Source organism: Sphingobium sp. R-21 (genome assembly GCF_049913335.1).
In the GTDB taxonomy this organism is placed as follows: Bacteria; Pseudomonadota; Alphaproteobacteria; order Sphingomonadales; family Sphingomonadaceae; genus Sphingobium.
The window spans coordinates 1-57,671 of record NZ_CP184374.1 but is presented as its reverse complement, the minus strand read 5'-3'; the positions used below and the strand labels follow the sequence as shown (position 1 = coordinate 57,671).

Here is a 57,671-nt window from a genome sequence, read left to right as displayed (position 1 = left end):
TTTGCTCATGGTGGCTCTCCTTCAAAAAACGGGACGAAACTTATCTCTCCAACCAGCCAGCCAGTTCGCGACGGGCCAGATCTTCATACAGATTAATAGCGTCCGAAGACGCGTTCAAACAACTCAAATGGACAAAATTATTACCGCCGGAAGCGATAAAGTCCTCTTTACCGCGAATGGCGATTTCCTCTAGGGTTTCCAGGCAGTCCGCCGAAAATCCGGGGGTCAGGACAGCAACATTCCGGACATTTTCGGAAGGGAGCTGGCGCAGCACCTCATCCGTCGCCGGACCCAGCCATTTCGCAGGGCCAAAACGCGATTGAAAGGTGACGCGCACCTCCCGCCCCAATGCCTCGCCCAGCAGCCTTGCGCTATCGACGCATTGGTCGCGATAGGGATCGCCCAATTGCCTTGTGCGCTCCGGCATGCCGTGGAAGCTGGCGATCAGCAGGTCCGGCGCGAAATCCAGCGAGGCGAGTTGCGCCTGCGTCGATGCGCGCAGCGCCTCGATATAAGCCGGATCGACATGATAGGGCGGCAGCGTGCGGATCGCCGGTTGCGCCCGCATCTTTGCGAGCGCGGCATAGGCGGCGTCGAGCGCACTGGCCGTCGTCGCCGCGCAATATTGGGGATAAAGCGGTGCCAGAAGGATGCGATTGCACCCGGCGGCGACCATGGCTTCCAGCCGCGCGCCGACCGCCGGATTACCATAGCGCATCGCCCAATCCACCATCACGTCCGGACCCATCCGTTCCTGCATGGCGTGGGCGGTATCGCGCGTGTAAACCGCGAGCGGTCCCCCCTCCTTCATCCAGACCTGGCGATAGGCATGGGCGGATTTCCTGGGACGCGTCAGCAGGATCGGGCCGCGCAATATCGGCTGCCACAGCAATGGCGGGATTTCCACGACGCGGCGGTCGGACAGGAATTCGGCAAGATAGCGCCGCACCGACGCAGGGTCCGGGCCATCGGGCGTGCCGAGATTGATAAGGAGCAGGCCGATCTTGCCCACAGGCTTCACCCTTCCATCAGCAGGGGCACGGTGCGGAAACGCCGCCCGGCGGTGGTGAACAGTGCATTGGCGACAGCGGGCGCCACCAGCGGGGCGCCGAGATCGGTCAGCCCGGCGGGGGGCGCGGTGCTGCGCACCAGTTCAACGGTAACCTCTCCCACATCGCCGAGGCGGGGCAGGTCCATGCGGCCCAGAATCGCCCGCGTCGGCATGCCCTTCGCATAGGGGACGGACGCACCCATGGCGAAGGCCAGGCCGTGGATCAGGCCGCTTTCGACCTGCTGTCTGGCGACGTCGGGATTGATCTGCTCCCCCCCATCAACGGCAGCGATGATCCGCGACACCTGGAGCTTGCCCTCGGCTATGCCCGCCTCCACCATGACGGCGATGAAGGCGCCGTTCATCACATGCGCCGCCAGCCCCTGCCCGCTTCCCTCTATGCCGCCCTGCCAGCCGCCCATCGCGCCCACCGTGGTCAGGCAATGTGCGAGCCGGGGATTGCCGCCCAGCATCTGGATGCGGAAGGACATCGCCTCCATCTGCGCCTGATGGGCAAGTTCGTCCATGAAGCTTTCGGTGAAGAAAGCGCCGTGCAGATGCGCGTTGCCGCGCGCGAACCCCAGGGGCAGGCCGACATCGGCCGGAAAGTGATCCACCGCCCAATTGGGCACGGCATAGGGCAGTTCCATGCCCGCCACCGCCAGCCGGGTGGACGTGCCGGCGGCATCGGCGCTGGCTTCATATGCGGGTTTGCCATGGGCGATGCGCGCCCATGTCTGGGTCATGGCGCAGGGGGCGGCAACCTTCGCCGACCAGCCTTCGACCGCTCCGTTGCGACCCAGCTTGCCCGCCATGCGCGCATGGGCGGGGGCGCTGGGCCGGTCCTGGATCACATCCTCGAGCCGGGACCAGAGCAGTTGCACGGGACGCCCCATTTCGCGGGAAAGCAGCGCGGCTTGCACGCCCGCGTCGAAGTCCATACGGCGTCCATAGCCCCCGCCGGCATGCAGCGGGTATAGCGTTACCGCCTGCGCCGGCAGCCCCAGCGCGCGGGCGATGGCGGCGCGCGCCAGGCCGGGCGCCTGCGTCGCCATCCACACCTCCGCGCTGTCCTCGCTGATCCGGGCGGTGGCGCACATCGGCTCCGGCGCCAGGTGCAGCCCTGGAGCCACCCTATATTCACTGGCGAGGATGGTCGCATCCTCGAACAGCGGCCCCAGATCACCCTGCGCGTAGAGCCGTTCGCCGGAACCGGAAAAGGCCTGCTCCAGCGTTGCCTGGATCCCGGCACTGTCCACCGGCTTGCCGGACAGCGCGAAGAGGGGATCGGCCAGGTCCAGCGCCCTGTTTGCCGCCCACCAGTTGCTGGCCACCACCGCGACCCAGCGTTCCTGCCGCACCAGCTTCAGGAATCCGGTGACGGATTTCGCCGTCCGCTCATTGACGCTTTTCAGGACGGCGTCGCCGATGGGACCCTGGCGGATGGAGGCGAAGACCATGTCGGGCAGGCGGATGTCGGCCGCGAAATTATGGCTGCCGTCGATCTTGGACGGGGTGTCGAGCCGTGGCAGTTCCTGCCCCGCCAGCCGGTCCACCTCCGACTGGCGGAAGGGCAGGATCTCAGGCAGGTCGTAGGTGGCCGCATCCTCCACCACCTCGCCCAGCTTCAATCTGCGCTGTCCGCCGTCGGAAATGATGCCGTTCTGGATATCGCAGCTTTCCCAGGCGACGTCCCAGCGGGCCGCCGCCGCCTTGCACAGCAGAACCCGCGCCGCCGCCCCCGCCTCCCGATAGGCCTGGTGGAACATCGGGATCGACGTGCCCGCTCCGGTCAGCATCAGGGCGCGGCGGATCGCATATTGGTCGATGGTCCATTCGCCCGCTCCGCCCGCCAGCCGGCTCCAGTCACTGGCCAGCCATTCGCGCGCCAGCAGGACATTGGCATAGAGCGGGCCGATCGGCGCGCTCTGCACCCCGACGGTTCGCCAGTCCGCCCCCAGTTCGTCCGCCAGTATCTGCGGCAGCAGGGTGGTGACGCCCTGCCCCATCTCCGTCTGCGGCACGATCACGACCACCTGGCCGGTCCGGTCGATCTTCAGGAATGCGTTGAAGGCCGTCTCACCCGGCGCGGTGTTGAGATTGGGGCGATAGGATCGGGGCCATACCGCCCATGCCAGCAAAAGCCCCGCCGTCGCGCCCCCGCCGACAAGCAGGCTGCGCCGGTTCAAGCCCCTTTTCGTCTGCTGACCCTGCTTCCGCGGTGCGCGCCCCATGAAACCGCTGATAAAGAGGCTTGGAAGCTCTGCAAAGCCCTATTGCGCGCCTGCCGAACGGTTCGTGACCGGGTCGAGCCGGAGGCGGCGTATCTCGATCGCGGGACAGCGATCCATGACCACCTTGAGTCCCGCCGCCTCCGCCCTGGCGGCGGCCGCCTCATTGATCACGGCCAGTTGCATCCAGACGGCCTTGGCCCCGGCGGCTATGGCATCGTCCACCGCATCCCCCGCCGCCTCGCTGCGGCGGAAGATGTCGACCATGTCGATCGGCACGCCGATGTCCGACAGGCTGGCCCAGACGAATTCGCCATGGACATGCTCGCCGGCGATCTGCGGATTGACCGGCAGCACGCGATAACCGTGATCCTGCAGCGTCTTCATCACGCCATAGCTCGGCCGGTCGGGCCGGTCGGAAATCCCGACCAGCGCTATGGTGCGGGTTTCGTTCAACAGATCAGCTATGTCCTGCGCGTCGGTAAGCGGCATGCAGCGGTCCTCCATATTTACCATGACATGGGAAGGACGCGGGAGGGACGCAAGCCGTTCCCCCAACCACGGGCGAGGCTTAAGAGCCCGCCCTGCCCTCCAGCCAGGCCGCAACCTTCTCCGCAATGGCGCGGAAGGTGGCGCCGTACCCATCCGCGTCGGCCGCAGGAGGATCGCCCGCATCGGAGCGGCGACGAATGTCGATGGCCAGCGGAATGCGCCCCAGGAAGGGCATGCCCATCTCCCCGGCGGCGGCTTCCGCACCGCCCTGCCCGAAGGGATCGGACATTTCCCCGCAATGGGGACAGGCATAGCCGGCCATATTCTCGACCAGACCGATGATCGGCACCTGCGTCTGTTCGAACAGGCTCACCGCCCGGACCGCGTCGATCAGCGCGAGATCCTGGGGCGTGGAGACGATGACGGCGCCGACCGGCTTGTGCTTCTGCACCATCGAAAGCTGGACGTCGCCCGTGCCCGGCGGCATGTCGACGATCAACAGTTCCACATCGCCCCAATCCGCCTCGATCAGCTGGGCCAGGGCATTGCCCGCCATCGGCCCGCGCCAGGCCAGCGCCTTTCCGGGTTCGACCAGATGTCCCATGGACAGCATCGGAATGCCGAGGGGGCTTTGCACCGGGATAAGCTGCTTGTCCCGCGCCTGCGGTTTCCTGTCCTCGCTCGCCATCAGGCGCGCCTGCGAGGGGCCGTAAATGTCGGCGTCGACCAGTCCGACCTTCACCCCCAGCCGCCGCAGCGCGACCGCAAGATTGGCCGAGAGGGTCGATTTGCCGACCCCGCCCTTGCCCGATGCGACGGCAACGATCCTCAGCGGCTTGCGCTCGGCCGTCATGGCGATGCGCACATCATCGACGCCGGGCACGGCCAGCCCGCCCTCGCGGATCGCGGCGGCCACCGCATCACGCTGCTCGGGCGACAGGCCCGCCACGTCCAGCGCCAGCGACATCACCCCGTCCTTGAGGCGCGGCGCGCTGGCGCGGCCGTCGGTCAGCGTTTTCAGGCGGGCGGCGAAATCTTCAAGCTGAGTCATGGCAGGCCATCTAGGGAATTTCCTCATCGGACGAAACCGGCAGGCGGCCGTTTTTCTTCGCCACCGACATCATTCGAAACAATAATCGTTGCGATGGGCACTGTTTTTCGCCGGAGAGCCTACCTATAGAGAGGGCATGAAGAGATTTTTCGGGTGGATACCGGACATAGCGAACGCCATGGTCCAGGGTCCGTGGGGCGGCAAGGGCGACGGCCCGGACGGCAGTGACGGCCAGGGCAAGGGCGACGAAGGCAAGGGGCGCGATGGACCGCGCAACCCCTGGACCCAGCCGGGACGCCCCGGCGCCAAGGGCCCTTCGGCGATCGAGGAACTGCTCCGCCGCAGCAAGGAAAGCTTCGGCCAGGGCGGCGGCGGCTTCGGCAATCTGCCGCCACGCCCGTCCGGCAAGGCACTGTGGCCCGCCGCCATCGGCATATTGGTGGTGCTGTGGCTGGTCCTGACCTGTTTCCACCGCGTGGGTCCGCAGGAGCGCGGCGTCGTCACCCTGCTGGGCAAATACAGCCGTACCCTCTCCCCCGGCATCAGCCTGACGCTGCCCGCGCCGCTGGAGAATGTGACGACCGTGGATGTCGAGGAAATCCGCACCATAGACATCGGTTCGACCCGGGCAGAGAGCGAGAATCTGGTCCTGACCGGCGACCAGAACATCATCGACCTCGCCTATTCGGTGCGCTGGAACATCCGCAGCCCGGAACTTTACCTGTTCCAGCTTTCCGACCCGGACTCATCCGTGCGTGAAGTCGCCGAAAGCGCCATGCGCTCCGTCGTCGCCAGCGTCAGCCTGGAGGATGCGCTGGGCGCCGGTCGTACCGAGATCGAGCAGCAGGTCGAGCAGCGGATGCAGGAAATATTGGACGGCTACCGTTCCGGCATCCGGGTGCAGGGCGTCGCGATCAAGCAGGCCGATCCGCCGACCGCCGTCAACGACGCGTTCAAGGCGGTGTCCGCGGCGCAGCAGACGGCGCAGACCTATCTCAACGAAGCCCGCGCCGCCGCGCAGCAGGTGACCGCCAAGGCGCAGGGTGAAGCCGCCGCCTTCGACAAGGTCTATGAGCAGTACAGGCTCGCGCCCGACGTCACCCGCCGCCGCATGTATTATGAAACCATGGAGGGTGTTCTGTCGAACGTCGACAAGACCATCGTCGAAAGCGGCAATGTCACGCCCTATCTGCCCCTTCCCGAACTCAAGCGCCGGGCGCAGGGCACTGCCGCGCAGGGCAGCGCGACCGTGGAGGGCCAGTGATGCAGAACCTTGTCCGCCATCCCGTCGCGCTGGCGCTGCTCGCCATCGCCGCGCTGCTGCTGATCGGCAGCACCATCGCCATCGTGCCCGAAACCAAGCAGGGCGTGATCGTGCGTTTTGGCGATCCCAAGAAGATCATCAACCGTTATCGCCCGAACGAGGATTTCGGCAAGACCGGCGCGGGCATCATCCTGCGCTGGCCGTTCATCGACCAGGTCGTCTGGATCGACAAGCGCGTCCTGTCGGTGGAGATGGAGCGGCAGCAGGTGCTTTCCACCGACCAGTTGCGCCTCCAGGTCGACGCCTTCGCCCGGTACCGCATCGTCGATCCGCTGCGCATGTACATCGCGGCGGGCAGCGAAGACCGGGTGTCGGACGCGCTGCGCCCGATTCTGGGCTCCGCGCTGCGCAACGAACTGGGCAAGCGGCCTTTCGCGGCGCTGCTCTCCCCTGAACGGGGCCAGGTGATGGACAATATCGAGGCGGGCCTTAATCGCGTCGCCCGGCAATATGGCGCGCAGATCGTCGATGTGCGGATCAAGCGCGCCGACCTGCCCGACGGCGCGCCGCTGGAAAGCGCGTTCACCCGCATGCGCACGGCGCGGGAGCAGGAAGCGCTCACCATCCGCGCCCAGGGCGCGAAGCAGGCGCAGATCATCCGCGCCGAAGCGGATGCCAACGCCGCCCGCATCTATTCGGAAAGCTTCGGCAAGGACGCCCAATTCTATGATTTCTATCGCGCCATGCAGGCCTATCGCTATACTTTCGCTCCGGACCGGCAGGGGTCGACCACGATGGTCCTTTCCCGGGACAATGATTTCCTGAAGCAGTTCCAGGGACACTGATTTCATTACGGAACCAGCGTCATTCAATGAGGGTTAAGGCTAGGCGGCGCATCCCGCTCATCGCAGAGTCCCGCCTTTCCTTCGCCAAGTTCATGAGAGGACCGTCACGAGTGCGTTACGCTTATGCCATTACCGGCGCCCTGCTGCTCGGCGGCACCGCCATAGCCGTTACCTCCAGCCCGAATGTCGGCGCGCAGATCGCCCAGAATGAGGGCATGCAAGCCGCTGCGCCGGCCGGCGCCCCGGCGAGCCTGGCCGACATGGTCGAAAAGCTGCAACCGGCGGTGGTCAACATTTCCACCAAGCAGCGCGTCCAGGTGCAGAACCCCTTTGCCGGCACGCCCTTTGGCGACCTGTTCGGCGCTCCGGGCGGAAAGCCCCAGACCCGACAGGCGCAATCGCTGGGGTCGGGCTTCATCATTTCGGCTGACGGCTATATCGTCACCAACAACCATGTGGTGTCGGCCGGAGCGGAAGGCGCGAGCGTCGATTCCATCACCGTCACGCTGACCAACAGCGAGGAATATCCCGCCAAGCTGGTGGGCCGCGACCCCGCGACCGACATCGCCGTGCTCAAGATCGAGCCGAAGAAGGCCCTGCCCTTCGTCAAGTTCGGCGACAGCACCAAGGCGCGCGTCGGTGACTGGGTGATCGCCATCGGCAATCCCTTCGCCCTGTCGGGCACGGTGACGGCCGGCATCATCTCCGCCGTGCATCGCGGCACCGGGGGCACCTACGACAAGTTCATCCAGACCGACGCGTCGATCAACCAGGGCAATAGCGGCGGCCCGATGTTCGACATGCGCGGCAATGTGATCGGCATCAACAGCCAGATCCTCTCGCCCTCCGGCGGCAATGTCGGCATCGGCTTCGCCATTCCTTCGGAACAGGCGGCACCCATTGTGGACACCCTGCGCAAGGGCCAGGCCGTCAAGCGCGGCTATCTGGGTATCCAGATCAGCCCTCTGGGCGAGGATCTGGCCGATTCCCTGGGTCTCGCCAAGAATCGCGGTGAGTTCGTCCAGGGCGTGGAGCCGGGCAAGGGCGCCGACAAGGCCGGGATCAAGGCGGGCGACGTGATCGTCAGCGTCGCGGGCCAGGAAGTGACGCCGGACCAGAACCTGTCCTCCATCGTGGCTTCCCAGCCGATCGGCGCGCGCGTCCCCATCGTGCTGCTGCGTAACGGCCAGCGCCAGTCGGTGACGGCGGTCGTGGGCGAACGCCCGTCGGAAGACGAACTCAACGCCTTCGCCCAGAGCCAGGACGATGATTTCAGCCAGCAGCCGGACAACCCGTCCAGCAACGGGCAGGCCAGCCAGCAGTCGCTCGGCATTTCGGCCATTCCGCTGACCTCGACCATCATCCGCCAGCTCGGCATCGCGGCCGATACGCGGGGAATCGTGATCACCGCCGTCGACGGTTCGACCGATGCGGGCGCCAAGGGGCTGCGGCGCGGCGATGTCATCATCACCGCGAACAACCGCCCCGTCGCCACCCAGGCGGAACTCGACGCGCAGGTGAAGGCGGTGTCGGCGCAAGGCCGCAGCGCGATCCTGCTTCAGGTGCTGCGGCGCGGCCAGCCGGCCGTGTTCCTGCCGGTGCGGCTGCGCGACAAATAAGGCGCGCACCGCCCGTCGGGCAAAGAACTGAAAACCAGCCGATCGTTACGGGTCGCGCTTGCCGGAAGGGCTGCCTCGCCTCTACAAAGGGACGGCAGACTCCGGTGGGCGCGACCCGTCACCTTTTGGGAGAATGACGCGAAATGAGCGACGGCATCTTCATCGGCCTTGGCGCGCCGGACAAGGACGGCGGCATCCCCCAGACGCTGAACCTGCGCCGGGCCAACCGCCACGGGCTGATCGCCGGCGCGACCGGCACGGGCAAGACCGTGACGCTCCAGGGCATTGCCGAGGGCTTCTCCGCGCAGGGCGTCCCTGTTTTCCTCGCCGATGTGAAGGGCGACCTGGCGGGCATTTCCATGGCCGGTTCCCCCACCGCGAAAAATGCCGATAAGCTGGTCGCCCGCGCCCGGGAAATCGGCATCGACAATTACAGCTATGCCGACAACCCCGCCATCTTCTGGGATCTGTATGGCGAACAGGGACATCCCATCCGCACCACCGTCAGCGAAATGGGACCGCTGCTGCTTTCCCGCCTGATGGACCTCAACGAGACACAGGAGGGCGTGCTTTCCATCGCCTTCAAATATGCCGATGAGGAAGGGCTGCTGCTGCTCGACCTGGGCGACCTGCAGGCGATGCTGACCTATTGCGCCGAAAATGCCGACAGCCTCTCCGCCCGCTACGGCAATGTGACCAAGGCCAGCGTCGGCGCGATCCAGCGGCAATTGCTTCAGCTTGATGCGCAGGGCGGCGATCATTTCTTCGGCGAGCCGGCGCTCGACATTCACGACATGCTGAAGGTCGACGAGAAAGGGCGCGGCTATGTGAACATCCTGGCCGCCGACAAGCTGATGCAGAGCCCCAAGCTCTACGCCACCTTTCTGCTCTGGCTGCTTTCCGAACTGTTCGAGACGCTGCCCGAAGTGGGCGATCCGGACAAGCCGGTGCTCGTCTTCTTCTTCGACGAGGCCCATCTCCTCTTCGACGATGCGCCCAAGGCGCTGACCGACAAGATCGAGCAGGTCGTGCGCCTGATCCGCTCCAAGGGCGTGGGCGTCTATTTCGTGACGCAGAACCCGATCGACATTCCGGAGGATGTCGCGGGCCAGCTCGGCAACCGGGTGCAGCACGCCCTGCGCGCCTTCACCCCCCGCGACCAGAAGGCGATCAAGGCAGCGGCGGATACCTTCCGCGTCAATCCGGACCTGAACGTCGAAACCGCGATCACCGAACTCAAGGTAGGGGAGGCACTGGTGTCGCTGCTGCAGGAGGACGGATCGCCCGGCATCGTCCAGCGCACATTGATTGCGCCGCCCCGCTCGCGCCTTGGCCCGCTCGATGCGAAGGAACGGGCGATCATCCAATCCATATCCCCCTGCGCCGGCAAATATGACATGTCGGTCAACCGCGAATCCGCAGAGGAGATCCTTGCCGCGAAAGGTCAGGCCGCTGTCGCCGCGGCACAGGCCGCCAAGGCCCAGGCCGAAGCCGACAGGGCCGCCGCCGCGCAGGCCAAGGTCGAGGCCAAACAGCGCGAGGCTGAACTCAAGGAACAGGCCCGGCAGGACGCCGCCGCCGCGCGCGAAGCCGCCAGGCCATCATCCTTCGACAAGGCGATCCAGTCCGCCACCCGCTCGGCCGCCTCATCGGTCGGGCGTCAGGTCGCCAATGAACTGGGCCGCGCGGTCTTTGGCGGGTCGAGCCGCAGGTCGGGCGGAATTGCGGGGCAACTGGTGCGCGGCATCCTGGGCAGCCTGTTCAAATAAGCGGGGGAGAAACATCATGCGAGAGACGATCATCTTCACCATGCGCGCGAGTGCCGTGGCCATGAGCGCACTGGGCCTGGCACTGACCTTGCCCGTGCGCGCGCAGGATTATCGCGACCTCCACCGCGCTGCGGACGCCGCGATCGCCAGCGATATCGCCCGCGACCGCCAGGCCGAGCGCGACGCAAGGCGCCAACCCTATGTTTCGCCCGGCTACGGACCGATCCGGACAGCGACGGCAGCACGCAATGCCTGCGCCGCCAAGGCGCGGGAGGAAGCCGGGCCAGGCGCCAGGATCCTGGGACGGATCGCCGCCAGCACCATGTCGACCGGATGGGAAGTCGAAGGCGAGGTCCGCCCATCTGGCGACAGCGGCGCCGTGCCCTTCGTGTGCTCGGTCCGCAATGGTTCGGTGAGCGGCATCCTGCTGCAGCCGGATCGCTGAAGAACCCTTACCGGGCTGGCTGATTTGGGTGGAGAGCGAGCCGGCAGCTTTCATTGCGATAATGCCGCAAGGTAACATTCGTTAACCTCTCCTTTTTTTGGTTATAAGATAGAATTTCGTTAGAAATATTGTGGACGAAAGCCGGCATGGGAATACGATCTACATTTCACTATTCCATGCTCGCCTTTGCTTTTTTGTTGCCCCTGTCGGGATGCTCAATCGGAGAAACTCGATTCAGCTATAGAATAACAACAGAAATATACGTTAATGGCCATAAGTTTTCTGGATCAGCAGTTAGACGGGTTTCCTTGCGAGAGATGTCGGGTCCGATGGCAACCGCTCCTTATCGTGCAAGGATGCATGGCGAAGCTGTTGTCATAGACATGGGACGATTAGGTAAAGCATTTACGTTGCTCTACCGGGCTGAGCCTGATGAGGGGCTGACATATGGTGACGGATGTACCGGAGATGCTGTAACCAACTATATCATTGCGCGTATGAAGCGTAATGCAGGTTGTTCAAATGCGGCCGAACATATTGAACATTTCAAGAATAGCAAAATAGCCCTTGAATTTTATGGAGAAACCACCCCTACTACAGTCAAGTTCACCAATTTGGATCATCCGGAATCGATAGATTATTTGAACAAAACCTTCAAAATACGTTATTTTATTTCCACATCAGAAGCTGACGTGACACACAGAATATTCTCCGACATCCCTTGGCTTCATCGCTTATTTAAAAAGCGGTTGGACGGTGGGGTATTAGTGCCTGCAGGGTCAAATCCCCTTTCATCCATCATTGGAGGTGAGGAATTTAGCACCGAACCTCCTTCCAATCAGCAACCTTGAACGCGCTTTTGGGGCAGAGGCTTCCGCCGGTGGACGTCCACAAATGATCCAAACCTCCCGTCCCAACGCCCTCCACGCCGCCTAAAGCCAAGCCTTCACCGCCCCAAATATTGCTGCGCCTTTCCGTTGTCGCTGTGGTTGCGGGGATCATTGTGCAAGCGCTAAGGAGAGCGCATGCGAAGTCCCTCCATTCCCGTCCATCCCCTGCGCTTCGGCAATTTTCGGGCTTATCTGCTGGGTCGGCTGACGGCCGTGCTGGCGCAATATGGCATGATGATCGTGCTGGCCTGGCAAGCCTATAATGTCGCGCGCGAGACGATGAGCACGGGCGCGGCTTCCGCGCAGCTTGGCCTGATCGGGCTGGCCCAGTTCCTGCCGCTCTTCTTCCTGACTCCCGTGACGGGCTGGGTGGCCGACCATTTCGACCGCCGCATGATTACCCGCTGCACCCTGTTTCTGCTGGTGCTGGCGTCGGGAACCCTGGCCTTTGCGACTTATCAGGGCTGGGTCAGCCTGCCGCTGATCTTCGGCATCGCGGCGATCGTCGGTGTTGCCCGCGCCTTCAACGGCCCGGCCTACAGTGCGCTCGCCCCCAATCTGGTGCCCCGCGAGGTGCTGCCCAACGCCATCGCCATTTCAAGCGTCGTCTGGCAGACGGGGATGATCGCCGGTCCGGCGCTGGGCGGCTATGCCTATGCCATGCAGCCCTGGGGCGCCTATGCGATGGCGTCGGGCCTGTACGCTGTCGCCCTGCTCTGCATGCTGCTGATCGGTCCTGTTCCCCAGCCGCCCCGCGATGCCACCCGCCACCCGGTGCGCCAGATGATCGACGGCCTGACCTATGTCCGCACCAACCGGCTGGTGCTGGCGACCATCACGCTTGACCTGTTCGCCGTGCTGCTGGCCGGCGCGACCGCCTTGCTGCCGGTCTATGCCCGCGACATATTGCATGTCGGATCGGCGGGCCTGGGCCATCTTGCCGCCTCGCCCGGCATCGGCGCGGGCGTCACCGCGCTCTTCTTTTCCTTTCGCCCGATGAAGACGGAGGTCGGGCTCAAGATGCTGGGCGCGGTCATCCTGTTCGGCATCGCCACCATCATCTTCGGTTCCACCGCCTTCCTGCCGCGCGCCATTGCGCCGGAAGTCGGGATCGGTGCGCTGATCCTGCTGGGATCGGCTGACATGGTGTCGGTCTATGTCCGCCAATCGCTGATCCAGCTCCACACGCCCGACCAGATGCGCGGCCGCGTGTCCAGCCTGTCGCAACTCACCATTTCCGCCTCCAATGAACTGGGCGAGGCCGAGTCCGGCTTTCTTGCCGCGCTGGTCGGCCCGGTCGCGGCGGTGATCAGCGGCGGCATCGGCGCCATAATGATCACGCTTATCTGGGCGAAGCTCTTTCCAGAACTCCGCCTTGCCCGTACCTTCGACCCACCCGAAACAAGGGCGGCCGAGCCCACGCAGGAGAAAGTGCAATGAAGGCATCCAGTATCTTGGAAACCATCGGCAACACGCCGCATATCCGCGTCAACCGGCTGTTCGGCGACGCCGAAGTCTGGATCAAGTCCGAACGCTCCAACCCTGGCGGATCGATCAAGGACCGAATCGCCCTCGCCATGATCGAAGCGGCCGAGGCGTCGGGCGACCTGAAACCGGGCGGCACCATCATCGAGCCGACGTCCGGCAACACCGGTGTCGGACTGGCCATGGTGGCGGCGGTCAAGGGGTACAAGCTGATCCTCGTCATGCCAGAGAGCATGAGCCTGGAACGCCGCCGGCTGATGCTGGCCTATGGCGCCAGCTTCGACCTGACGCCGCGTGAGAAGGGCATGAAGGGCGCGATCGAGCGCGCGCTGGAGCTGGTCGACCAGACGCCCAATAGCTGGATGCCCCAGCAGTTCGAGAATCCGGCGAACATCGACGTGCATGTGCGCACCACCGCGCAGGAAATCGCCACGGATTTCGTCGACGCGCCGCTTGACGCGCTGATCACGGGCGTCGGCACCGGCGGCCATATCACGGGCGTCGCGCAGGTACTGAAACAGCTTTGGCCCCACCTCAAGGTCTATGCTGTCGAGCCGACCCTGTCCCATGTCATCAGCGGCGGGCAGCCCGGCCCGCACCCGATCCAGGGCATCGGCGCGGGCTTCATCCCGGCGAACCTCCATACCCAGTTGCTGGATGGCGTGATCCAGGTCGATCCCGCCGACGCCAAGGAGTTCGCCCGCCGCGCCGCGCGGGAGGAAGGCGTGCTGGTCGGCATTTCGTCCGGCGCGACACTGGCCGCCATTCACCAGAAGCTGCCGGAACTGCCGGCGGGCAGCCGCGTTCTGGGCTTCAATTATGACACCGGCGAACGCTATCTGTCGGTGCCCGACTTCCTGCCCGAATAAAGCCGGAAGCAGGCGAGAGCCGGACCGGGCATGACCGACGCACATCTCACCAGCCAGCCGCATCGCCTGATGTGGCTGCTCTGGCTCATGCTGTTCGTCGGCCTTCCGGCTTTCGTCGCCATGTGGGAGACGCGCATACCCCTGAACAAGCCGCGGCGGGAAGCGGCCGCAGCGGTGCGGCCCGCGCACGCGCCAAGCCCGCCACCCCTGGTGGCGCCGACGGAAATCTATGCGCTGGGCCGTGATCAGGCGCGGGCGTTCAACGCCACCATCCCCTTTTCCCGCCTTCCCAACCCCGCGGCGCGGCCCTTCCTTTTCTCCGGCTCGCCCATCGATTTCGCCCGCGCCACGGACTGTCTGGCCGCCGCGCAACTCTATGAGGCTGGCGATGATGCCGTGGGCGAGCGTGCCGTCGCGCAGGTCGTGCTGAACCGCGTACGGCATCCCGCCTTTCCCAAGACGGTCTGCGGCGTGGTCTTCCAGGGACAGGAACGCGCTACGGGGTGTCAGTTCACCTTCACCTGCGACGGCGCGCTTGCCCGATCGCCAACGCAGGCGGCCTGGGAAAGGGCGCGGGACATTGCGCGGTCGGCACTGGCGGGCAAGGTGTACAAGCCAGTCGGCTATGCCACCCATTACCACACCGATTGGGTCGTGCCCTATTGGAGCGGCAGTCTGGACAAGATCACGGCGGTAGGCTCGCATCTTTTCTTCCGCTGGCGTGGCTGGTGGGGGACGCCCCCCGCCTTCCGTCGGGCAGGCGAGGACGGCGAACCGCTGGTGCAGCGCATTGCGCGCCTTTCAGCCGCGCATCAGGGGGATCCGGATGCGCCTGCCGGCCCGTCGCCGCTCGTCCTGGCTGGCGGAACTGTGGCCGATCTCGCCGCCCGGCCCCAGCAGATGATCGGGACGGATTCGCTGGGCCGGACAATGGCCGGCGTGCGGCTGATCGCCATCGCGCCGGGGGCCAGGAGCTTCCTGGTCGAGCTGGGACGTGCCACCTCCCCCGACAATTGGCCCGCCATGGCGCAGACCTTCTGCGCCGGACGCCCGGAATGCCGGATCATGGCGTGGCGGATGGGAACCGCGCCGGGCGGCCTGCCCTTGTCGGGCGACCAGATGGAAAGCATGGCCTTCGCCTATATCCACAACAGCGCCACGGGATTGCAGCGCGCGCTCTGGAATTGTCTTCAGACGCCGCGCGGCAAGAAGGATGAATGCATGCTTCAGCGGAACCCGAAGGCGGCGGCTCCACCCCCGCCCGCCACTGCGCCGGAACTGGCGGGCGTGCGCCGGAAGGAGCGGTTTGAAGTGGTGAAGATCACGCCGCCCCCGCCGGCCGTCACGCCTCCTGCCAAGCCCTGAAGCGGGACTGGGTCCTCTCCTATTCCGTTTCGTCGAATATCCCGAGGCGCGGCAGCGCGCCGATGCGGGCGACCAGTTCGGACTGGCGGCTGCAGTCCAGCTTCACATAGATGTTCTTGATCTGCGTCCGCACCGTGTTGAGCGCCACGCCGCGTTCCTGCGACAGTTCCTCCAGTCCCTGCCCGCGGCAGAGCGCCTCGGCCACATCCGCCTCCGCTTTGGTGAGGCCGTAGAGCGCGCGGATGCGGCTGGCGAGGCTCATGTCCCGGTCGGTGGGATCGGTGGCGATGACGACGATCTGCCGTTCCATGCCGACCCGCAGCGCGGCGATCGAGAGCACATAGGGCAGGCCCTGGTCGCGGTGGACGAAGATGGCGCTTGCCTGCCCGCCCTGCCGCGCCGCCGCCGCGCGGAACGCCGTCTGCAGCGCTTCATCGTCGCGCGGATCAAGCGCCTTCAGCTGTCGCTGGCGCAAGCTGAGCGCGTCGCCCCGGCGGAGAAGCAGGTCGGCCAGATGATTGCAGTCGATCAGCGCGCCATTGGGACGAAGGGTAAAGACGGCATGACCCACCATGTCGAGCGTCGCATGCAGGGACCGGCCATAATGGCGCGCGCGGTCCAGCTTGCTGCGGATCGCGAACATGCGGCCGATATGATCGATACTGTCTTGCACCGCACGCAGTTCCGCTTCGCTGAAGGGTTGTTGCGCGCGGCCGCGATGCAGGCCGATATGCCCCGTCGTCCCATCCTTCTGGATCACGCCGCCCAGGCAATGGAAGGTGTCGTCGCCCATTCCCCTGATCCACTCATTGTAGATCCGGCTGGCCTCATAGGTCGGGGCCGGAACAAGAGCCTCGACATTCCAGACGCGATTGACCGTCTCGGCCCGCTCCAGCGCGATACCCCATAGGTCGTCGCCCTGGAACTCTTCGTCATAAAGCGCCATCTGCGCTTCGGAAAAATAGCCGGAATAGGAAATTTCGGCGATATGCTGGGGGGTGCGTCCCCAATGCAGGACGCCCGAACGGGCACCGAGCGCATCGGCCAGCGTCAAAGCCAGCCGGCCGAACGCCGCATCATCGATCGCAGCGTCGTAGATATCCTCCGTGCGGATCACAGCCCTGCCCCAAAATTTACCAATTTCCCCCTCGACGCGGAATATACGCAACTCTGCTTTGCCGCATTGCACAGATCAGACATTCGGCCATTCAAATCGCTGAAAAATCAGATAATGCTGCCGCCGTGCCGCGCAATCCGCCCCCCCTCCCCGGCCGTTCAAAATACGGCGGCTGGCTTCCGGTCTTCGCATTGGCGGCCATCACCTTGCTGGTGCAAGGCTGCACACTGATGTCGCTGGGCGTGCTCCTGCCCGGCATGGCAGCCGATTTCGGAAGCGTCGGCGGCGGCATCACCCTGTTCCTGCTGGCGATGAGCCTTGCCAGCCTGGCGGCCGGTTGGGCCCTGGAAAGGCTGGGCATCCGGCCGTTGCTGCTGACCGGCATCCTGTTCAGCGCATCCGGTTTCGCGCTGGCGGCCATGGCGCAACAGCGGCCTGCCCTGATGGCCGGCATGGCGTTGTCGGGCCTTGGCGTCGGTGCATCGACCATCGTGCCGGGCATCGCCGTCATCACCCGGCATCATGCGCGACGGCGCGGCCTGGCCCTCGCGGTCTTCCTGGGCGCCGCCGTCATCGCGGGCGCGATCGTGCCGCCATTCGTCGGTGCCGCCATGGCGCATTGGGACTGGCGCATCGCCATGCTGCTATGCGTCGGGACGATCCTGCTGGCCTGCCCGCTGCTGGTCCTGCTCGTCCCGGGCCAGCGGACGGACGCGGAGGGCAAACCGGCGGATAGGAACCCGATCCGCCCCGCCCTGCTGAACGCGAACTTCCTCCGGCTGCTGCTGGCGCTGACCCTGTTGCAGCTTGCCATCAACGGAGTGCTGTTCGCGGCGGTGGACAGGCTGATGGAACAGGGCTTCGGCCAGTCCAGTGCCGTGCTGGCCTATAGCAGCGCCAATCTGCTCGGCCTGCCGGCGCTGCTGACGGGTGGCATGCTGGCGGACCGGCTTGGCGCACGGCGGAGCCTGCTCGCAACGGCGCTGCTGCTGGCGATGGGAACCGCGACACTGCTGGGCGCCGGCATGAGGGACGGGGCGGGCGTCTGGCTGTTCGTCCTGCTCTGGGGGGTCGGGAGCGCGCTGCCGGGCCAGTCGGGATCGATGCTGCTGGCCGAATTGACAGAAGCCGAAGCGTTCCCGCGACTGCTTGGCCTCAACACCGCGGTCGTCAGCCTGCTGGGCGCGCTCGCGCCGCTCTGGACGGACCAGATGCGCGCGGCGGGCGGCGGCTATGCCCTGCCCATAACGGTTTACGCCGCGCTGGCGCTGGCGGCGGCGCCTCTGATCGCATCGGTGCGCCCATCAAAGGCCGATGCTGGCTGACAGGCCAAGGGTGCGCGGCCGTTGCGCCATTTCGCGCAGCGGTGATCCGGTCACCGGCACCAGATCCGCATTGCGATAGAGCGGCGTCCTGCTGTCGAGCAGATTGTCGGCAAAAACCGACAATTGCCAGCCGTCGCGGCCCAGCCCGACGCGCAGGAACAGAAGGTCGCTTGCCTCGCCGGCATAGACCCGCGGATCATAGGCGATCGACCGGGTCGAGGGCGCGCGGCGGATGCGCCCCGCATGCCGCCATTCGGTCCGGACGAATCCTTCCAGACGCCCCGGCAGGGTCAGGCCATATTCCGCCGCCATTGTCGCGGACCAGCGCGGCACATAGGGAATGCGGTCCCCCACGGCGACGATCGCCGCGCCGGGAAGGCCGACATTGCGGCGGAAGCGCGCATCGACGAAGCCAAGGGAGAAATCCAGCGCCAGCCGCCGCAACGGCTCGGCCTGCAGGGCGAGCTCAACGCCGCGGTTCCGTGCCGCGCCCAGATTATCGACATAGGAAAAGCCGCAATGGGGCAAGGTAACGGACTGCTGTATCCGTCGCCAGTCGATCCGAAAGGCCGCCAGCGACAGGCGAAGCCGCTGATCGGCCAAGCCGGCCTTCACCCCCAGCTCATAGCTCCAGAGCGCATCCGAGCCATAGCTGTCCGGCGCGGCGGCACGGCCCAGAGCCGAAAGATCGGCGGCGCAACTGGTCGCCGGCACCGTTCCATTGGTCCCTCCGGCGCGAAAGCCCTTGCCCGCGCTCAGATAGATCAGGCTGTCTTTCCCCGGCCGCCAAGACAGGCTGGCATAGGGGATGAGGGGCGTGTCGCTTTGACGCCTTGGCCCGGTGACGTTGCGGCCGCCGGCAAAAGGCCCTTCCGACATCAGGCGAAAGCGCAATGGATCATGCGACAGACGCAGGCCGCCCGTCGCCTCCCAGCCGGGCGCGAATGTCCAGTTCGCCTGCGCGAAAGCCGCCAGCGTACGCTCACCGATCTGCTGGCGGCTATGATAGCTCTGTCCGCCGGGAAGAAGCGGCAGGCCGAAAATCTCCTCGACCGACAGGCCGAGCTGCGATTGCGCCAGATCGACGATCCCCGGTTCCACGACACGCTGTTCCATGACGATCCGCGACCGGCTGTAGAAACCGCCGATGAGCCAGCGAAGGGGCGCCTGCGGGTCAGCCGAAGCCATGCGCAGCTCCTGCGTGAAAACGGACTGGTCGACGGTCGTCCGGCTATAGCTGCCGCCCGGCGTGCGGATGCCGGGTATCATGCCGCCCAGGACGATCTCCCCGAAATATCCGGAATAGTCGACGATCTGGCGGTTGCGGCGATCCAGCCATGCGGTGACGCTGGTGAGCGTGGCGCCGTCCAGTTCCAGCCGCGCTGTCAGGCTGGGCAACAGGAAGCGGTCGCGACCCGGCTGACGCAGGCTGGCGGACTGACGGAAGGGGCCAAGGCCGCTTTCGTAAAAGGGCAGGTCGCCTCTTGCCGTCCGCTGGTAGAATAATGACGGCGTCAGCTCCAGCCGCTCGCCAAGAGCCATCTTGGCGGCAAAACGCAGGGCCATCGCCGCGTCATGATCGACATTCTTCTCGATCAGCGCGCCCGACGCGGGATCGAACCGATCGACGACACCCGCATCGCGGCGATAATAAGCGCTGACGCGCGCGCCGATCCGGCCAGGCAACAGGGCGCCGCCCAGCGCCGCCTGCGCCTCCCGGTTCAGCCCCCCTCCGGCGACGGACGCAAGTTCGCCGCTGGCGCGCAGTTCCCAACCCTCCAGCCGGGGTTGCCGGGTCAGGGCGCGGATCGTGCCGCCCATGGAATCGGCCCCGAACAGCGTGCCCTGCGGACCACGCATCACCTCCACCCGATCGAGGTCGAAGCGGCGCAGGTCGGGATTGCCCGCCACCTCCAGCGACCGGATCTGGACCGGGACATCATCCACATAGAGGCCGACCGTCGCGGCCCCGATGGGAGAGAAGACGCCGCGCATGATCGGCTCCTGCGCACCGAACGCGCCCAATGTCGGCGTGCTGAGCTGAGGCACGACGCCGCTCAGATCCGCCAGCCGGGCAATGCCGCGCCGTTCCAGTTCGACCGCATCAAGGCGAACGAGGCTGATCGGAACGCTTTGCTCCGCCTCGGCCACGCGGCGTGCGGTGACCAGGACCGTCCTTGAGTCAGCCACATGCCGCCCGGCTTCTTCCTCCTGCGCCATGACAGGTGCCGCCATGGCCAGCGCGAACGGGCAGCACATATGCACGAACAGGCGCGCCAGGAATGGAAGGGGTTGAAAGCGGGCGGGAATCACCCGATCTCTCTACAGCAACGACCTGATGCGGCAACCAGTCGGAATCAGGCGCTTACCCCCTTCACAAAGGACGGTGCCGGTCCTATATGGGCTGTTCAAATCCGGCCCCTGCAACGCCTTCGGGTGAAGTTGGGACCGTCCCCCGGATCGCCCGGGGACTGGTTTCGTTTTTAGCGCACGGAACCGGCGGGATTGGGCGAAAACGGCGGGTCACAAGACGCTGACAGTGCGGATCGGACAGTCCCGGCCCGCACTTTTTTGCGTGGCGATGAAGGGGCGAATCACCCCGGAAATCGACAGGCCAGGCTGAATTTTCGCTGCGATGCGAAAAAATGCGACGAACAACCAGGCAGGATACGCAATGGCGACCAAAGCTCTCCCCACGATCAGCAATACCGGCGCGAAGAAGCGCATCAGAAAGGTATTCGGCGACATCCACGAAGTGGTGCAGATGCCCAACCTGATCGAAGTCCAGCGGGAGAGCTATGAGCAGTTCCTCCGTTCCGACCCCTCGATCGGCTATGTCTCCGGCCTGGAAAAGACCCTGCGCTCGGTCTTCCCGATCCGCGACTTCGCCGGCACCGCCGAAATGGATTTCGTCCATTACGAGCTGGAAGACCCGAAATATGACGTCGAGGAATGCCGCCAGCGCGGCATCACCTATGCGGCGCCGATGCGCGTCACGCTGCGCCTCATCGTGTTCGAGGTGGACGCCGACACCGAAACCCGCTCCGTCCTGGATATCAAGGAGCAGGATGTGTACATGGGCGACATGCCGCTCATGACGCAGAACGGCACCTTCATCGTCAACGGCACCGAACGCGTCATCGTGTCGCAGATGCACCGTTCGCCGGGCGTTCTGTTCGACCATGACCGGGGCAAGACCCACTCTTCGGGCAAATATCTGTTCGCCGCCCGCGTCATTCCCTATCGCGGTTCGTGGCTCGACTTCGAATTCGACGCCAAGGACATCGTCAACGTCCGCATCGACCGCAAGCGCAAGCTGCCGGTGACGGCGCTGCTCTATGCGCTGGGCCTGACGCCCGAGGACATGCTGGGCTATTTCTACAACAAGGTGACCTTCGTCCGCGGCGAAGGCGGCTGGCAGATCCCGTTCACCGCCGAGGCGTGGCGCGGCCAGAAGCCGGCCTTCGACATCGTCGATGCCAAGTCGGGCGAGGTCGTGTTCGCCGCCGGTCACAAGATTTCGCCCCGCGCCGCCAACAAGGCGGAGAAGGACGGCCTGGAAACGCTGCTGATCCCGACCGAGGAAGTCTATGGCCGCTACAGCGCCTATGACCTGATCAACGAGTCGACCGGTGAAATCTACATCGAGGCGGGCGACGAAGTGTCGCCGGAGAATCTCGAGAAGCTGGACAAGGCGGGCATCGACCGTCTCGAACTGCTCGACATCGACCATGTCACCACCGGCCCCTGGATTCGCAACACGCTGAAGGCCGACAAGGCCGAGGAACGCGATCAGGCGCTGGCCGACATCTACCGCGTGATGCGCCCTGGCGAACCGCCGACGAAGGAAACCGCCGAAGCCCTCTTCGCCGGCCTGTTCTTCGATCCGGAGCGCTATGACCTCTCGGCCGTGGGCCGCGTGAAGCTCAACATGCGCCTCGACCTCGACGCCGAGGATACCGTCACCACGCTCCGCACCGAGGATATCCTCGCCGTGGTCAAGGAACTGGTGAACCTGAAGGACGGCAAGGGCGAGATCGACGATATCGACAATCTCGGCAACCGCCGCGTGCGTTCGGTGGGCGAGCTGCTGGAAAACCAGTATCGCGTCGGCCTGCTGCGCATGGAACGCGCCGTCAAGGAGCGCATGTCGAGCGTCGACGTGTCGACGGTGATGCCGAACGACCTCATCAACGCGAAGCCCGCCGTGGCCGCGGTGCGCGAGTTCTTCGGTTCCTCGCAGCTTTCGCAGTTCATGGACCAGACCAACCCGCTGTCGGAAGTCACCCACAAGCGCCGCGTGTCGGCGCTTGGGCCGGGCGGTCTGACCCGCGAGCGCGCCGGCTTCGAAGTCCGCGACGTTCACCCGACCCATTATGGCCGTATCTGCCCGATCGAAACGCCCGAAGGCCCGAACATCGGCCTGATCAACTCGCTGGCCACGTTCAGCCGGGTAAACAAATATGGCTTCATCGAAACGCCCTACCGCAAGGTGATCGACGGCAAGGTGACGAACGACGTCGTCTATCTGTCGGCGATGGAGGAGGCCAAGCACACCATCGCGCAGGCGAACGCCGAACTGAACCCCGACGGCACGCTGGCCGAAGACCTGATCTCGGCGCGTGAAGCGGGCGAGTTCCTGATGGCGCCCAAGGACCACATCACCCTGATGGACGTCAGCCCCAAGCAGCTGGTGTCGGTTGCGGCCTCGCTCATTCCGTTCCTGGAAAACGATGACGCCAACCGCGCGCTCATGGGATCGAACATGCAGCGTCAGGCCGTGCCGCTGGTCCGGGCCGAGGCGCCGTTCGTCGGCACCGGCATGGAAGGCACGGTTGCGCGGGACTCCGGTGCCGCGATTGCCGCTCGCCGTGCGGGCATCATCGACCAGGTCGACGCGACCCGTATCGTGATCCGCGCCACCGGCGACATCGAACCCGGCCAGTCGGGCGTGGACATCTACACGCTGCAGAAGTTCCAGCGCTCCAACCAGGACACCTGCATCAACCAGCGTCCGCTGGTGAAGGTGGGCGACCTGATCGAGGCCGGCGACGTCATCGCCGACGGTCCGTCGACCGAGTTTGGCGAGCTGGCGCTGGGCCGCAACACGCTGGTCGCGTTCATGCCCTGGAACGGCTACAACTATGAAGACTCCATCCTGATCTCCGAGCGGATCGTGAAGGACGACGTCTTCACCTCGATCCATATCGAGGAGTTCGAGGTCATGGCCCGCGACACCAAGCTGGGTCCGGAAGACATCACCCGCGACATCCCGAACGTCGGCGAGGAAGCGCTGCGCAACCTCGACGAGGCGGGCATCGTCTATATCGGCGCCGAGGTGGAGCCGGGCGATATCCTGGTCGGTAAGATCACCCCCAAGGGTGAATCGCCGATGACCCCGGAAGAAAAGCTGCTCCGCGCGATCTTCGGTGAAAAGGCGAGCGACGTGCGCGACACCTCGCTGCGCCTGCCGCCGGGCGTTGCTGGCACCGTCGTCGAAGTCCGCGTCTTCAACCGCCACGGTATCGACAAGGACGAGCGCGCCATGGCGATCGAGCGGGAGGAAATCGACCGCCTCGCCAAGGACCGCGAGGACGAACGCGCCATCCTCAACCGCGCGACCTTCAACCGCCTGCAGGAAATGCTGCTGGGCCAGACGGCCACCGCCGCACCCAAGGGCGTGCGCAAGGGCATCGAGATCGACGAGGCCCTGCTGGGCGAAGTCGAGCGTCATGAATGGTGGAAGTTCGCGGTCGCTGACGATACCCGCCAGGCCGGCATCGAAGCCGTCAAGGCGCAGTATGACGAAGCGGTGAAGCTGATCGTCGAGAAGTTCGAGGATCGCGTCGACAAGCTGCAGCGTGGCGACGAACTGCCCCCGGGCGTCCTGAAGATGGTCAAGGTCTTCGTCGCGGTGAAGCGCAAGCTGCAGCCGGGCGACAAGATGGCCGGCCGTCACGGCAACAAGGGCGTCATCTCGCGCATCCTGCCGATCGAGGACATGCCGTTCCTGGAGGACGGCACCCATGTCGACATCGTGCTCAATCCGCTGGGCGTGCCGTCGCGCATGAACGTGGGGCAGATCTTCGAGACGCATCTCGGCTGGGCTGCCCGCGGCCTTGGCCAGCAGCTCAAGCATGCGCTGGAGGACTGGCGTGAAGCCAATCCGAACGCGCAGGGCGGCGAGATGCCGGATGCGGTCAAGACCCGTCTGCTTGAGACCTATGGTCCGCAATATGCCGACCAGATCGAAGGCCGCACGGCCGAGCAGATCGTCGATCTTGCCGAACATCTTGCCCGCGGCGTGCCGATGGCGACCCCGGTGTTCGACGGCGCCCGCGAAGCGGACGTGTCGGCGATGCTGGAGCTGGCCGGCCTGCACTCGTCGGGTCAGTCGGACCTGTTCGACGGGCGCACGGGCGACAAGTTCGACCGCAAGGTCACTGTCGGCATCATCTACATGCTGAAGCTGCACCACCTGGTCGACGACAAGATCCACGCACGCTCCATCGGCCCCTACAGCCTCGTCACCCAGCAGCCGCTGGGCGGTAAGGCGCAGTTCGGCGGCCAGCGCTTCGGTGAAATGGAGGTGTGGGCGCTCCAGGCCTATGGTGCCGCCTACACGCTGCAGGAAATGCTGACGGTGAAGTCGGACGACGTGGTCGGCCGTACGAAGGTCTACGAGGCGATCGTCAAGGGCGACGACACGTTCGAGGCCGGCATCCCCGAAAGCTTCAACGTGCTGGTCAAGGAAATGCGCTCGCTGGGCCTCAACGTCGAACTCGCCGCGATGGACGAGGTCGAGGAAGACGGCGACGGCTTCGCGCAGGCGGCGGAATAAGGGTGCCAGGCGCCGTCTCCCGAAGACAGTGCCCTCCCCTGTCCTCGCCACAGAATTTTACCCTCTAGAGGGACTTGAGATATGAACGAACTGACGAACTTCGCCAATCCGATCCAGAAGCCGGAAACCTTCGACCAGATCCAGATCGGCCTCGCCTCCCCGGAGCGCATCCGCAGCTGGTCCTTCGGCGAGATCAAGAAGCCGGAAACCATCAACTATCGTACGTTCAAGCCCGAACGTGACGGCCTGTTCTGCGCCCGCATCTTCGGTCCGATCAAGGACTATGAGTGCCTGTGCGGCAAGTACAAGCGCATGAAGTACAAGGGCATCGTGTGCGAAAAGTGCGGTGTCGAGGTCACGGTGTCGAAGGTCCGCCGCGAGCGGATGGGCCATATCGAACTGGCCGCGCCGGTCGCGCACATCTGGTTCCTGAAGTCGCTGCCCTCGCGCATCGGCCTGCTGCTCGACATGCAGTTGAAGCAGCTTGAGCGCGTCCTCTATTTCGAATCCTACATCGTCACCGAGCCGGGCCTGACCCCGCTGGAGAAGTTCCAGCTCCTGACCGAAGACGAGCTGCTCGACGCGCAGGACGAATATGGCGAGGACGCCTTCTCCGCCGGCATCGGCGCGGAAGCGGTCAAGCAGATGCTGATGGACCTCGACCTTGAGGGCGAGAAGCAGGCACTGCTGGACGAGCTGGCCGTCACCAAGTCGGAACTGAAGCCCAAGAAGATCATCAAGCGCCTGAAGGTGGTTGAGAGCTTCCTGGAATCGGGCAACCGTCCCGAATGGATGATCCTGGACGTCGTGCCGGTCATCCCGCCGGAACTGCGCCCGCTGGTGCCGCTGGACGGCGGCCGTTTCGCGACGTCGGACTTGAACGACCTCTACCGTCGCGTCATCAACCGCAACAACCGCCTGAAGCGCCTGATGGAACTGCGTGCGCCGGACATCATCGTCCGCAACGAAAAGCGCATGTTGCAGGAGGCCGTCGACGCCCTGTTCGACAATGGCCGTCGCGGCCGCGTCATCACCGGCGCGAACAAGCGTCCGCTGAAGTCGCTGTCCGACATGCTCAAGGGCAAGCAGGGCCGCTTCCGTCAGAACCTGCTCGGCAAGCGCGTCGACTATTCGGGCCGTTCGGTCATCGTGACCGGTCCGGAACTCAAGCTGCATCAGTGCGGCCTGCCGAAGAAGATGGCGCTCGAACTGTTCAAGCCCTTCATCTACGCCCGCCTCGACGCCAAGGGTCTGTCCATGACCCTGAAGCAGGCCAAGAAGTGGGTCGAGAAGGAGCGCAAGGAAGTCTGGGACATCCTGGACGAGGTGATCCGCGAGCACCCGGTGATGCTGAACCGCGCGCCGACGCTCCACCGCCTCGGCATCCAGGCGTTCGAACCCGTGCTGATCGAGGGCAAGGCGATCCAGCTTCACCCGCTCGTCTGCTCGGCCTTCAACGCCGACTTCGACGGTGACCAGATGGCCGTCCACGTGCCGCTGAGCCTTGAGGCGCAGCTGGAAGCGCGCGTGCTGATGATGTCGACCAACAACATCCTCAGCCCCGCCAACGGCAAGCCGATCATCGTGCCGTCGCAGGACATGGTCCTGGGTATCTATTACCTGTCCATGGAGCGCGAAGGCGAGCCGGGCGAAGGTATGCTGCTGGCCGACATGCAGGAGGTCCACCAGGCCCTCTATGCCAAGGCGGTCACCCTGCACTCGAAGATCATCAGCCGCGTCCCGCAGACCGACGAAGCCGGCAACCAGTATATGAAGCGGTTCGAAACGACGCCGGGCCGCATGCTGCTGGGCGAATGCCTGCCCAAGAGCCACAAGGTGCCCTTCGACGTGGTCAACCGCCTTCTCACCAAGAAGGAAATCGGTGACGTCATCGACCAGGTCTATCGTCACACTGGCCAGAAGGACACGGTGCTGTTCGCCGACGCCATCATGGCGCTGGGCTTCCGACACGCGTTCCAGGCCGGCATCAGCTTCGGCAAGGACGACATGGTGATCCCGGATTCGAAGACTGCAATGGTTGACGAAACCAAGGCGCTGGTGGCCGATTATGAGCAGCAATATCAGGACGGCCTGATCACCCAGCAGGAAAAGTACAACAAGGTGATCGACGCCTGGAGCCGTTGCGGCGACCAGGTTGCGAACGCCATGATGGACGAGATCCGCGCCCAGCCCAAGGATCCGCAAACCGGCCGCATGGCACCGATCAACTCCATCTACATGATGGCGCATTCGGGTGCCCGTGGTTCGCAGGCGCAGATGAAGCAGCTTGCCGGCATGCGCGGCCTGATGGCCAAGCCGTCGGGCGAGATCATCGAAACGCCGATCATCTCGAACTTCAAGGAAGGCCTGACCGTCCTTGAATATTTCAACTCGACCCACGGCGCCCGCAAGGGTCTGGCCGACACCGCGCTCAAGACGGCGAACTCGGGTTATCTGACCCGCCGTCTGGTCGACGTGTCGCAGGACTGCACGATCGTCGAGGAAGATTGCGGCACCGAAAAGGCGCTGGAGATGAAGGCCATCGTTCAGGGTGGTTCGGTCATCGCCTCGCTCGGCGAGCGTATCCTGGGCCGCACCACGGCGCAGGACATTGTCGACACCAAAGATGGCAGCATCGTCATCCCCATCGGCACCCTGCTCGACGAAGCGATGATCACCCAGATCGAAGCGATCGGCACGCAGGCCGTGAAGATCCGCAGCCCGCTGATCTGCGAAAGCCGGATGGGCGTGTGCGGCAAGTGCTACGGCCGTGACCTCGCCCGTGGTACGCCGGTCAATATCGGTGAAGCGGTCGGCGTCATCGCGGCGCAGTCCATCGGTGAACCGGGCACGCAGCTGACCATGCGTACCTTCCACATCGGCGGCGCGGCGAACTTCAATGAAACGTCGAACCTTGAATCGATGGCCGACGGTACGATCGAACTGCGGGACATGCCGACCATCACCGACAAGAATGGCCGTCGCCTGTCGCTTGCCCGCAACGGCGAGATCGCGATCATCGACTCCGAAGGCCGCGAGCGCGAAACGCACCGCCTGCCTTACGGCGCCACCATCCTGTTTGCGGATGGCGATACCGTGAAGAAGGGCGAACGCTTTGCCGAGTGGGATCCGTTCACCATGCCGGTGATCACGGAAAAGCCGGGCATCGTTAAGTATGTCGACCTGATCGACAACAAGACGCTGACCGAGCAGACCGACGAAGCGACCGGCATTGCCCAGCGCGTCGTCATCGAGCATCGTGGTTCCGCCCGCACCAAGGAGGATCTGCGTCCCCGCCTCACCCTGCTCGACGATCAGTCGGGCGAAGCCGCGCGCTACATGCTCGCGGTCGGCGCAACCCTGTCGGTCGATGACGGCGCTCAGGTGCAGGCCGGTGACGTGCTGGCGCGTGTCTCTCGCGAAGCTGCGAAGACCCGCGACATCACCGGTGGTCTGCCGCGCGTCGCCGAACTGTTCGAAGCCCGCAAGCCCAAGGACAATGCGATCATTGCCAAGGTGTCGGGCCGCGTTCAGTTCCTCAAGGATTACAAGGCGAAGCGCAAGATCGCCATCAATCCCGAGGATGGCGGCGAGCCGGTCGAATATCTGATCCCCAAGAGCAAGGTGATCGACGTTCAGGAAGGCGACTTCGTGAAGCGCGGCGACAATCTGATCGGCGGTTCGCCCGATCCGCACGACATTCTGGAAGTTCTCGGCATCGAGCCGCTGGCCGAATATCTGGTCGCGGAAATCCAGGAAGTCTATCGCTTGCAGGGCGTGAAGATCAACGACAAGCACATCGAAACGATCGTTCGTCAGATGCTGCAGAAGGTCGAGATCATCGAGTCCGGCGACACCACGCTGCTGGTGGGCGAGCAGATCGACCGCGAGGAAATGGACGAGATCAACGCCAAGCTCCAGCCGGGCTTCGCGCCCGCCGCTGGCAAGCCGGTGCTGCTCGGCATCACCAAGGCCTCGCTCCAGACGCGTTCGTTCATCTCGGCGGCTTCCTTCCAGGAAACCACCCGCGTCCTCACGGAAGCGGCGGTCCAGGGCAAGAAGGACACGCTGGTGGGCCTCAAGGAAAACGTCATCGTCGGCCGCCTCATCCCGGCGGGTACGGGCGCTGGCATGAACCGCATGCGCGTCGCCGCATCGTCGCGCGACGCGGCAATGCGCGCCGCGCTGCGGGCTTCCAGCCAGGTCGACCTGATCGCACCGAAGACGGCCGCCGAAGAGCATGCCGCCGAACTGCGCCAGGGCCCGGAAGCCGCCATCGGCGACGATCCGCTGGCTGTCGTCCAGGGTGAGGATTTCACCACCGAGGACATGGAATAAGCGCGTTGAAATAGGGGCCCGCTTCCTGGTTCAGGTAGCGGGCCCCGTCCTTCCTAACCCGTCAGGGATTGATGAAGAGCCCGCCGGAAGCGACAGCCTGTCCGGCGGGTTTTCTTTTGCACATGCCGCATTGCAGGCTGTGCAATTGTCCGGGATGCCGGTCGCAAATCCTCTTGACCAATCCAGAATCGCCGCCTATTTGCGCCTCTCCGGTGAGCCGATGGCTCATCCTGATGCCCGATCCTCTAATGGTAAGAGAGCGGACTCTGACTCCGTCAATCAAGGTTCGAATCCTTGTCGGGCATCCAGACTTTCCTCCAAATCCTCGACTGACCGCAAAAGGTGCCCGGCTTTGGCCTCAAAGGACGCCCGAGCCGGTCAATGCCTTTTCAGGAACCGGCATTCCCTGGCCAGGCGGCGTCCCACGTCCCATGAGGATCTGTAGACCGCCATGCCCTTGCGGACCTGTTCGCAGGACATGTTGAGTCCTCCGGCATAGACGATGGCGATCGTGCGCCCATAGGCGTCGCGCGCGACAGGGACGATGGTGATGGGATCGCGCAATGCGCGCTTCAGGCTTTCCCTGCTTTGCCGGGAATTATCCTGCGGGCACGCTTTCCGCTTGCGACATCGGTTGATGATGTCGGGAGCCTCAATGGCAAGGAGCCTGATCGGTTCGCCGTTGACGCGCAGCGTGCCGCCATCCACCACCGTCAGGGCTGAGGCAAAGAACAGAGCAGCAATCATCGGCCAAACCACGCGCCGTCAGCGGCAATGCCCGGCTTACCGCTCATGCTCTCCCCGCTGCGGCTGCCAATAACAGGGCGATCCTGCTTCTGAAATCATCCGCCCGCCACATTTCGGTCAACAATCCCAAGCCCGAACCATCTCCCTGCTTATACTCGATATTCCATTCTATTTTATCATTTTAAATGAATATGTTCCGTTCCGATACAGAATATCGGAATTTCCGGTCGCGGACCATTCATGGTGGTACGGAATTTGCGCCAGGGAGCGGCATCGACGGCAGGCATTTAGCCCACAGCGAATCTGGATTCCAGGTGCACGGAGGAAACTGGAAGAGCGAAGAAGCATGTCTGCGGGCCGGCCGAACCACGCCACACCCAACCGCTCTTCCAGTCCGCGTCTTGCCACGCCATCCGGGGGAAAGGGCGGCGTTCAGCGCGACGCAATCAGGACGGGTCGGTCGCCGCCCGCCTGCGCCATCATCCGGGCGTGGTGATCGGTGCGGAGCCGGTTCAACATATCATCGCGTTGCCACATATCGTTGGCGACGATGATCCATGCTTCAAACCGCGAATTCCCTGCAATCTGCGGCGGCAAGGGCGTCAGCCGCCCCATCGCCCTGACGGCGCGCAGCGACAGGCGATCGACGGCCCGCGACGACGAAGGCTGCGCAAGCGAGACGGCTTGCGGCCGCCCCAGTTCATCCAGGCGGAACTCGACCCGGGCATAGCCAGTCGCGGAACGATCGAAACTCTGATCGGCGGCGCGGCGAATGCTGCCGGTCAGGCGGTTTGCGGTTCGGTCCTGCCATTTTTCATAGCTCATCTCCTTTTCCGGGGACGCAATGACGGTAAGTTGATCGCCCGGCTGCCTGGCACTCACCCCTGTCGACAGCAGCAAGGACGAGCAAAGGACCAAATATCTGGCACGCATAGGGGCCTCCTCTGCTGGTATAATGCTATGTTGGATTGCGACTGCGGTCGTATCTGATGACCGAAAGATGCGTGAAGCTATATATTACAAAATACGCAATTTGTGTAATGAAGATAAATCTTCATTCTCATCAGCATAGGAAATATTTCAACATTGGCCTTCATCAGGCCCGTCTGGAGATCGCTCCCGGCGCTGGCGGGGATTTCCGTCAACCCCCTGTCATTTATCGGTTTTGACGTGAGGGAAGAAGCGTTGGGCCAGCGACTCGACTCCTCCCGCGCCGCAGCGGCTCAGCCTTTTCAGGAGACAGAGCAGCTTCCAACGCCGCCGCAGCCGCCGGCACGGCCGTCCTGTTGGAAAAAATCAGCATGGCGGGCCCCTGTGCAGGCAGGAACATGCACATCAGTCGGAGGCGATGCTCATCCCCACCGCTTCCGCGACCTTGATGCCGTCAATGGCCGCTGAAAGGATGCCGCCCGCATAGCCTGCCCCCTCTCCGGCGGGATAAAGACCCGCCACGTTGAGGCTCTGAAAATCCTTGCCCCGCGTGATGCGGATGGGGGAGGAAGTGCGCGTCTCGACCCCGGTCATCACCGCATCGGGATGGTCGTAGCGCGCAATCTGTCGGCCGAAGGCGGGAATTGCCTCACGAAATGCCTCCAGCGCGAATTCGGGCAGGCAGCGCGACAGGTCGGTCATGGTGACTCCCGGCTTGTAGGAGGGGATGACCTCCCCCAATCCGGTAGAGGCGCGGCCCGCCAGGAAATCCCCCACGGTCTGTCCCGGCGCATGATAGCTTTCGCCGCCCGCGACAAAGGCCATGCTTTCCCAATGGCGCTGCAATTCTATCCCGGCCAGCGGCCCGCCCGGATAATCCCGTTCCGGGTCGATGCCGACGACCAGTCCCGAATTGGCGTTGAACTCCGCGCGGGAATATTGGCTCATGCCGTTGGTGACGACGCGCCCCTCCTCGGAAGTCGCCGCCACCACGCGCCCCCCGGGGCACATGCAGAAGCTGTATACCGTCCGCCCATTGGCGCAATGATGGGCCAGGCTGTAGGCGGCGGCGCCCAGCACCGGATGCCCAGCGCAATTGCCGTAGCGCGCCCGGTCGATCCAGCTTTGCGGATGCTCGATCCGCACGCCGATGGAAAAGGGCTTCGCCTCGATATGCACGCCCCGGCGATGGAGCATTTCGAAGGTCGGGCGCGCGCTGTGGCCGACCGCCAGAACGACATGGTCCGCCTCGATGAAGCTGCCGTCCGCCAGATGCAGCCCACGCAGCTTCTGCGTGCCGTCCGCCTGCCGCTCCAGTTCCAGTTCGTCGACCCGGTGCTGCCAGCGATATTCACCGCCCAGCCCCTCGATCTGCCGCCGCATCGATTCCACCATCGAAACCAGGCGGAAGGTGCCGATATGCGGGTGCGCTTCGGTCAAAATATCGTCCGGCGCGCCCGCCGCAACGAATTCCTCCAGCACCTTGCGGCCCAGAAAGCGCGGGTCTTTCACCCGGCAATAGAGCTTCCCGTCGGAAAAAGTCCCCGCGCCGCCCTCCCCGAACTGCACATTGCTGTCGGGATTGAGTTCGGCCCGGCGCCACAGGCCCCAGGTATCCTTGGTACGTTCCCGCACCACCTTGCCCCGATCGAGGATGATCGGCCGAAATCCCATTTGCGCCAGGATGAGGCCCGCGAACAGCCCGCACGGTCCCGCGCCGATCACGACGGGGCGCTTGCCCGACCAGCCGGGCGCCGCGCTGGCCACGAATTTATAATCCGTGTCCGGACGCGGGCGAATGTCTTGATCCTTCGCGAAACGCGCCAGCACGCCCGCCTCGTCGACCAGTTCGACGTCGACGGTGTAGACGAGCTGGATCGCATTCTTGCGCCGCGCATCATTGCCCCGGCGCACCACGACATGGCGCAGCAATTGCTGAGGCTCAAGCCCGAGCCGCTCGCAAATGGCTGCGGCCATCGCCTCGTCGGGATGGTCCAGGGGCAGTTTCAATCCGGAAAGGCGCAACATCCGCCCGCCCCTAAACCTATTACCGAGTCGGCTCCAGTGCTGTTAGAAACGGGCCCTTATTCCACCATAAAAGGCGCGCCTTTCGATCGGATAGAAGATCGCCCGGCTGGCGGGCGCGAGCTTCGAATAATCGACCACGGCACTGATATCCCCCACGGCCCGCTCGGCCGTCAGGTTGCGCGCATCGACAAACAGGGTCAGCCCCTTCTTCACCTCCGCCTGCGCACCCAGGTTCAGCGTCGCATAATCCCCGACCCGCTTGCTATTGGCATAATCGGCCCAGGCTCCCTGTGGCAGCCATTCGACGGCGGGCGAAATGCTCAGCCGCTCCGTCCCCAGCTTCAGTTCCGCGCGATAGAAATGGCGCGGCACCACGGGCAGGCGGTTGTTCCCGAACTGCACATCGCCCCGGAAGCGGAAATCGCTATATTGATAGACCTGCCGCAGGCTCGCCCATGGGGTGAGCGTCAGGTCCAGTCCCGCCTCTATCCCCTGATGCTGCGTGCGGTCCGCGTTGAAGGTCGCCGCCGGATATAACCCCGCCACGACATTATATTGCAGCAGTTCCCCTCTCAGCCTGGCGCGGTAAAAGCTGACATCCCAATGCGCGATGCCCAGCGTCCCGCGCGTGCCGACCTCAGCCGTCCACGCCTTCTGCGGGGCCAGCGGCGTGAAGCCCGGCGCCCCGCCCGCAGGCGCCTGCCCCAGTTCGATGAAGCCCGGCAACTCCACCGACCGGCCATAATTGGCGTAGAATTGCACAGCCTGCGCTGGTTCGAACAGCAGCCCGAATTTCGGCGCGAAGGCGTCGAAGGACGCATCCCCGCTCCGCACCGGAGCGAAGCGGTTGTCGAGCCGCCGTTCGCCATGGGTATAGATGCCGCCCGCGATCAGCCACAGCCGGGCGACTGGCGCGATCCGCGCCTCGCCATAGCTGTTGATCGTCTGCGCCCGCGCCTTCTGATAGGATGTCGGCGCGCCCGCCCTGCCGTTCACATTGACGAACTGCCGGAACCGGCCCTGCCCGAAGCGTGCCTGCGCACCCAATGTCAGCTCGACCGGCATCCCGCCCAGATCGCCCGCCAGATCAAGGCTGGCGAAGACACCGCGATCCTCCGACTTCTGGTCCACCACCTGATAGATCGGATGGTCCAGCGCCTTCGCATTATAATAGGCGCCGAACGCCAGCTCGCCGCCGTCCAGCGCCACAGTCGTGCGGTTCTGCAAACGGATCGAATCGATATTGCGCGCCTGATCCCCGGCGAAATTGCCCTTCGCCGGATGGTTCAGCGCGTCGCTTTCGTTGAGCGCACCCGCCAGCTTCTGCCGGATTGCCTGTGCACTGGCGTAGAAGCGCGTCTCCACGCGGTCAGTCAGCTTGAGCCCGACATTGCCGTTGAAGCGCAGCGCCCGGCGCCGTCCATGATCGCGGTCGCCGTCCGATCGGTCCCCCGTCACGGCGGCCCAGGCATCGCCCCGCTCATCGGCATAGCCATAGGCGGCCTTCGCCCGCAGCGTGTCGAACGAGCCGCCATCCAGCCGGACTTCCGCCCCCGGCGCCGTGCGCCCGGTCGGCGTCACGGCATTGATGGCGCCGCCCAGCGTCGATCCTCCCAGACGCAGCGCATTGCCGCCGCGATAGACCTCCAGATGCTGGAAGACCTGCGGGTCGAATTCCTGGAAATCGCCATTGTCATCGGCCATGTTGATCGGAATGCCGTCCTGCAACAGCGTCAGGCCCCGCATATGATAGCCACGGGACAGGCCGGACCCCCGAATGGAAATGCGCACCTCCTGCCCGAAGCGCGGCTGGGTATAGACGCCGGGCGAGAAGCTCAGCGCGTCGCGCAGGGAGACGGCGAGCTTGTCCTCGAAATCTTCCGCCGGGACGACGTCCACGCCGCCGGGCGTGCGGACGACCTTCGCCGCGGCTTCCGCGACGACGGGGCTGGCGGTGACGATGATCCGGCTCTGCTCGGCCTCTTCGGCCAAGGCAGGAGCGGACAGGGAACAGGCGAGCGCGCACAGCGAAACGCCGCGCGAAACGGAAAAGACTGACATGAAGAAACCCTTGTTGAAAATCCCGGAAAATGACGGATTTTCAATAGGCGGGCGGCCCCGAGGACGGCGGTGGAGGCGCAGCCAGCCGGGCGATAAGCCCGGTCTTGAGCGCAAAGGCGATCGCCCCGAAACCCAATTGCCAGGCAGGCAGCGGCAGATCGGCGAGGACCAGCGGCGGGACCAGCGGCTGCACCGATGCGGCGAAGGGGCAATGCTGCTGGCCCGGTGCGCCGTCATCCGGACGATGCTTGCCCGACGTGTCGTTCCGGTCGAATCTGGCCCGTTCGACCACGACATTGACCGCGCCCTGCCCGGTGCAAAGCGTCACCACCACGCCGCTTTCGGTCCGCATCGGCATGAAACCGGACGGCGCCACAAGCTGAATCGCCAGCACGAGCAGAGCCAGCGCCGCCAACAGGCGCCTTGCCCCTTCCGATCGTCTGACTGCCCCCATCACGGCACAAGCCCCTAGCGGCAGCGGCTGGCCCTGTCACTAGGACAAAAGAGCCAAGCGCCCAGGCAGGGACGATCGGTTTTGATCACCCGGATATCGCTCTCACCTTGACGTAAACGTAAAGCAACGCTACACCAGCCGCCATGGACAAACGCACCACTATCGCCGGTATCGAGCTTCCCGATCACAGCGATCGGCAAAGCTACACCATCTCGGACCTGTCGGATGAATTCGGCGTCACCGCCCGTGCCCTGCGTTTCTACGAGGATGAAGGGCTGATCGCGCCGGAACGACACGGCCTTGCCCGCATCTATTCGCGACGCGACCGTGCCCGCCTGGCCTGGATTCTGCGCGGCAAGCGGGTCGGCTTCAGCCTGTCCGACATTCGCGAGATGATCGACCTTTATGATGCGGATGAGGAACATGAGGAACAGCGCCGCGTCACCATCGCCAAGTGCGAGGCGCGCATCGCCCTGCTGACCAGGCAAAAAGACGACATCGACGCTGCGATAGCGGAACTGTCCCAGTTCGTATCCGTCCTTCACAAATAATCCGCTCACCAGAACAGAATCGTCCGGAGAAGATCCATGCCCAGCTACGCCGCCCCCATTCGCGACACCCGCTTCGTGCTCGACCACATTGTGGGGCTGGACCGCTACACCAACCTGCCCGGCTTCGAAAATGCGACTGGCGATCTGGTCGATGCGATCCTGACCGAAGGCGGCAAGATCGCCGCCGAAGTTCTTTTCCCGCTGAACGCAGTGGGCGACAAGGAGGGCTGCACCCGCCACCCGGACGGCAGCGTCAGCACCCCGACCGGCTTCAAGGCAGCCTTTGAAGCCTATGTGGGCGGCGGCTGGACCACGCTGAATGCGCCGGTCGAATATGGCGGCCAGGGGTTGCCCCATGTCGTGGCGACGGCGGTGAGCGAATATATATTGTCCGCCAACCACAGTTTCGAAATGTACCATGGCCTGACCAGCGGCGCCGTGGCCGCCTTGCTCGCCAAGGGCAGCGATGAACTGAAGCAGAAATATGTCCCCAACATGGTGTCGGGCCAGTGGACCGGCACGATGAACCTGACCGAACCGCATGCGGGCACCGACCTCGGCCTCATCAAGACCAAGGCCGTTCCCAATGCCGACGGCAGCTACGCCATCAGCGGCACCAAGATCTTCATTTCCGCGGGCGAGCACGACCTGGCGGAAAACATCATCCACCTCGTCCTGGCGAAGACCCCGGGCGCGCCCGACAGCAGCAAGGGCATATCGCTGTTCGTCGTGCCCAAGTTCCTGGTGAACGAGGATGGAACCCTGGGCGATCGCAATGCCGTCTCCTGCGGGTCGCTGGAACACAAGATGGGCATTCACGGCAACGCCACCTGCGTCATGAACTATGACGGTGCGACCGGATGGCTGGTGGGGGAGGAGAACAAGGGTCTCGCCGCCATGTTCATCATGATGAACGCCGCGCGGCTGGGCGTCGGCCTGCAGGGCCTGGGCCAGGCGGAGATCGCCTATCAGAACGCTGCCGCCTACGCCCATGACCGCCGCCAGGGCCGCGCCCTGACCGGGCCCAAGGACATGCAGGAAAAGGCCGACACGCTGTTCGTCCACCCCGATGTCCGCCGCATGCTGATGGAAGGCAAGGCGCTGACCGAAGGGTTGCGCGCCCTGATGCTGTGGGGCGCGCTTCAGGTCGACCTGTCGCATCAGGCCGCCACGGAGGAGGAGCGCCAGGCCGCCGACGACCTGGTGCAACTGCTGACCCCGGTGATCAAGGGCTATGGCACGGACAAGGGCTTCGACGTCACCGTCGTGGCGCAGCAGGTATTCGGCGGCCATGGCTACATCTGGGAAAATGGCGTCGAACAATATGTCCGCGACGCCCGCATCGCCCAGATCTACGAGGGCACCAACGGCGTGCAGGCGATGGACCTTGTCGGGCGCAAACTGCCCATGAACGGCGGTCGCGCGCTTCAGGCCTTCCTCAAGATCGTCGCGGACGAAGTGGCGCAGGCCAAGGGCGATGAAAAGCTCGCCCCCATTGCCGAAGCTCTGGAGAAGGCGAGCGGACAGCTTGGCGCGGCGACCATGTGGTTGATGCAGAACGCGATGAAGAACCCGGACAATGCCGGGGCTGGCGCGGTGCATTACATGCACATCGTGGGCATCGTCGCGACGGGCCTTATGTGGCTGCGCATGGCCAGGGCCGCGACGGCCCTGCTGGCGGCTGGCGAAGGCGACGCCAAGTTCATGGAGGCCAAGCTGGTGACCGCCCGTTTCTTCGCGGAACGCATCATGCCGGACGCCGGCGCGCTCCGCCGGAAGATCGAGGGTGGCGCCGACAGCCTGATGGCGCTTGATCCGGAAATGTTCCTGGCTGCCTGATCTTTACGCCAGGCAAGGTTCGGGCCGCTGTGCAGATCGATTTCAGGAGAAGAGGGCAAGCTCCTGAAGGCGATCTGCTGCGTTATCCCATTGCGCGCGACACTGCATAAGCCCATCAACAGGCGGATGATGCAGCGAGCCGCTTCGTGAACGGGCCTCCTACGGCGAACCGAACGCTCGGTCTTCCCGCCTGTATTGCGCTGGTGATGGGCAATATGATCGGATCGGGCGTGTTCCTGCTCCCGGCTGCACTCGCACCGTTCGGCTGGGATGCCGTGGCGGGGTGGATATTCACCATCGCCGGATCGCTGCTTCTCGCCTATGTCGTCGCGCGGCTCACCGTGCTGATGCCCGATGTCGGCGGCACGGCTCAGTTCATCACCCGTGCCTACGGCCCCCCCGCCGGATTTGCGATCGGGTGGATTTACTGGATTTCGGTGATCTTCACCAATGTCACCATAGCCGTTGCCGCAGCCGCCAATCTCAGCAGCATCCTGCCGGCGCTGAACCGGCCCGGCATGGGGGCGCTTACCTCCATCGGCTTCCTCTGGGCGACGACCGGCATCAATCTGATCGGCGCGCGGGCGGCAGGTGCCACCCAACTCGCCACCACCGCGATCAAGCTGATCCCGATCGCAGTCGTGCTGGTCCTGCTCGCAGTCACGCTGGGCGATGGGCGGGCGGAGATAGCGCCATTCCCGGCGCAAGGCTTCACCAGCGCCGGCATCACCGCCTCGGCTGCGCTCACGCTCTGGGCGCTGCTGGGCTTCGAATCCGCGAGTGTCGCGGCCGACAAGGTACGCGACCCCGCCAGGACCATTCCACGGGCCACGATGCTCGGCACAGCGATCACCGGGCTCATCTACCTGCTGGTCTGCTCCGGCATCGCCCTCACCCTGCCTGCGGCCGAAAGCCGGTCCGGCTCTCCCTTTGCAGCCTATGTCGCGCATTACTGGTCAGCGGGGCCAGCGGGATTCATCGCTGTCTTCGCCACGATCAGTTGCCTGGGCGCACTCAATGGCTGGACATTGTTGCAGGGCGAAGTGCCGCTGGCCATGGCGCGAGGCGGCGAATTGCCGCGATGGCTTGCAGGAACGAACGGTTCGGGCACGCCGGTCCACGCGCTGCTGCTGTCCTGCGCGGTCGGGACGCTGATGCTGATCGCCAACAGTTTGCAGGGGCTGGTCGCGCTGTTCACGGCGATGGCGCTGCTGTCGACTTCGGCCACGCTCTGGCTCTATGTCGGGTGCGCGCTGGCGGCGCTCAGGTTCCGGCTCGTGGTGCCGGCGGCGTTGCTGGGCCTTGCCTATGCGCTCTGGACATTATGGGGCGCGGGACCGGTGCCGAGCGGCGCCAGCTTCCTGTTGATGGCGGCGGGATTTCCCTTTTACGCCTGGGCGCGGCGTGAGGGGCGGAAACGCGCCTGAATCAAGCGCGCATGCTGCCGCCCTTGCAGCGACCCGCCTCCCTGAAGGACGGGGAAGAACTCAGTCCCCCCACAATTCCTTGAGCTTGCTGAAGAAGCCTGTCGACTGCGGGCATTCCTCGCCCGTTTCCGTCTCGCGGAACGCCTCCAGCAATTCACGCTGCTTCGCCGTCAGCTTGGTCGGCGTTTCGACATCGACCTGGATCACCAGATCGCCCTGCCCACGCCCGTTCAACACCGGCATGCCCGCGCCGCGCTGGCGGATCTGCTTGCCCGACTGGATGCCGCTGGGGATCTTGATCTCATGCCGCTGGCCGTCAAGGCCCGGCACTTCGATCACGCCTCCCAGCGAGGCCGTGGTGAAGCTGACCGGCGCGCGGGCGAACAGCGTCGTCCCGTCCCGTTCGAAGATCGCATGCCGCTTCACATGCAGGAAGATGTAGAGATCGCCGGACGGCGCGCCCCGCGCTCCGGCCTCGCCTTCGCCTGACAGGCGGATGCGGGTGCCTTCATCGACGCCCGCCGGAATGTTTACCGACAGCGTCTTGGGCCGGTCCACCCGCCCCTCTCCCCGGCAACTCCGGCAGGGACTTTCGATGACCTGCCCCGCGCCATGGCAGGACGGGCAGGTCCGCTCGACCACGAAGAAGCCCTGTTGCGCCCGCACCTGGCCATGACCATGGCAGGTGCCGCAACTCTTGACGCCGGTGCCCGGCTGCGCGCCGGAACCTTCGCAGCTTTCGCACGCGGCGGAAACCTCGATCTCGATCTCGGTCTTCTTGCCGTGATAGGCATCGTCCAGCGTGATTTCCATGTCATAGCGCAGGTCCGCCCCGCGCCGCTGGGCCTGCCGCCCGCCACCAAAGCCGCCGGCGGCCTGGCCGAAAATCGTCTCGAAAATATCGCCCAGGTCGGAAAAGCCGCCGCCGCCGCCGCGCCCGCCACCGAAACCGCCGCCGCCATTCTGGAACGCGGCATGGCCAAAGCGGTCATAGGCGGCGCGCTTCTGCGGATCCTTCAAACATTCATAGGCTTCGGAAACAGCCTTGAACTTCGCCTCGCTGTCGGTGCAGCCCCCGGTCTTGTCCGGGTGATATTTCATCGCGAGCTTGCGATAGGCGCTCTTGATCGTGGCCGAGTCGGCCGTGCGCTCGACCTCGAGCAGTTCGTAATAATCAACTTCGGTCGTCATATCGCCCCCGACGGCATGTCACCGTCACCCCCGCAAAAACGGGAGTCCATCTTCCAACCTATACGCTCGGGGCGATGTTTGGGAGATGAATTCCCGCTGGCGCGGGAATGACGGCGAGCGTCCATCAGCTTACGCCTTGTTATCGTCCACTTCGGAGAATTCAGCGTCGACGACATCGTCATCCGCCTTCGGCGCGTCCGCGCCCGGAGCAGCCGCAGCCGCCTGCTCCTTCTCGTAAATGGCCTGGCCCAGCTTCATCGCGACCTGCGCCAGTTCCTGCGCCTTCGCCTTCATTGCTTCAGCGTCGCCGCCCTCGACCGCCGATTTGGTCGCGGCGATCGCGGTCTCGATTTCCGACTTCAGGCCGGCATCCACCTTGTCGCCATGCTCGGAAAGCTGCTGCTCGGTGGTGTGGATCAGGCTCTCGGCATTGTTCTTCGCCTCGGCCGATTCGCGCTTCTTCTTGTCTTCCTCGGCAAAACGCTCGGCATCCTTGACCATCTGGTCGATGTCGGCGTCCGAAAGGCCACCCGAAGCCTGGATGCGGATCTGCTGTTCCTTGCCCGTGCCCTTGTCCTTGGCATGGACATTGACCAGACCGTTGGCGTCGATGTCGAACGTCACCTCGATCTGCGGCACGCCGCGCGGTGCAGGGGGAATGCCGACCAGGTCGAACTGGCCGAGCAGCTTGTTGTCCGCCGCCATTTCGCGCTCGCCCTGGAACACGCGGATCGTCACCGCCTGCTGATTGTCATCGGCGGTCGAATAGACCTGCGACTTCTTGGCCGGGATAGTGGTGTTGCGGTCGATCATGCGGGTGAACACGCCACCCAGCGTTTCGATGCCCAGCGACAGCGGGGTCACGTCCAGCAACAGCACGTCCTTGACGTCGCCCTGCAACACGCCCGCCTGGATCGCCGCGCCCATGGCGACGACTTCGTCGGGGTTCACGCCGGTGTGCGGTTCCTTGCCGAAGAAGTCCTTCACGGCCTCGCGCACCTTGGGCATGCGGGTCATGCCGCCGACCAGCACCACTTCGCTGATCTCGCTCGCGGATACGCCGGCATCGGCCAGCGCCTTCTTGCAAGGCTCCATCGTCCGCTTGATGAGGTCGGCCACCAGCCGTTCCAGATCGGCGCGGGTGATGTTCTTGACGAGGTGCTTGGGACCATTCTGGTCAGCGGTGATGAAGGGCAGGTTGACTTCGGTCGACTGCGCAGAAGACAGCTCGATCTTCGCCTTTTCCGCCGCTTCCTTCAGGCGCTGCAAAGCCAGCTTGTCCTTGGTGAGGTCGATGCCCTCAGCCTTCTTGAAGTCCTCCGCCAGATATTCCACCAACTTGGCGTCGAAATCCTCGCCGCCCAGGAAAGTGTCACCATTGGTTGACTTCACCTCGAACACGCCGTCGCCGATCTCCAGGATCGAGATGTCGAAGGTGCCGCCGCCAAGGTCATAGACCGCGATGGTCTTGCCGTCCTGCTTCTCCAGCCCATAGGCGAGCGCGGCCGCGGTCGGCTCGTTGATGATGCGGAGAACTTCCAGGCCCGCGATCTGGCCGGCGTCCTTGGTCGCCTGACGCTGGGCGTCGTTGAAATAGGCGGGAACGGTGATGACCGCCTGCGTGACCGTTTCGCCCAGATAGCTCTCGGCGGTTTCCTTCATCTTCTGCAGGGTGAAGGCGGAAATCTGCGAGGGCGAATAATCCTTGCCGCCGGCATTGACCCAGGCGTCGCCATTGGGACCCTTGGCGATGCTGTATGGCACCAGCTCCATGTCCTTCTTGGTCATCGGATCGTCGAAACGGCGGCCGATCAGGCGCTTCACCGCAAAGACCGTATTGTCGGGATTGGTGACGGCCTGACGCTTTGCGGGCTGGCCGATCAGTCGTTCGCCATCCTTGGTGAAGGCGACGATGGAGGGCGTCGTGCGCGCACCTTCCGCATTTTCGATAACCTTGGGCTTGCCGCCATCCATCACAGCAACGCAGCTGTTGGTGGTGCCCAGGTCGATACCGATTACTTTTGCCATTGTGTCCTCTTTGAACCCCAAATCATATTCAGCGGTTGACGGCCCCATACCTCACGAAAGCGCCAAGGCAAGGGCGTTTGCGCAAGGGATATAGGCGCGCTTTTGCTTGGCACAAGAAGCTGTGACGATTACCTCTGGGAAACGACCGGAAACGGGACATCAAGAAAGCCATTGCCCATGCGCGCATTTTACCCCCTGATCGCCCTTGCCGCCCCTCTGGCCCTCGCCGCCTGCGGCGACCCCGCGCCCACCTATGTCGACCAGGCCTGGGTGCGGCTCAGCCCCAACAAGGACACGCCATCCTCCGGCTATTTCGTCGCCCATGGCGGTGATGCGGATACAGCGCTGCGCGGCGTGCTCACGGACTATGCGCTGAAGGTCGAGATGCATGAGAGCATGAGCGAAGGCGGAAAAATGACGATGAAGCCGCTCGACAGCGTTCCCATCCCGGCAAAATCCAAGGTCGCCTTCGCGCCGGGCGGCAAGCATCTGATGCTCTGGGGCATCAACGACACGGCCATCAGCCGCGGCAAGATGACGCTCACCTTCCTGCTCGCCAATGGCGACCGCCTGCTGGTCGACGCCATCATCCAGAAGCCCGGCGGCGCCGCGCCCACCCCCGCTCCCCAGGGCAAGGAGCATGACGCGCATTGACCGGGCGCCCGCTGACCGAGGCGGAAGCCGCCCTCGCCCTGTCGGTTTTCGCCGCCGCCATCGATTATCGGCGCGTCCGCGTGCACAACCGCAAATGGTGGCCGTTTCAGCCGCGGCAAGTCACCATGGCGCCCGACGGCAACCTCTGGTTCCATCCGGAAAGCGGCCTGTTCTGCGCCGATTTCTGCGATAGTCCGCTGCACATACAGGGTCATTTCATCCATGAAATGACCCATGTCTGGCAGGCGCAACAGGGCGGCAGATGGTATCTGCCGCTGATGCGCCACCCCTTTTGCCGCTATGACTATGAGATTGTGCCGGGCAGGCCCTTTCACCGCTATGGCCTGGAACAGCAGGCGGAAATCGTGCGGCACGCCTTCCTCATGCGGCGCGGGATTCGCGTGGAAGGCAAGCCGCCGCTGACGACCTATGAGGCGCTGCTGCCGTTCGCAGGGGAAGGGAATGACAGGATCGGCCGATCGCCTTCTTAACCATAAACGCCAGACCGCCTTCAACGAGGGACATGCTGCATCCCGACGCCCTGTCCCCTGTCGCCTTCTCCTTTAAAATTAGGCTTTTGCGCGGAGAGCAAGCCATGCAGGTCGACAGCAACGACACTCTGTCCGAACGGGCGGAGCTCCACTTTCTAGCAGCATTGGTGGACGAGCTGATGCGCAAGCTGCTGGTTTCAGGCGTCCTCAGCCAGGCCCAGCTCAACGAGATAGAGCAGCAGGTCTCCCGTCGCGTCGGGCACAGTCCCCGCGCCTGGTAGTCTTTCAGGCCGCTTCATCCTGCTATATCATCGCCGGATGCGCGTCCTGACTGCCCTCCTGCCCCTCGCGGTCTTCCTTGCCGGACCGGCCTGGGCGCAAGAGTCCCGGTGGGCTGGCCATTATTATCTTAACGGCGTGATGGAGACCGGCTCGGAACTGATGCTCCGCCCGGACGGCCGTTTCCAATGGTATCTGGCCTATGGCGCGCTTGATCTGTTCGCGGAGGGTCGATGGGCCGAAAAGGACGGATCCGTCATCCTCACCTCCGAAAAGACGAAGGATGTACCCGAACCAGGCTTCGAGACGCTTGTCCTGAAGATCAAGGACAGGTCGCTCGTTCCTCCGGACGGCCGTGGCGCCTATGTCCGGCCCTGATGGTGCTTCTATTATCGGACTGCCGGCTCCAGCAGCCGGATCGTACCCGCATCGGCATCGATCTCCGCACGGCAGCCCACCGGCAGACTGAACTGGCTGGCGACATGGCCGAACAGCGCACCCTGGAAGGCCGGAACACCAAGGGGCGCCAGATGCTGCTGCAACACCTCCGCCAGGGTAAATCCGCCATAGGAAGCGCCGCTCGGGCCGCAATCGGTGCATTGCCCGAACACGACGCCCGCCACCTTGCCCAGCACGCCGGCGAGCGCCAGTTGGGTGAGCATCCGGTCGATCCGATAGGGCTGCTCGCTCACATCCTCGATGAACAGGATCGCTCCGTCGAAATCAGGCAGCCACGGCGTTCCCATCATCGTCGACAGCACAGTCAGGTTCCCGCCCAGCAGCCGCCCGCTCGCCTTCCCTCCGCGGAACGTCAATATGCGCCCGCTGCGCTGCACCAGCCTGTCTTCATGCCCCTCTGGACTGGCCATCAACGGCGTCGCCCCGTCGAAGGCGACGGCGCGAAAGGCATCCCAGGAAAAGCGCGGCCAACTGCTCGCGGCATTGGGCCCGTGGATCGTGACGAAACCGGCCCGCGCCGCGAACGCCAGATGCAGCGCCGTGATGTCGGAAAATCCGACCAGCAGCTTGGGATTGGCCCGGATCGTCGCGAAGTCGAGATAAGGCAGGATGCGGGCGCAGCCCCATCCGCCGCGCGTGGCGAACACCGCCCGCACCTGCTGATCGGCGAACATCGCATTGACGTCGGCGGCCCGCTCCGCATCCGTCCCGGCCAGATAGCCGTAACGATCGACCAGATGCCTGGCGGGCCTGGGCACCAGCCCCATGGCGACGATCGTTTCCTTGACCAGGTCGAGGTCGAAGGCGTCGTCGGTAAAACCTGCCGGTTCGATCAGGCCGACACTGTCTCCCGGACGAAGCCGGGGCGGCTTCACCGGGTCCGCGGCGGATGCGGCCAAGGCGCCGGGCGCTGCCATCGCGGCGCCCAGCACGGCCATCAAACCCCGGCGGTCCAGCCTCAAAAGACGCTTCCATTCTTGCGCCTATAGGTGCCCCCGGCCCACTGCATGTCGATGTCGGGATAATGCGCATCCCCCAGTGGAACGCGCCCAACGGCAAGGAACACGCAATCCTCGCTGCTTTCGTTCACCAGCTGATGACCATTGGGCTCGCCCTTCGGGAACGATGCCATATCGCCGACGTGCAGCGGCGTGCGGCTTCCCTCCTCGACCAGCACCGCTTGCCCGCTCAGCATGACGACGAACTCGTCCTCATCCTCATGCCAGTGCCGCTGGGATGATGCCGCACCGGGCTTCAGAACCACATGGCTGATGCCGAAATCGGACAGGCCGGTCACGGGGCCCAGCTTGCGCACCCACCGCCCGGCGACCGCACCGGCATAAACCGGCGGATAGCCCGTTCGATTGGTCTCTTCGACGGCCGCCAGGTCAACCTTGGGCATGACATATCCTCCTGCCGGCAGCGCCGCTTGCATCCTATGCATGCGCGCCTCGCACCCATTCCAGACAGCTTCAAATGCGCGTCGGCCTTCAACGCATTTTGCGAGCCACTGTCTGTTCCAGACAGCTTCAAAATGCGCGCTGGTCTCTAACGCATTTTGCGAGCCGCTGTCTGTTCCAGACAGCTTCAAAATGCTCTAACGCAACCCCATGAGCAAGACCAGCGCCGATGCCAGATCCATCGACATAGCCGAACAACTGATCGCCTGTCCGTCCGTGACGCCCGCCACGGGGGATGTGTTCGCGGTGCTGGAGGCGATGCTGAAACCCCTGGGCTTCACCATCGACCGCTTCCTGGCCGGAGAGGCGCCGGACGGACCGGTAGAAAATCTGCTGGCGTGGCGGACAACCGGGCCGGGCAGGCATTTTGCCTTTGCCGGGCATCTGGACGTGGTTCCGCCGGGCAATGGCTGGGCGAGCGATCCGTTCACGCCAGAGATACGGGGCGACCTGCTTTACGGGCGCGGCGCCGTCGACATGAAGGGTGCGATCGCCGCCTATGTCGCCGCCCTGCATGACCTGCCCGAAGACCTGCCCGGCACGATCAGCCTGATCATCACGGGCGATGAGGAAGGCGCGGCTGTCCATGGCACTCTGGCCCTGATGGACCGGATGGCCGCCCATGGGCTGCGCCCCGACCTGTGCCTGGTGGGCGAGCCCACCTCCTCCCGGCGACTGGGCGACGTCATCAAGATCGGCCGGCGCGGATCAGTCAACATGTGGATCCATGTCGACGGCGTGCAGGGCCATGTCGCCTATCCGCATCTGGCCGACAATCCGATCCCCCGCCTGATCCGCATCCTGTCCGCCATCGACGCTCTGGTGCTGGACGAGGGCAATGACTGGTTCCAGGCGAGCAATATAGAGATCACCGACCTGAATGTCGGCAACCCGACCACCAATGTCATCCCCGCCGCCGCGCAGGCCCGCATCTCCATCCGCTTCAACAACGAACATGGCGGCGCGGAACTGGTCGACCGCATCACCGCCATCGCCGCGGCCGAAGGCGGCAGGGTGGACGCGAAGATCAGCGGCGAACCCTTCCTGACCGAACCCGGCATGCTGTCCGATATGGTTGCTGGCGCGATCCGCGACGTGACCGGGGTGGTGGCGGAACTGTCGACTACCGGCGGCACGTCCGACGCCCGCTTCCTCTCGCGCCTGTGCCCCGTGGTCGAATTCGGCCTCAACAACGCAACCATGCACAAGCTGGACGAAGCGGTGGCTCTGGCGGATCTGCGCGACCTGACGGAGATTTACCGGCTGGTCACCATGCGCGCGCTGGCGACCGGGACGCCCGCCCAGTCATGACCTGAGGGTCAGCTTGAAATTGCCCTGGCCACCGGTGAAGCTATGGCGAAACGGGCGAGATAATCCTCCTCCCTCATCGGCCGCGCCAGATGGTAGCCCTGGAACAGCGTGCAGCCGATCACGCGCAGCATTTCCATCTGCGCCTCGGTCTCCACGCCCTCGACAACCACCTCCATGCCCAATCCCTGGATCAGCCCGACGACCGCACTGCAGATCGTGCGCGCTTCGGCCGAAACGGCGATGTCGCGGACCAGCGAGCGGTCGATCTTCACCCGGTCCACGGGCAACTCCCGCAAGCGCGACAGGTTGGAATAGCCGGTTCCGAAATCGTCGATGGCGATGCGCACGCCCTCCCGCCGCAGGGCGCCGATCTGGTCCAGCGTCCGCGCCTTCATCTCCATCGCAAGCGATTCGGTGATCTCCAGCTCCAGCATGACCGCCGGCGCCTGATGCGCGTCGATGGCATGGCGCAGGCGCATGAAGAAATCGGCCTGGCTCAACTCGCGGGAAGAGATGTTGATGGCGATCCGCTGCCTCACCCCGGCCCGCGCCCAACGCGCCGCCGTCTCGCACACTCGTCCCATGACCCAGTCGCCCAGCGCCACAATGGCGCCGCTTTCCTCCGCCACGGGCACGAAAGAGCCGGGCATCACCAGATCGCGTTCCGGATGCGCCCAGCGGACCAGCGCTTCGGCCCCGATTGCCCGACCACTGCCGATCTCGATCTGCGGCTGGAATTCGAGGAGGAACTCCTCCCGCTGCAACCCCAGCAAAAGGTCGCGTTCCAGTTCGGCGCGGTCGGCCGCTTCAAGCGCCAGTTCGGCGGTGAACATCTCCGCTCGGTTACGGCCCTGACGCTTGGCATGATACATGGCGATGTCGGCCGATCGCAGCAGCGCCGACAGGGTGTCGCCATGCTCGGGATAGCAGGCGACGCCGATCGAGGCGCCAAGGTCGACATGCTGGCTGCCGAGGTCAAAGCGTTCCCGCAGCGCGAACTGGATGGCGCGGGCGATGCGCCCGGCACTGTCCAGGTCGGCCAGGCTGGGCACGAACAGCGTGAATTCGTCGCCTGCCAGGCGGCCTATCAGGCAATCGCCCGCACCCGCGCTCGCCTGCGCCATGGCGACTTCGCGCAGGCGCCCCGCGACACGCGCCAGCAACTGGTCGCCCGCCGCATGGCCCAGCGTGTCGTTGACCCCCTTGAACCCGTCCAGATCGATGAAGAACAGTGCCGCCAGCCCTTCTTCGCTGCGCTCGGCCAGCAGGCGTTCGACCTGCCGGCAAAAGCTGGCGCGGTTGGCAAGGCCAGTCACCTGATCGAACAGGGCCAGCGCCTGCACATGGTCCAGGTTGGTGCGGACCTGGCTGAACAGGCTTTCCATCGCCACCGACAGGTCAGGCAGCTCCAGGCCGATCTCGCGCGGCACGTCCGATTGCAGGTCGCCATGCGCCGCGGCCAGCAGGCGCTCCGTCGCACCATCGATCGCGCTCGCGGTCGTCGCCACGGTCCGGCGCGCGGAAGCCCAGCTCAGCGTACCGCACAGGATCGCGATGATGAGGGAGCGGCCAATGCCGCCAATGTCGGTCGCCTGCCCCTGGCCCAGGACCAGCGACAGGATGAACACCAGCGCCCCCGCGGCGCAGGCGAAGGCAGTGGCGCGGCTCGTCAATGTCACGCCCTGCATGTGCCTCCCTGCCCTGCCAGCCCGTCGCGGACTGGATCAGCGGGATATGAAGGGCAGTGGTTAAGAAAAGGTCAGTGGATCCCTCGGAAATGCTTATTTTTTGCGTCGCATTATGACATAGAGTGCGCCTTCGCCGCCATGGCGCTGATGTGCGATCCGCACGCTGGCGATACGGTCGGCATAGCTGCTGGTTTCCAGCCAGTGGCCGATCTCGCCCCGAATGGCGCCGCGCCGCGATCCACCGCCCATCGACGGGCTTTTTGGCGGTTTGCCGGTAACGACCAGCATGATGCGGACGTCCCGCGCCCAGGCCGCGGCCAGTGCCTGGTTAAGCCTTGCATGGGCCGCCGACAGTGTGTGCCCGTGCAGGTCGATGGTCATGTCCGGTGCCAGGTTTCCGTTACGGATTCTGCGCTCCCAGCCCGAATCCAAAATGGCCGCCGGGGTACGGCCCGGCGCCGGCGCCACCCTCTGAACGGAGGGAGCCGTTAACCCTGTCCTGTCCTGTTCGGGGACGGGAAGCGTGGGGAGGGAGAGCGGCCGCGCACCCGGCCGCAGCGGCCTGACCGAGCGGGTCAGTGCCGTCCAGAGCGCCTGTTCATCGGAAGAGAGACTCCGTCGGGGCATGGCCGCATGCGGTCAGCGCTGCTGGGCCAGCCGCGCCGCCGATCCTATCGGCAGCAGGATGAGCGCGCTGCCCCGCGCCGACATGCCGCCCGCTATGCTGCGCGCGTTGCTGCCCGCGCCCCAGAAGCTGTCGAAGCGGTTGGCGCCCTTGATCGCCCCGCCGGTGTCCTGGGCGATCCATATGCCATTGGGTTCGGCCCGGTCGAGCGAAAGCAGCAGCGGCGCGCCCAGCGGGACATAGCTGGGATCGGCCGCCACCGTGGCCTCTGGCGTGACGGCGACGCCCATCGCCCCCAGCGGGCCGGGCCCGGTCAGTTCGCGGAAGAAGACGAAGCTCTTGTTCTCGTTCATGATCGCGGCGCCCTCATCGGGATGGGCGCGCAGATATTGCATGATGTCCTGCATCGATCCGGCCTGGATGAGGCCGCGATCCTTCATCAGCTTGCCGATGCCGGTATAGTCGCGGCCATTCTGGCCGTCATAGCCGATCCGCATGACGCCGCCGCCGGGCAGCAACAGGCGTCCGCTGCCCTGCACCTGCAGGAAGAAGAATTCCACCGGATCGGCCGCCCAGGCGAGTTCCAGGCCCTTGCCCGCCAGCGACCCGCCCACGATCTGCGATCGTTCGTCGAACGGCACCAGATTGCTGCCGTCCACCTTGCCGCGAATGGTCTTGCCCTTCAGGCTGTCGCTGAACAGGCCAAGATTGACGTCGATCAGATTGGACGGACGGCGATAGATCGGCACATCGTAACCGGGCTGCTGCGTCCGCGACCCTGCGATTTCCGGCTCATAATAGCCGGTAACGAATGCCTTTCCGTCGCCCACCTGCACCGCTTCGAAATAGCGGACGAAAAATTCGCTGGCCGATACCTCCGGCCAACTTGCAGCGGCGGCGCAGGCACTGTTCCAGTCCGCGCCGCGCGTCAGTCCGCTCTGGTCGCTGCGCCGCATCAGCGAAGGGCAGGACAAGCGGAAAGCCTGCAAAGCCTTGCGCGAACGCTCCCCCGACGGAATGAGGTCGATGATGGACGGGCCGGGCGTGATCCCTGCGCCGAGGGCGTTGGCGGTGTCGACTGGTGCCGTCACAGGCGGCGCAACCGGCACGGGCGGACGGGGGGTAGCGGGAATGGGACGGGTCGCTGTCTCACCACCCTCGCGAGGGGGCCGCGTCGGCGCCGGGCCACCCGCTCCAGGAGGTATCACACCGCCCGCGCAGGCAGAGAGCAGCAACGCCGCGGCCAGCGTGCCTCCCGACTGCCGCAGGCTCATGCCGCCTCGTCGGTCTCGCTGAGCTTCCAGTTGGGATCGGTGCTGCGCAGGTCGCGGGTAAATGTCCAGATGTCGTTCGTGCCGACCGCGTCGGTCAGCGAACCGGCAACGACATTGCCGTCCCGGTCACGTGTGACAGCGGCGATGTCCGCCTCGAAACGCAGCGATATCTCAGCCATCCGGCCGGTGACGCCCGCTTCGATGATCTGAACCTTTTCTATGCGCACCAGGCGGTTGTCGAGGACATGGCCTTCCGCCTCCCGCGCCGCGATCGCTTCCTCGAAGGAGGCGAGCACGTCGGCGTCGCAAAGCCACTCCAGTTCCTGGCGGTCGCCGCGCCAAAAGGCTTCAAGGACCATCTTGTAGGCCGCCTTCGCACCTTCCACGAACTGCGGAACGTCGAAGCTGCGGTCCGCCGCGATCAACGCGCGCACGCCCACTTCGCCGCCGGGGGCGATCAGCCCATCGGACAGACGGACCGAATCGCCCGCCATTTCCGGAACGGGGCGAGGCTGCACGATCGTTACCTTGGCACGTTCCTCCGCCGGACGAAGGGCAGGCTCCTGCTCATGCCCGGTGCGCTTGCCCAGCACGGAATATAGCCGCAGCGCCAGGAAACCGGCGATCATGGCGAGGATGACGATCACATACACGGGGTAAAGCACCCTTTGGGTTGAATCTGAAACTGTAACGCGACCAACATAGGCATGTTTCCCTGCATATTCAAATGGCCGCTTTTCAAGTGCCGCATTGCTCCCTCCTGCCGCCCCTGCTAAGCGCGCGGATCGACATGCGCGGGCATTCTGCCTGCCAGGCAAACCTTAAAACCAGGGAAAAGAGATGGCCGAGGAAGCCGATACCATTCAGACAACCGGCAATGGCGCCGACAACGGCCCGCAGATCGCGCTGATCAGCCAATATGTGAAGGACATGTCCTTCGAAAATCCGAATGCTCCCGCCGTCTACCAGTGGCAGGACCAGCCGCAGATCGACGTGCAGTTCAACATCGGCGCCGACAAGGTGGGCGAGGAAGTCGTCGAGATTTCCCTGAAGATCGAAGTCAAGGCCATCGCGCCGCAGGGCACTGCCTTCGCCGTGGAGTTGGTCTACGCCGCGATCTTCGGCATGCGCAATGTGCCAGAGGACCAGATGCAGCCCTTCATGCTGGCCGAAGCGCCGCGCCTCCTCTTCCCCTTCGCCCGCCGCGTGCTGGCTGACGCCATCCGCGATGGCGGCTTCCCGCCGCTGCTGCTCGAACCCATTGATTTCGGCGGCCTCTATGTCCAGCAGGCGCAAGCCATGGCCCAGACCACAGGCGAACCGGCCGGCCACGCCTGAGCGCAGCCATGGCTCCCACCCCGTTCGCCCCGAGCGTGTCGAAGGGAATGGCTGAGCCTTCCGAAGCCGCTTCGCTCCGCTCGGCACGGGGTTTCACCCAGCCCTACCCAAGGTTGGTCGTATGAAACTCGCCAAGGCACTCGGTTCGGTCGGCGGTCTGACGCTCGCCAGCCGGGTGCTCGCCCTGGTCCGCGATTCCCTGGCGGCGCGCTATGTCGGCGCCGGATTCGCGTCGGACGCCTTCAACGGCGTGGCCTTCCGCCTGCCCAACATGTTCCGCGCCCTCTTTGCCGAGGGTGCCTTTTCCGCGGCCTTCATCCCGATGTTCAACCGCAAGGCGGCTGGGCCGGGCGGCGTTGCGGACGGCTATCTGTTCGCGGAGCGCGCGCTGGCCGTGCTGCTGCCGGTGCTGGTCGCCTTCACCGCCCTGCTGATCGCGGCGGCATGGCCGATCACCTGGGCGCTCTCCGGCGGCTTTTCCCGCCAGAATCCGACGCCGGAACAATTCGCCTTCGCGGTCATGCTGTCGCGGATCACCCTGCCCTATCTCGCGCTGATCAGCCTGGCCTCGCTGCTGGGCGGCATCCTGAATTCGCTCGACAAATTCTGGGTCAATGCCGCCGCGCCGATCCTGCTCAACCTCGCCATGATCGCGGGCCTGTGGCTGTTCCACGGCGCCGACGAATATGAAACCGCCAGGGTGCAGGCAATCTCCGTCACCGTGGGCGGAGCGCTGCAATTGCTGTGGCTGATCCTGGCCTGCCGCCGGGCGGGCGTGTCGATGCGGCTGAAACGGCCGCGTCTAGACGCCGACGTAAAGGAATTGCTCCGGTTGATCGTGCCGGCGGCGGCGGGGGCGGGAGCGTCCCAGATCAACCTGCTGATCTCCACGGCGCTGTCGGGCTGGCTGCTCGCCTCGGGCTCGATCACCTACATCTATTATGCCGACCGGCTGAACCAGTTGCCACTGGGACTGATCGGCATCGGCCTGGGCACCATATTGCTGCCGACCATATCCCGCCTGCTGTCGACGGGGCAGGAGCAGGTGGCGATGGACACGCAGAATCGCGGCATCGAACTCGCGCTGTTCCTGACCCTGCCCGCGACCGTCGCCTTCATCACCGTGGCGGAACCGATCGTGCGGGGGCTCTTCCAATATGGCCGCTTCACCGCGCTGGATGCGCAGCGCTGCGGCTGGGCCCTGTCCGCCTTCTCCCTCGGGCTGCCCTCCTATGTTCTCGTGAAGGTCCTGACGCCCGGCTATTATGCCCGCGGCGACACGAAGACGCCGGTCCGCTATGCGATGCTGTCGATCCTCATCAACATCGTCGGCAATATCCTCCTGATCCCACTTCTGGGTCATGTCGGGCCGCCGCTGGCGACGGCGCTCTCCTCCACCGTCAATGTCGCCATGCTCTATTCTACACTTGTGAAGCGCGGCCATTTCGCCGCCGACGGTCAGTTGCGGCGGCGCCTGCCCCGCCTCGCGATAGCGGCGGTGGCCATGGGCGGGGCGCTCTATGCGGGCGAGGGACTGCTCGATCCATGGCTCGGCGGGATGATGGTCCAGCGCTATGTGGCGCTGGCGGTGCTTGTCGGCGTGGGAATCGCGCTGTACGGGGTGGCCTGCTTCCTGACGGGCGCCTATCGGCTCTCGGACCTGAAGGCGCTGATGCGGCGCAAAAGTGCAACCAAGACAGAGAACGGATAGAAGAATGCGCGTCCTTTCCGGCATCCAGCCGACCGGCAATCTGCACCTGGGCAATTATCTGGGCGCGATCCGCAACTGGGTGCGGATGCAGGACGAGATGGATGCGGGCAGCCAGTGCTTCTTCTTCCTGGCCGACATGCATTCGATCACTGTGCATGAGGGGCGCGAACAGCGCATCCGCAACGTCCGCGACATGGCCGCCGCGCTGGTCGCCGCCGGGATCGACCCCGACCGCTCCGTGCTCTTCAACCAGGCGCGGGTGCCCGCCCATGCGGAACTGTGCTGGCTGCTGAACGGCACGGCGCGGATCGGCTGGCTCAACCGCATGACCCAGTTCAAGGACAAGGTGGGCAAGGACCGCGAGGGCGCCTCGATCGGCCTGTTCGTCTATCCGGTGCTCCAGGCGGCGGACATACTCGTCTACAACGCCACCCATGTGCCGGTGGGCGAGGACCAGAAGCAGCATCTGGAACTGGCGCGCGACATCGCCACGAAGTTCAACACCGATTTCGGCGTGGAGCTTTTCACCCTGCCCGATCCGATCATCCCCAGAGAATCAGCGCGCATCATGTCGCTGCGCGACGGCACCGCGAAGATGTCGAAGTCCGATCCCTCCGACATGAGCCGCATCAACCTGACCGACGATGATGATGCGATCATGCAGAAGGTTAGGAAGGCCAAGACCGATCCCGAACCGCTGCCGGACAATGCCGGCGGGCTGGCCGGGCGTCCCGAAGCGAACAATCTGCTCGGCATCTATGCGACCCTGTCAGGAACGAATGTGGACGCGGTCTGCGCCGAATTCGCTGGCAGGGGCTTTGGCGCGTTCAAGCCGGCCCTGGGCGAACTGCTGGTGGAAACGCTCCGTCCCATTCGCACCCGGTTCCTGGAACTGCGGACCGATGACGCCGCGCTGGACGCCATCCTTGAAAAGGGTGCGGCCAGAGCCGCGGCGGCTGCCGACCCTACATTGCGGGCGGCCTATGACGCGATGGGGCTGATGCGCTGATGCCACAGGGGCCGTCAAAATGGCGGCCCCTTCCGGTTCGTGACGGAATAATCCATGCCGCGCCGTCGTAGGGATGGCAGGACATGGTTTGCGCCCGTTCGCCCGTTACGTGCGTTCAAACGATGTTCAGTTGCGTTTTGCTATGGCAGGACGCAAGATGTTTGGCAGGCGTAGTGCCTGATACAGGACGCAAGAAAAATGACCCGTTTCAAAAAGATCGGCCTCCTCGCGGCGCCCGCCCTGGCGCTTGTGGCGCTGTCCGGCTGCGCGACATCGTTCAAGGCTGACGTCGCCCGCTTTCAGCAGCTTCCGGCACCTGCCGGCCAGAGCTTCACGATCGTCGCCGACGATCCGCGCCTGGCAGGCGGCCTCGAATTTTCGCATTATGCCGACCTCGTCGGTCAGCGGTTGACCCAGACCGGCTATGTCGCCGCCGGCGACCCGGCGCGGGCCGACCTGATCGTGCGGGTGGCCTATGGCGTCGACAATGGGCGCGAAAAGGTGCGCTCGACCGGCTTTGGCAACCCCGACCCGTTCTTCTACGGCGGCTGGGGCTGGAGGGGCCGCTGGGGCCGTCCCTGGGGCTATGGCTTTTATGATCCGTGGCTGTTCGGCCCGGGCGGCTATAATGACGTGTCCAGCTACACCGTCTATACCGGCGACCTCAGCATGAAGATCGACCGCGCCGCCGACAATCGCCGCCTGTTCGAGGGCAAGGCGCAGGCCCAGTCGCTGTCGAACAAGCTGACCTATCTGGTGCCGAACCTGATCGACGCGATGTTCACGGGCTTCCCCGGCCAGAATGGCGAGAATGTGAAGATCACGCTGCCGCCCGAAAAGAAGGGATGAGCGGTTTGCCATTCTGATCGAAAATCACTTCGGGCGGCTCCCAGCCATGCCCTTTGCCCGGCGGTCGAGGATCGCCGGGCTTTCTTTTTTGGGCTTGGGCGGTCTGGCCTCGAGCGATCCATGATTGTCCCTTCCAAGGAGGCCATCAAGCTTTGCGCCGGAGGAAGACTGAAAGTGGCGCTCCGTCCGAACCCTCAGGCTTATGGGCTTGCAAGCATCAGGGAATGCGCCGCGCCGTCAGGATCTTCACCGGCTGCTCCAGCATCTGCCCTTTCATCACGCCCTCGCCCGCTGTCGGCGACTTGGGGGCAGCGAGGATCGCCTTCACCACATCCATTCCTTCGACCACATGGGCGAATACGGCGAAGCCCTGATTGTCGCCCGCCGCTTCCGGATGGGCGTCCATCCCCGGCATCTTGCCCAGAACGATGAAGAAATCCCCCGTCGCGCTGCCAGCGGCGTAGCGGGCCATGGAGAGAGCGCCATCGTCATGGGTGAGGCCCGTCTGGCTGGTGGGCTCATGCTTGATCGGCGGCAACAGGCGCCTGGGATCATTTTGCGCCCCGCCTTGCACGAAGCCATAATCGGCCGAGCCGACGCTTCGGTAGAAGCTGGTGCCGTCCAGCCGCTTCTGGTCGACATAATGCAGGAAATTGGCCGCCGTCACCGGCGCTCTTGCGACATGCACCGCGATCAGTATGCGGCCGGCGCTGGTATCGAGCGCCACCCGCACATCGGCCGGCGGCGCCGCAGGCGCGTCCTGGGCCAGGGCGGGGGCTAGGCAGAAGAAGGCGGCAAGGAGGAGGGCGAATTGTCGGATCATGGCGAAAGCCTAATCCAAAGCTCCTCGCCTGTCAGCCTTCCAACTGGCGCTGCAAGGCGCGAATATCGGCGTCGATATCCGGATTGCTCTGGCGCAGTTCCTCGATCGTGCGCACGGCATGGATCACCGTGCTATGATCGCGACCGCCGAAGATGCGGCCGATTTCAGGCAGGGAACGCGGCGTCATCTTCTTGGCCAGATACATCGCCACCTGGCGCGGCCGGGCCACCGCCCGCGCGCGGCGCTTGGAGCGCATTTCCGCCGGGTCGATCCGGTAATGCGCGGCGCAGGCCTTCTGGATCTCATCGACGGTGATACGGCGGGCATTGGCGCGCACCGCGTCCGCCAGCATCGCCTGCGCGAACTCCAGGTCGATGGACCGCCCGGTCAGTTGGCCATAGGCGATCAGCTTGTTGAACGCGCCTTCCAGCTCGCGCACATTGGAACGGATCGAACGCGCGAGGAAATCGACCACCGCGTCCGGCACTGGCGGATCGCCCGCAATCGCCCGCTTAGCCTCCAGGATCGCGAGCCGCAGATCAAGGCTGGCGGGGCGTATATCGGCGACCAGTCCGCCGGCCAGGCGCGACAGGATGCGCGCATCGATCGCGTCCAGCATCTGCGGCGCGCGGTCAGCGGTGACGACGATCCGGGCGCCCGAATCGATCAGGTCGTTGATCGTGTGCAGAAACTCTTCCTGCGTCGAACCCTTGCCGGCGATGAACTGGACGTCGTCGATCAACAGCAGTTGCGCCGCCCGCAGCCGCGCCTTGAACATCATGGTTTCGTTCGCCCGCATGGCGTTGACGAATTCCATCATGAACCGCTCGGCCGACATGTAGAGAACGGGCGCCGAGGGCGAATGCGCCGAAAAGGCCTGGGCAATGGCGTGCAGCAGATGGGTCTTGCCCTGTCCGGTCCCGCCATGGATGAAAAGCGGGCTGAAACGCGGCCGGCTTTTGGCCGCCATGGCCTGCGCCGCCGAAAAGGCGAGATGGTTGGTCTCGCCGGTCACGAACTGGTCGAAACGGTGGCGCGGCTGGAAATTCGATGCGGGCGCCTGATCATAGGCCGATCCGTCTTCCGCGATCGCGTCGGCATCCGCCTGCGGCAGTTCCAGAACGCGGGGACCAACGGCATTGGGTGCGCGTCGCAGGCGCACCTCGCGCACGCCGGCGCCAGCGCAACGCCATGCCATGCGCAAACGGTCGCCGAACTGGCCCGACACGAAATTGGCGCTGAAGTCCGACGCGAACAGCAGGTCCAGCGTCTGGGATTCCGGGCAATAATCGCCCAGTTGCGCCGCCTTCAGCCATTGGTCGAACATGCGCGCACCAATGTCGCGGCGCAGGCCGGCACGGATGGTCGCCCAGGCGTTCTCCAGGCGCGCATTCTGCTGCGTGTCGAGACCGCTCAAACTTCCAATCACTGCCGCAATATCCTTCAT

The 57,671-nt window shown here is 64.7% G+C and carries 46 protein-coding genes and 1 tRNA gene (1 of these 47 running past the window's edge); 25 read left to right on the top strand and 22 right to left on the bottom strand.

What is annotated here, in order from left to right; translation table 11 throughout:
* From phbB to ACN9MX_RS00215, 5 genes are all read right to left on the bottom strand, one after another.
* Window positions 1–9: the beginning of an acetoacetyl-CoA reductase gene (gene phbB / locus ACN9MX_RS00235; RefSeq protein WP_363739480.1), read on the bottom strand. 714 nt of this gene lie to the left of the window's left edge; the window shows 9 of its 723 coding nt (coding positions 1–9); its start codon is at window positions 7–9; its stop codon lies off the left edge, out of view.
* A 31-nt stretch (window positions 10–40) separates the two neighbouring features.
* Window positions 41–1,012, bottom strand: a complete 972-nt coding sequence (gene hemH, locus ACN9MX_RS00230; RefSeq protein ID WP_426387205.1) for a ferrochelatase — start codon at window positions 1,010–1,012, stop codon at window positions 41–43.
* Window positions 1,013–1,017: 5 nt separating this feature from the next.
* Complete coding sequence (locus ACN9MX_RS00225) at window positions 1,018–3,285, bottom strand: molybdopterin cofactor-binding domain-containing protein (RefSeq protein ID WP_363830915.1); 2,268 nt, start codon at window positions 3,283–3,285, stop codon at window positions 1,018–1,020.
* Between the two features lie 39 nt (window positions 3,286–3,324).
* Entirely contained in the window at window positions 3,325–3,774 is a 450-nt protein-coding gene (locus ACN9MX_RS00220) for a CoA-binding protein (protein ID WP_363739476.1), read from the bottom strand.
* Between the two features lie 79 nt (window positions 3,775–3,853).
* On the bottom strand, window positions 3,854–4,627 hold the full coding sequence (locus tag ACN9MX_RS00215) for an Mrp/NBP35 family ATP-binding protein (protein ID WP_414714667.1): 774 nt from the start codon (window positions 4,625–4,627) through the stop codon (window positions 3,854–3,856).
* 334 nt (window positions 4,628–4,961) lie between these two features.
* Between ACN9MX_RS00215 and hflK the strand changes: the two genes are divergently transcribed.
* From hflK to ACN9MX_RS00170, 9 genes are all read left to right on the top strand, one after another.
* A complete protein-coding gene (gene hflK / locus ACN9MX_RS00210) occupies window positions 4,962–6,089 on the top strand; it encodes an FtsH protease activity modulator HflK (RefSeq protein WP_363830918.1) in 1,128 nt (375 codons plus the stop codon).
* Complete coding sequence (gene hflC / locus ACN9MX_RS00205) at window positions 6,089–6,934, top strand: protease modulator HflC (RefSeq protein ID WP_363739470.1); 846 nt, start codon at window positions 6,089–6,091, stop codon at window positions 6,932–6,934. The genes hflK and hflC overlap by 1 nt, the downstream gene beginning before the upstream one ends.
* A 110-nt stretch (window positions 6,935–7,044) precedes the next feature.
* A complete protein-coding gene (locus tag ACN9MX_RS00200; RefSeq protein ID WP_363739468.1) occupies window positions 7,045–8,553 on the top strand; it encodes a Do family serine endopeptidase in 1,509 nt (502 codons plus the stop codon).
* 143 nt (window positions 8,554–8,696) lie between these two features.
* On the top strand, window positions 8,697–10,322 hold the full coding sequence (locus ACN9MX_RS00195; protein WP_363830921.1) for a helicase HerA-like domain-containing protein: 1,626 nt from the start codon (window positions 8,697–8,699) through the stop codon (window positions 10,320–10,322).
* Window positions 10,323–10,338: 16 nt separating this feature from the next.
* Window positions 10,339–10,767 (top strand): hypothetical protein, encoded by a 429-nt coding sequence (locus tag ACN9MX_RS00190; protein ID WP_363830924.1) that lies wholly within the window; start codon window positions 10,339–10,341, stop codon window positions 10,765–10,767.
* Window positions 10,768–11,096: 329 nt separating this feature from the next.
* A complete protein-coding gene (locus tag ACN9MX_RS00185) occupies window positions 11,097–11,618 on the top strand; it encodes a hypothetical protein (protein ID WP_363739462.1) in 522 nt (173 codons plus the stop codon).
* A 174-nt stretch (window positions 11,619–11,792) separates the two neighbouring features.
* Complete coding sequence (locus tag ACN9MX_RS00180; protein WP_363830928.1) at window positions 11,793–13,097, top strand: MFS transporter; 1,305 nt, start codon at window positions 11,793–11,795, stop codon at window positions 13,095–13,097.
* Window positions 13,094–14,011 carry a cysteine synthase A gene (gene cysK, locus ACN9MX_RS00175; RefSeq protein ID WP_363739458.1) on the top strand — a complete coding sequence of 306 codons (918 nt, stop codon included), beginning with the start codon at window positions 13,094–13,096 and terminating at the stop codon, window positions 14,009–14,011. The genes ACN9MX_RS00180 and cysK overlap by 4 nt, the downstream gene beginning before the upstream one ends.
* Before the next feature lie 30 nt (window positions 14,012–14,041).
* Entirely contained in the window at window positions 14,042–15,376 is a 1,335-nt protein-coding gene (locus tag ACN9MX_RS00170; RefSeq protein WP_363830930.1) for a cell wall hydrolase, read from the top strand.
* A gap of 19 nt (window positions 15,377–15,395) precedes the next feature.
* Here ACN9MX_RS00170 and ACN9MX_RS00165 read toward each other — a convergent pair whose 3' ends face one another.
* Window positions 15,396–16,493: a helix-turn-helix transcriptional regulator gene (locus tag ACN9MX_RS00165; RefSeq protein WP_363753174.1), complete on the bottom strand. Its 1,098-nt coding sequence runs from the start codon at window positions 16,491–16,493 to the stop codon at window positions 15,396–15,398.
* 125 nt (window positions 16,494–16,618) lie between these two features.
* Between ACN9MX_RS00165 and ACN9MX_RS00160 the strand changes: the two genes are divergently transcribed.
* Window positions 16,619–17,818: an MFS transporter gene (locus tag ACN9MX_RS00160; protein WP_363830933.1), complete on the top strand. Its 1,200-nt coding sequence runs from the start codon at window positions 16,619–16,621 to the stop codon at window positions 17,816–17,818.
* On the opposite strand, the gene ACN9MX_RS00155 is transcribed toward ACN9MX_RS00160, so the two are convergent.
* A complete protein-coding gene (locus ACN9MX_RS00155; RefSeq protein ID WP_363830936.1) occupies window positions 17,798–20,131 on the bottom strand; it encodes a TonB-dependent receptor in 2,334 nt (777 codons plus the stop codon). The two genes, ACN9MX_RS00160 and ACN9MX_RS00155, sit on opposite strands and share 21 nt — an antisense overlap.
* A 361-nt stretch (window positions 20,132–20,492) precedes the next feature.
* On the opposite strand from ACN9MX_RS00155, the gene rpoB reads away from it, so the two are divergent.
* From rpoB to ACN9MX_RS00140, 3 genes are all read left to right on the top strand, one after another.
* Window positions 20,493–24,659 carry a DNA-directed RNA polymerase subunit beta gene (gene rpoB / locus ACN9MX_RS00150; RefSeq protein WP_363739449.1) on the top strand — a complete coding sequence of 1,389 codons (4,167 nt, stop codon included), beginning with the start codon at window positions 20,493–20,495 and terminating at the stop codon, window positions 24,657–24,659.
* Between the two features lie 81 nt (window positions 24,660–24,740).
* Window positions 24,741–28,997, top strand: coding sequence for a DNA-directed RNA polymerase subunit beta' (gene rpoC / locus ACN9MX_RS00145; RefSeq protein WP_363739447.1), 4,257 nt, complete (start codon window positions 24,741–24,743; stop codon window positions 28,995–28,997).
* Window positions 28,998–29,231: 234 nt separating this feature from the next.
* A tRNA-Gln gene (locus ACN9MX_RS00140) sits at window positions 29,232–29,305 on the top strand.
* A gap of 70 nt (window positions 29,306–29,375) precedes the next feature.
* On the opposite strand, the gene ACN9MX_RS00135 is transcribed toward ACN9MX_RS00140, so the two are convergent.
* From ACN9MX_RS00135 to ACN9MX_RS00115, 5 genes are all read right to left on the bottom strand, one after another.
* Window positions 29,376–29,744: a thermonuclease family protein gene (locus tag ACN9MX_RS00135; protein ID WP_133653376.1), complete on the bottom strand. Its 369-nt coding sequence runs from the start codon at window positions 29,742–29,744 to the stop codon at window positions 29,376–29,378.
* Window positions 29,745–30,176: 432 nt separating this feature from the next.
* Window positions 30,177–30,569, bottom strand: coding sequence for an energy transducer TonB family protein (locus ACN9MX_RS00130; RefSeq protein ID WP_363753164.1), 393 nt, complete (start codon window positions 30,567–30,569; stop codon window positions 30,177–30,179).
* A gap of 510 nt (window positions 30,570–31,079) precedes the next feature.
* Window positions 31,080–32,702, bottom strand: a complete 1,623-nt coding sequence (locus ACN9MX_RS00125; protein WP_363830938.1) for an NAD(P)/FAD-dependent oxidoreductase — start codon at window positions 32,700–32,702, stop codon at window positions 31,080–31,082.
* Window positions 32,703–32,744: 42 nt separating this feature from the next.
* Complete coding sequence (locus ACN9MX_RS00120) at window positions 32,745–34,763, bottom strand: TonB-dependent receptor family protein (protein ID WP_363830940.1); 2,019 nt, start codon at window positions 34,761–34,763, stop codon at window positions 32,745–32,747.
* A 40-nt stretch (window positions 34,764–34,803) separates the two neighbouring features.
* Window positions 34,804–35,220 (bottom strand): DUF2946 family protein, encoded by a 417-nt coding sequence (locus tag ACN9MX_RS00115; protein ID WP_363830942.1) that lies wholly within the window; start codon window positions 35,218–35,220, stop codon window positions 34,804–34,806.
* Between the two features lie 140 nt (window positions 35,221–35,360).
* Between ACN9MX_RS00115 and ACN9MX_RS00110 the strand changes: the two genes are divergently transcribed.
* The 3 genes from ACN9MX_RS00110 (at window position 35,361) to ACN9MX_RS00100 (ending at window position 39,034) form a co-directional block, all read left to right on the top strand.
* Complete coding sequence (locus ACN9MX_RS00110; protein ID WP_363739438.1) at window positions 35,361–35,768, top strand: MerR family transcriptional regulator; 408 nt, start codon at window positions 35,361–35,363, stop codon at window positions 35,766–35,768.
* A 36-nt stretch (window positions 35,769–35,804) separates the two neighbouring features.
* Window positions 35,805–37,607, top strand: coding sequence for an acyl-CoA dehydrogenase C-terminal domain-containing protein (locus ACN9MX_RS00105; RefSeq protein ID WP_363830945.1), 1,803 nt, complete (start codon window positions 35,805–35,807; stop codon window positions 37,605–37,607).
* A 146-nt stretch (window positions 37,608–37,753) separates the two neighbouring features.
* Window positions 37,754–39,034: an APC family permease gene (locus ACN9MX_RS00100; RefSeq protein ID WP_363830948.1), complete on the top strand. Its 1,281-nt coding sequence runs from the start codon at window positions 37,754–37,756 to the stop codon at window positions 39,032–39,034.
* Window positions 39,035–39,094: 60 nt separating this feature from the next.
* Here the strand turns inward: ACN9MX_RS00100 and dnaJ are convergent, their stop codons facing one another.
* Together dnaJ and dnaK are read right to left on the bottom strand one after the other, a co-directional pair.
* The gene (gene dnaJ, locus ACN9MX_RS00095) at window positions 39,095–40,225 is read right to left on the bottom strand and encodes a molecular chaperone DnaJ (protein WP_363739434.1); all 1,131 of its coding nucleotides are present in this window, start codon (window positions 40,223–40,225) and stop codon (window positions 39,095–39,097) included.
* 129 nt (window positions 40,226–40,354) lie between these two features.
* Window positions 40,355–42,253 carry a molecular chaperone DnaK gene (dnaK, locus tag ACN9MX_RS00090; protein WP_363830951.1) on the bottom strand — a complete coding sequence of 633 codons (1,899 nt, stop codon included), beginning with the start codon at window positions 42,251–42,253 and terminating at the stop codon, window positions 40,355–40,357.
* A gap of 177 nt (window positions 42,254–42,430) precedes the next feature.
* On the opposite strand from dnaK, the gene ACN9MX_RS00085 reads away from it, so the two are divergent.
* The 4 genes from ACN9MX_RS00085 to ACN9MX_RS00070 all read left to right on the top strand — a co-directional run bounded on the left by ACN9MX_RS00085 (window position 42,431) and on the right by ACN9MX_RS00070 (window position 44,055).
* Window positions 42,431–42,907 (top strand): copper chaperone PCu(A)C, encoded by a 477-nt coding sequence (locus ACN9MX_RS00085; RefSeq protein ID WP_363830954.1) that lies wholly within the window; start codon window positions 42,431–42,433, stop codon window positions 42,905–42,907.
* Window positions 42,904–43,398, top strand: a complete 495-nt coding sequence (locus tag ACN9MX_RS00080; protein ID WP_363830957.1) for a vgr related protein — start codon at window positions 42,904–42,906, stop codon at window positions 43,396–43,398. The genes ACN9MX_RS00085 and ACN9MX_RS00080 overlap by 4 nt, the downstream gene beginning before the upstream one ends.
* 104 nt (window positions 43,399–43,502) lie before the next feature.
* Window positions 43,503–43,679 carry a hypothetical protein gene (locus ACN9MX_RS00075; protein ID WP_166666373.1) on the top strand — a complete coding sequence of 59 codons (177 nt, stop codon included), beginning with the start codon at window positions 43,503–43,505 and terminating at the stop codon, window positions 43,677–43,679.
* Between the two features lie 37 nt (window positions 43,680–43,716).
* Window positions 43,717–44,055 carry a hypothetical protein gene (locus tag ACN9MX_RS00070; protein WP_133653387.1) on the top strand — a complete coding sequence of 113 codons (339 nt, stop codon included), beginning with the start codon at window positions 43,717–43,719 and terminating at the stop codon, window positions 44,053–44,055.
* A gap of 11 nt (window positions 44,056–44,066) precedes the next feature.
* Here ACN9MX_RS00070 and ACN9MX_RS00065 read toward each other — a convergent pair whose 3' ends face one another.
* A complete protein-coding gene (locus ACN9MX_RS00065; protein ID WP_414714668.1) occupies window positions 44,067–45,074 on the bottom strand; it encodes a S66 peptidase family protein in 1,008 nt (335 codons plus the stop codon).
* A 20-nt stretch (window positions 45,075–45,094) separates the two neighbouring features.
* Window positions 45,095–45,538 (bottom strand): cupin domain-containing protein, encoded by a 444-nt coding sequence (locus ACN9MX_RS00060; protein WP_363830960.1) that lies wholly within the window; start codon window positions 45,536–45,538, stop codon window positions 45,095–45,097.
* Between the two features lie 208 nt (window positions 45,539–45,746).
* Between ACN9MX_RS00060 and dapE the strand changes: the two genes are divergently transcribed.
* Complete coding sequence (gene dapE, locus ACN9MX_RS00055; protein WP_363830963.1) at window positions 45,747–46,907, top strand: succinyl-diaminopimelate desuccinylase; 1,161 nt, start codon at window positions 45,747–45,749, stop codon at window positions 46,905–46,907.
* An 8-nt stretch (window positions 46,908–46,915) separates the two neighbouring features.
* On the opposite strand, the gene ACN9MX_RS00050 is transcribed toward dapE, so the two are convergent.
* From ACN9MX_RS00050 to ACN9MX_RS00035, 4 genes are all read right to left on the bottom strand, one after another.
* Window positions 46,916–48,595 carry a putative bifunctional diguanylate cyclase/phosphodiesterase gene (locus ACN9MX_RS00050; protein ID WP_363830966.1) on the bottom strand — a complete coding sequence of 560 codons (1,680 nt, stop codon included), beginning with the start codon at window positions 48,593–48,595 and terminating at the stop codon, window positions 46,916–46,918.
* A gap of 93 nt (window positions 48,596–48,688) precedes the next feature.
* Window positions 48,689–49,222 carry a Smr/MutS family protein gene (locus tag ACN9MX_RS00045; RefSeq protein ID WP_363830969.1) on the bottom strand — a complete coding sequence of 178 codons (534 nt, stop codon included), beginning with the start codon at window positions 49,220–49,222 and terminating at the stop codon, window positions 48,689–48,691.
* Window positions 49,223–49,234: 12 nt separating this feature from the next.
* A complete protein-coding gene (gene mltA / locus ACN9MX_RS00040) occupies window positions 49,235–50,494 on the bottom strand; it encodes a murein transglycosylase A (protein WP_363830971.1) in 1,260 nt (419 codons plus the stop codon).
* The gene (locus ACN9MX_RS00035) at window positions 50,491–51,147 is read right to left on the bottom strand and encodes a Tim44/TimA family putative adaptor protein (protein ID WP_363739559.1); all 657 of its coding nucleotides are present in this window, start codon (window positions 51,145–51,147) and stop codon (window positions 50,491–50,493) included. Before ACN9MX_RS00035 ends, mltA begins: the two co-directional genes overlap by 4 nt.
* Window positions 51,148–51,334: 187 nt before the next feature.
* On the opposite strand from ACN9MX_RS00035, the gene secB reads away from it, so the two are divergent.
* The 4 genes from secB to ACN9MX_RS00015 all read left to right on the top strand — a co-directional run bounded on the left by secB (window position 51,335) and on the right by ACN9MX_RS00015 (window position 55,401).
* On the top strand, window positions 51,335–51,832 hold the full coding sequence (gene secB / locus ACN9MX_RS00030; protein ID WP_363739411.1) for a protein-export chaperone SecB: 498 nt from the start codon (window positions 51,335–51,337) through the stop codon (window positions 51,830–51,832).
* Window positions 51,833–51,953: 121 nt separating this feature from the next.
* The gene (gene murJ / locus ACN9MX_RS00025) at window positions 51,954–53,543 is read left to right on the top strand and encodes a murein biosynthesis integral membrane protein MurJ (RefSeq protein WP_363830974.1); all 1,590 of its coding nucleotides are present in this window, start codon (window positions 51,954–51,956) and stop codon (window positions 53,541–53,543) included.
* A gap of 4 nt (window positions 53,544–53,547) precedes the next feature.
* The gene (gene trpS, locus ACN9MX_RS00020; protein ID WP_363739407.1) at window positions 53,548–54,552 is read left to right on the top strand and encodes a tryptophan--tRNA ligase; all 1,005 of its coding nucleotides are present in this window, start codon (window positions 53,548–53,550) and stop codon (window positions 54,550–54,552) included.
* Between the two features lie 198 nt (window positions 54,553–54,750).
* Window positions 54,751–55,401 (top strand): DUF4136 domain-containing protein, encoded by a 651-nt coding sequence (locus ACN9MX_RS00015; RefSeq protein ID WP_133653397.1) that lies wholly within the window; start codon window positions 54,751–54,753, stop codon window positions 55,399–55,401.
* Between the two features lie 217 nt (window positions 55,402–55,618).
* On the opposite strand, the gene ACN9MX_RS00010 is transcribed toward ACN9MX_RS00015, so the two are convergent.
* On the bottom strand, window positions 55,619–56,224 hold the full coding sequence (locus tag ACN9MX_RS00010; RefSeq protein WP_363830976.1) for a peptidylprolyl isomerase: 606 nt from the start codon (window positions 56,222–56,224) through the stop codon (window positions 55,619–55,621).
* Between the two features lie 31 nt (window positions 56,225–56,255).
* A complete protein-coding gene (dnaA, locus tag ACN9MX_RS00005; RefSeq protein WP_363830979.1) occupies window positions 56,256–57,671 on the bottom strand; it encodes a chromosomal replication initiator protein DnaA in 1,416 nt (471 codons plus the stop codon).

What these genes read in the sequence shown, in the direction of transcription:
- ACN9MX_RS00065 (WP_414714668.1), bottom strand. Translation starts at nt 45,074, where the DNA reads ATGGCCGTGCTGGGCGCCGCGATGGCAGCGCCCGGCGCCTTGGCCGCA.
- ACN9MX_RS00070 (WP_133653387.1), top strand. Translation starts at nt 43,717, where the DNA reads ATGCGCGTCCTGACTGCCCTCCTGCCCCTCGCGGTCTTCCTTGCCGGA.
- ACN9MX_RS00050 (WP_363830966.1), bottom strand. Translation starts at nt 48,595, where the DNA reads ATGCAGGGCGTGACATTGACGAGCCGCGCCACTGCCTTCGCCTGCGCC.
- dnaK (WP_363830951.1), bottom strand. Translation starts at nt 42,253, where the DNA reads ATGGCAAAAGTAATCGGTATCGACCTGGGCACCACCAACAGCTGCGTT.
- ACN9MX_RS00125 (WP_363830938.1), bottom strand. Translation starts at nt 32,702, where the DNA reads ATGTTGCGCCTTTCCGGATTGAAACTGCCCCTGGACCATCCCGACGAG.
- hflK (WP_363830918.1), top strand. Translation starts at nt 4,962, where the DNA reads ATGAAGAGATTTTTCGGGTGGATACCGGACATAGCGAACGCCATGGTC.
- murJ (WP_363830974.1), top strand. Translation starts at nt 51,954, where the DNA reads ATGAAACTCGCCAAGGCACTCGGTTCGGTCGGCGGTCTGACGCTCGCC.
- ACN9MX_RS00135 (WP_133653376.1), bottom strand. Translation starts at nt 29,744, where the DNA reads ATGATTGCTGCTCTGTTCTTTGCCTCAGCCCTGACGGTGGTGGATGGC.
- trpS (WP_363739407.1), top strand. Translation starts at nt 53,548, where the DNA reads ATGCGCGTCCTTTCCGGCATCCAGCCGACCGGCAATCTGCACCTGGGC.
- ACN9MX_RS00120 (WP_363830940.1), bottom strand. Translation starts at nt 34,763, where the DNA reads ATGTCAGTCTTTTCCGTTTCGCGCGGCGTTTCGCTGTGCGCGCTCGCC.
- ACN9MX_RS00190 (WP_363830924.1), top strand. Translation starts at nt 10,339, where the DNA reads ATGCGAGAGACGATCATCTTCACCATGCGCGCGAGTGCCGTGGCCATG.
- ACN9MX_RS00045 (WP_363830969.1), bottom strand. Translation starts at nt 49,222, where the DNA reads ATGCCCCGACGGAGTCTCTCTTCCGATGAACAGGCGCTCTGGACGGCA.
- ACN9MX_RS00170 (WP_363830930.1), top strand. Translation starts at nt 14,042, where the DNA reads ATGACCGACGCACATCTCACCAGCCAGCCGCATCGCCTGATGTGGCTG.
- ACN9MX_RS00110 (WP_363739438.1), top strand. Translation starts at nt 35,361, where the DNA reads ATGGACAAACGCACCACTATCGCCGGTATCGAGCTTCCCGATCACAGC.
- ACN9MX_RS00075 (WP_166666373.1), top strand. Translation starts at nt 43,503, where the DNA reads ATGCAGGTCGACAGCAACGACACTCTGTCCGAACGGGCGGAGCTCCAC.
- ACN9MX_RS00215 (WP_414714667.1), bottom strand. Translation starts at nt 4,627, where the DNA reads ATGACGGCCGAGCGCAAGCCGCTGAGGATCGTTGCCGTCGCATCGGGC.
- rpoC (WP_363739447.1), top strand. Translation starts at nt 24,741, where the DNA reads ATGAACGAACTGACGAACTTCGCCAATCCGATCCAGAAGCCGGAAACC.
- ACN9MX_RS00105 (WP_363830945.1), top strand. Translation starts at nt 35,805, where the DNA reads ATGCCCAGCTACGCCGCCCCCATTCGCGACACCCGCTTCGTGCTCGAC.
- secB (WP_363739411.1), top strand. Translation starts at nt 51,335, where the DNA reads ATGGCCGAGGAAGCCGATACCATTCAGACAACCGGCAATGGCGCCGAC.
- ACN9MX_RS00130 (WP_363753164.1), bottom strand. Translation starts at nt 30,569, where the DNA reads ATGAGCTATGAAAAATGGCAGGACCGAACCGCAAACCGCCTGACCGGC.
- dnaJ (WP_363739434.1), bottom strand. Translation starts at nt 40,225, where the DNA reads ATGACGACCGAAGTTGATTATTACGAACTGCTCGAGGTCGAGCGCACG.
- ACN9MX_RS00015 (WP_133653397.1), top strand. Translation starts at nt 54,751, where the DNA reads ATGACCCGTTTCAAAAAGATCGGCCTCCTCGCGGCGCCCGCCCTGGCG.
- hflC (WP_363739470.1), top strand. Translation starts at nt 6,089, where the DNA reads ATGCAGAACCTTGTCCGCCATCCCGTCGCGCTGGCGCTGCTCGCCATC.
- ACN9MX_RS00195 (WP_363830921.1), top strand. Translation starts at nt 8,697, where the DNA reads ATGAGCGACGGCATCTTCATCGGCCTTGGCGCGCCGGACAAGGACGGC.
- dnaA (WP_363830979.1), bottom strand. Translation starts at nt 57,671, where the DNA reads ATGAAGGATATTGCGGCAGTGATTGGAAGTTTGAGCGGTCTCGACACG.
- ACN9MX_RS00185 (WP_363739462.1), top strand. Translation starts at nt 11,097, where the DNA reads ATGGCAACCGCTCCTTATCGTGCAAGGATGCATGGCGAAGCTGTTGTC.
- ACN9MX_RS00220 (WP_363739476.1), bottom strand. Translation starts at nt 3,774, where the DNA reads ATGCCGCTTACCGACGCGCAGGACATAGCTGATCTGTTGAACGAAACC.
- cysK (WP_363739458.1), top strand. Translation starts at nt 13,094, where the DNA reads ATGAAGGCATCCAGTATCTTGGAAACCATCGGCAACACGCCGCATATC.
- ACN9MX_RS00060 (WP_363830960.1), bottom strand. Translation starts at nt 45,538, where the DNA reads ATGCCCAAGGTTGACCTGGCGGCCGTCGAAGAGACCAATCGAACGGGC.
- mltA (WP_363830971.1), bottom strand. Translation starts at nt 50,494, where the DNA reads ATGAGCCTGCGGCAGTCGGGAGGCACGCTGGCCGCGGCGTTGCTGCTC.
- ACN9MX_RS00225 (WP_363830915.1), bottom strand. Translation starts at nt 3,285, where the DNA reads ATGGGGCGCGCACCGCGGAAGCAGGGTCAGCAGACGAAAAGGGGCTTG.
- ACN9MX_RS00010 (WP_363830976.1), bottom strand. Translation starts at nt 56,224, where the DNA reads ATGATCCGACAATTCGCCCTCCTCCTTGCCGCCTTCTTCTGCCTAGCC.
- ACN9MX_RS00085 (WP_363830954.1), top strand. Translation starts at nt 42,431, where the DNA reads ATGCGCGCATTTTACCCCCTGATCGCCCTTGCCGCCCCTCTGGCCCTC.
- rpoB (WP_363739449.1), top strand. Translation starts at nt 20,493, where the DNA reads ATGGCGACCAAAGCTCTCCCCACGATCAGCAATACCGGCGCGAAGAAG.
- dapE (WP_363830963.1), top strand. Translation starts at nt 45,747, where the DNA reads ATGAGCAAGACCAGCGCCGATGCCAGATCCATCGACATAGCCGAACAA.
- ACN9MX_RS00180 (WP_363830928.1), top strand. Translation starts at nt 11,793, where the DNA reads ATGCGAAGTCCCTCCATTCCCGTCCATCCCCTGCGCTTCGGCAATTTT.